Here is a 56247-nt window from a genome sequence, read left to right on the forward strand (position 1 = left end):
ATGAGCGATCTTTGGCGACGCTGCCTGTCCCGCCTCGAGGCGGAGTTCAGCGTCGAGGATGTCCAAATGTACCTCGCGCCGCTGCAAGTCAGCGAGAGCGAGAATGGTCTTACGCTGTGGGCGCCGAACGCCTATACGATGGAAACCGTACGCGAACGTTTCCTCGATCCGATCCTGCAGGTGCTCGAACGCATCAGCGGCGCAGCGGTCGCGGTCGATCTGCAGGTCGGCGTGCGGCCGTCCGCGCGCGACGCCGCGAGGCCGATCGTGCGCGGTGCGAAGTCAACGCAAGAGCGCGGCGTCGATTCGAATCTGGAACCGACCTATACCTTCGAGAGCTTCGTCGAAGGCAAGTCGAACCAGCTCGGCAAAGCCGCCGCGATGCAGGTGGCGCAAAATCCAGGACGGGCCTACAACCCCTTGTTGCTGTATGGCGGCACGGGCTTGGGCAAGACGCATCTGATGCACGCGGCCGGCAATCTGATGCGTGCCAACCGGCCCGACGTGAAGGTGGCGTACCTGCGCTCCGAGCAATTCGTCAGCGGCATGGTGCGCGCGCTGCAGCAGAAGAACATGGACGATTTCAAGCGTCGCTTCCGCAGCGTGGATGCGCTGTTGATCGACGACATCCAATTCTTCGCCGGCAAGAACACCACGCAAGAAGAATTCTTCCACACCTTCAACGCGCTGTTCGAAGGCAAGCAGCAGATCATCCTGACCTGCGACCGTTACCCCAAGGAAGTCGACAATCTCGAGCCGCGGCTGAAATCGCGCCTCGGTTGGGGCCTCAGTGTGGCGATCGAACCGCCCGACTTCGAAACGCGCGCGGCGATCGTATTGGCCAAGGCGCAGGCGAAGGGTGTCGAGTTGCCCGAAGAGGTGGCCACGTTGATGGCCAAGCGCATGCGCTCGAACGTGCGCGATCTCGAAGGTGCGCTCAATACGCTGGTGGCGCGTGCGAACTTCGAAGGGCGGCGCATCAGCGCCGAGTTCGCGCAGGAAACTTTGCGCGACCTGCTGACCGTGCACGCCCAGGCGATCACGATCCCCAACATCCAAAAGACCGTGGCAGACTACTATCAGTTGCGCCTTACGGATCTGTTGTCGGCTAAACGCAGCCGTTCGATCGCGCGGCCGCGGCAGATGGCGATGGCCTTGGCGAAGGAACTGACCGAACACAGCCTGCCGGAAATCGGCGATGCGTTCGGCGGACGGGACCACACCACCGTATTGCATGCGTGCCGGACGATTCGCGACATGCGCGAGACCGACGGCAAGCTGCGTCAGGATTGGGAAAAGCTGTTGCGAACGCTGACGGAGTGAGCTCGGTGGGAAAGCCGCGGCTCGAGCTGTGGATAAGCTGTGCTGGATTTGCGAGGCCAGTATTATCCACAGACGGTCCACAACGGAGCGGACCGGTTTTACAGCCGTAAGAATCTGTGCAAGTTTATGAAAACAAACAGATTTATTACTCCGCTGCAGTAATGCACAGCAACAACTAAAACCAAACGTTCCACAAATCTAAAGAACAACGACAGGGCTCGGAAGACCATGCGATTCAGCATCCAGCGAGAAGCGTTCCTGAAACGATTGCAGCATGTAGTCGGCGTGGTGGAACGTCGCCAGACCTTGCCGGTGCTGGCGAACTTGCTGGTCGTCGTGGATGGGAAGGGTGTCTCGCTGACCGGCACGGATCTCGAAGTCGAGATGATCGCGCGAACGGACGCCGAGGACCTTTCCCCAGGGGAGGTCACGATTCCTGCGCGCAAGCTGTTCGACATCTGTCGCGCGCTGCCGGACGGCTGTCGCATCAAGTTCGAGCAGAGCGGTGAACGCGTGACGGTCAGCGCCGGACGCAGCCGGTTCACCCTGGCGACCTTGCCGGCGACGGAGTTTCCGGTCATCGAAAGCATCGACCTGGTCGAGCGTGTCAGCCTGCCGGAAGCGACCTTGAAGGAATTGATGGACCGCACCGGTTTCGCGATGGCGCACCAGGACGTGCGCTACTACTTGAACGGCATGCTGCTGGATTTGCGCGAGCACACGCTGCGTTGCGTGGCGACCGATGGCCATCGTCTGGCCTTGGCGGAGACGCGTGTGGAGACGAAGGTTGCCGCCCCACGTCAGGTGATCGTGCCGCGCAAGGGCGTGATCGAGCTGCAGGGCTTGTTCGAGCCGGGCGATGGCGTGGTCGAACTCGAGTTCGCACGCAATCATCTGCGCGTACGTCGCGGCGAAGTCACCTTCACCTCGAAGCTGATCGATGGCCGTTTCCCCGACTACGAGGCGGTCATTCCGATCGGTGCCGATAAGGAAGTTCGTGTGCAACGCGATGACCTGCGCTCGGCCTTGCAGCGTGCGGCGATTCTTTCCAACGAAAAGTATCGCGGCGTGAAGCTTGAAGTCGGTCCGAACCGGCTGCGGATCGTGGCGCACAACCCCGAGCAGGAAGAGGCGGTCGAAGAAGTCGAGGCGAAGACCGGCGTGGCCGAACTCAGCGTCGGCTTCAACGTGAACTATCTGCTCGATGCGCTCGGCGCGCTCGGTGGTGAAGAGGTGTTGCTCTGTCTGCGCGACGGCCAGTCCAGCTGCCTGATGCGCAAACCGGAAGCCGAAGACACCCGCCACGTGATCATGCCGCTGCGGCTCTGACCGCGGCGATCAGGACCGCCGCGGCCTGCGGGTACGGCGTCGACCGGACCCGGCCGTGCAGCTGAGACAGCTCCGTATCGAGAACCTGCGTCTGATCGAGGCGCTCGAACTCGAGCTCGCCCCCGGTTGGAATCTCTTCCTCGGCGCCAATGGCGCCGGTAAGACGAGCCTGCTCGAGGCGGCCTTCGTACTTTCCCATGGCCGTTCGTTCCGCAATGCCGCGCGTGATGCGTTGGTGCGTCGGGGAACGGGCGGCTATGCGGTATTCGGCGAGCTTGGAAAAGCGAACGGGTTGATCGAGCGTGTCGGCGTTGCCCGCGTGGGCGGACGGCTCGAGGCGCGGCTGAATCGCGAGCCGGCATTGATCGGGGAACTGATGCGGCACACGGCCGTGCTGTGTTTCGAACCCGGTTCGCACGAGTTGATCGCGGGTCCTTCGGAATTGCGCCGACGCTTCCTCGACTGGGGTGTGTTCCACGTGGAACCTTCGTTTCTCGAGGATTGGCGTCGCTACCAGCGGGCACTGCGGCAGCGGAACGCGCTGCTGCGGGCGCAAAGTGCGGACGGATTGGACGCCTGGGATCGCGAACTGGCTTTGGCCGCCGAGCCTTTGACGCAAGGGCGACAACGGTACTTCGAGGCACTGCAGCCGCATCTCGAAGCGTTGTCGTCGGAACTCCTCATTGAACTGGGCGAGCCTCGCCTGCACTTCTATCCCGGCTTCGATGCCGAACTGGGCATGGAAGTACTGCTGGCGAGTCAACGCGATCGCGACCGTGCGCGCGGCCATACGGGAGCCGGACCGCATCGCGCGGATTGGTCGATTTCCTTCCAATCGGCGCCGCGCCGCGAACATCTTTCGCGCGGTCAAGAGAAGTTGTGCGCGTTCGCTTGTCTGATGGCGCAGGCAAAGTTGCACGCCGCCACGACGGGGGAATGGCCGGTCATCGGCATCGACGATCTCGCCGCCGAGCTCGACCTCGATCACCAGCGCAAGATGCTGGGCGTGCTTGGGGCGACCGACGCACAGGTTCTGGTGACGGGAACGGAAGAATCGTCCACCCTGGCCGATGCGGGACCCTCGCTGACAAGGTTCCACGTGGAACAAGGTCGCGTAACGAGACTGCTATAATTGCTTGATTCCCATACACCGACCGTGCGCGCGTCTTGCGTCGTATGGCGTGCCGGAGCCTTATGAACGACCAATACGATTCCAGCAAAATCAAAGTATTGAAAGGGCTGGAAGCCGTGCGCAAGCGGCCCGGCATGTACATCGGCGACACCGACGACGGCACCGGCCTGCATCACATGGTCTTCGAGGTCGTCGACAATTCGATCGACGAAGCCCTGGCCGGATACTGCGATCACGTCATTGTGACTCTGCACACCGACGGCTCCGCCAGCGTCATCGACAACGGCCGCGGCATTCCGGTCGGCATCCAGGAAGAAGAGGGACGCTCGGCAGCAGAGGTCGTGATGACCGTGCTGCACGCCGGCGGTAAGTTCGACGACAACAGCTACAAGGTTTCTGGCGGCCTGCACGGCGTCGGCGTCTCGGTGGTCAATGCGCTGTCGGATCACCTCTGGCTGACGATTTATCGCGACGGCTTCGAGCATCAGCAGGAGTACGCGCACGGCGAGCCGCTGTATCCGCTGAAGGTGGTCGGATCGTCGACCAAACGCGGCACCACCGTGCGTTTCCATCCGAGTCTGGGAACGTTCTCGAACATCGAGTTTCATTACGACATCCTCGCCAAGCGCTTGCGCGAGCTGTCGTTCCTCAATTCCGGGGTCAAGATCGAGCTGGTCGACGAGCGCGCCGATCGGCGCGACGTGTTCGAGTACGAAGGCGGCATCCGCTCCTTCGTCGAGCATCTGGCGCAGCTGAAGACGCCGCTGCATCCGAAAGTCATCACGTTCACGGCACAGAGCGAAGGCACCACGGTCGATGTCGCGATGCAGTGGACCGATGCGTATCAGGAAACGGTGTTCTGCTTCACCAACAACATCCCGCAGAAAGACGGCGGCACGCATCTGGCCGGTTTCCGCGGCGCGCTGACGCGCACGCTCTCGAACTACATCGAAGCCGCCGGGCTGCAGAAGACGGCCAAGGTCGCGCTGTCGGGCGACGACATGCGCGAGGGTCTGATTGCGGTGCTGTCGGTCAAGGTGCCCGACCCGAAGTTCTCCTCGCAAACCAAGGACAAGCTGGTTTCGAGCGAAGTCAAAGCCATCGTCGAAAGCGTGGTCAATCAGAAGCTCGAGGAATTCCTGCTCGAGAATCCGAACGAAGCGCGCGCAATCGCCGCCAAGGTCGTCGACGCGGCGCGTGCGCGCGAAGCGGCGCGCAAGGCGCGCGAGATGACGCGGCGCAAGGGCGCGCTCGATATCGCCGGATTGCCGGGCAAGCTGGCCGACTGTTCCGAGAAGGATCCGGCCTTGTCGGAGCTGTTCATCGTCGAGGGCGATTCGGCCGGCGGCTCGGCCAAGCAGGGGCGCAACCGCAAGAACCAGGCGATCCTGCCGTTGAAGGGCAAGATCCTCAACGTCGAACGTGCACGCTTCGATCGCATGCTGGGTTCGGCCGAAGTCGGCACTCTGATTACCGCGCTCGGCACCGGCATCGGCAAGGACGAGTTCAACGCCGACAAATTGCGCTATCACCGCATCATCATCATGACCGACGCGGACGTCGACGGTTCGCACATCCGCACCTTGCTGCTGACGTTCTTCTACCGCCAGATGCCGGCGCTGATCGAGCGCGGCCACGTCTACATCGGCCTGCCGCCGCTGTACAAGCTGAAGCAGGGCAAGCAGGAGCTGTATCTAAAAGACGATACGGCCTTGAACACCTATCTGATCTCCAACGCGGTCGACGGTGCGGAGCTTCTGTACAGCCCCGATGCGCCGGGTGTCAGCGGCGCGGGACTGGAAAAGCTGATGGCGGCGTATCGCACCGCGCTGGATCAGATCGAGCGGCTCAGCTTCCGTTTCGACGCAGCGCTATTGCATGCGCTGCTCGAGGCGCCGCTGACGACGGACGGATGGAACGATGCCGTCGCCCTCGAAGCCTGGATCGCCCGATTGCAGACCGCCTTGGCGTCGAGCGGCCTCGGCCGCCCGCGCTACGTATTGCGCGCGCAATCGGCGACCGCGGAGCATGGCGCCGCACTGGTGATTGAGCGCGACCAGCACGGCGTGCGGCATTCGCAATTGTTGCCGGTGGGTTTCCTCACCGCGCCGGAGTTCAAGCCGATCGTCGATGCGGCGGCGCAGATCGCAGGTCTGATTCAGCCCGGAGCGACGGTGCGTCGCGGTGCCAAGACGCAAGCGGTGGCCAACTTCGCGCAAACCTACGAATGGTTGATGGACGAAGCCAAGCGCGGCCGCACGATTCAGCGGTTCAAGGGCCTGGGTGAAATGAATCCGGAGCAGTTGTGGGAGACCACAGTCAATCCGGATACGCGCCGTTTGCTGCAGGTCAGCATCGAAGATGCGGTCGCCGCCGATCAGATTTTCTCGACGCTGATGGGCGATGTGGTCGAACCGCGCCGTGCATTCATCGAGCAAAACGCGCTGCGCGTAGCCAATCTGGACGTGTGACCGAGTCCGCCGCGGAGAATTGCGGCGGATTGCTTTGGCGACAAATAAACATATAAAAAAGTATAACCAAGCGATAATGCTGCGCAGCAGCACGATTGCGCAACCATCCGCGCTTGTGCCTGCCGTCATCGGAGCGTTACCCTCTGCGCCCTTTTTTCCGTCGACTCGGGCAAACTGCGACGGTCTTCGTAGGTCTATCGAGGTGCTCCCATGAAACTCTCGAAATGGATTCCCGCCGCCGTCTGCGCGCTCGGCTTGGTATTGGCTGGCGGTGCGTACGCCAAGGACAGCAAGAAGGCTACGAACGACTATCCGAATGCGACGCGGCAAGAGCCCAAGCCGGACATGTCGTCCAGCGAGCAGCGTGACCTGAGCAAGGCCGCCGATCTCGTCAGCGACAACAAGGGCGCCGAAGCGCAGCCGTTGGTCGAGAAGATCGTCAGCAACGATCGCGCCAGCAAATATGCGTCGTCCTTCGCGCATCAGCTGCTCGGCCAGATCTACTACGACCAGGACAAGAGCGCCGAAGCGCTGACCGAATATCGCAAGGCGCTCGAGATCAACGGGCTGCCCAACGCGCAACATTTCTCCATCCTCTACAACGTGGCGCAGCTGCAGCTGCAAGACGAGAAGTACAAGGACTCGCTGGCGTCGCTGGAGGAATGGGAGAAGCTGACCGGCAAGCAGACCGCCGAAGAACAGGCGGCCAAGGCGAACATCTACTACCGTCTCGAGCAGTATCAGCCGGCCATCGACACGATGAAGAAAGCGCTGTCGATGACGGACAAGCCCAGCGACAGCTGGACGCAGATCCTGATGGCCAGCTATTTCGAGCTCAACCAGTACGATCAGGCGGCGCAGATCGTGCAGCAGCAGATGGCCAAGGATCCGACCAACAAGAAGCTGCTGAACCAGCTCGCGACGATCTACATCCAGGCCGACAAGCCGCAGCAGGCGCTCGATCTGATGGCGAAGGCGAAGGGGCAGGGGCTGATCACCACCAACGACGACTACATGCAGCTGACCAAGCTGTATGCCTCGGCCGAGAAGCCCAAGGATGCCGCCGCTACTTTGAAGGAAGGTCTCGCCAAGAACATCGTGCAGCCCTCCTACGACGCCTACAAACTGCTCGGCGACGTTTGCCAGCAGGCGGAGGACGACGCCTGTGCGATGGAGGGATATACGAAGGCGGCGCCGATGGCGAAAGACGGCAACGTCGATTTCCAGCTCGGCTATCTCTTGTTCTACTCCGATAAGTCCAAAGACGCCGTCGATGCACTGACGCGCGCGATCTCGCGCGGCGGCTTGCGTCAGGAAGGCGAGGCTTATCTGCTGCGCGGCGATGCGAAAAACGATTTGAACCAGGGCGCAGCGGCATTGGCCGACTGGCAGAAGGCAGCCGGTTATCCGAGTACCAAGACCATGGCCGAACAACGCATCAAGGCGGCCAAGGGCGGCGTCAAGATTCAAAAGGCGACGAAGAAGAAATAGTCGCTCGATGCAATCGACCGACTCCGCGATATCATCGCTGCCAAGTGCGACGATTCGTGGGGTCGGGGTCCGCGCAAAACAGCGGATCGCGAGTCGAAGATTCGCGCGAGGATGGGGTAATTACCCGATGCGAACGGCAATTGCCGATGCACCAATGCGTGCGTCGGCGGTGTCTTCGCGTCACGAAACATAACGCAATGATCGTGCTGTATTCGACCATCGTCGCGCGCTTGTCGTAGGGGCATCGGGTGTTGTACCGTGCTCCGCTCACTCACTCGAACTTAATCGTTCGAAGGGTGGATACGAAAAGCCGAAACGTCGTCGAGCAGCCGCTAAAGACTCACTGGTCAAATACAGATGGCAGACAATTCTCAATCGCGCGGCGACTCTTCTTTCAGTTGGCGACGTGTCACGGCGTTCACCTGCGCATTCGCACTGCATCTGTTCGCTTTCGCGGTGATGCTGACGCCGGTCGCGCCGCCGCCGCCGAAGGAGAAATCCCTAGACAAGAAGGTGATGGTGGAGTTCATCGAACCGCCGCCGCCGCCACCGCCACCGCCGCCGCCGCCGCCGGAGCCGCCGAAAAAGCCGCCGCCGAAAGTGGTGGAAAAGGTGCAGCCGCCGCCGAAGGCGCCGCCGCCGCCACCGGCTCCGGTGGTGGTGGAGGAAGCGTCGCCGATGTCGACGCCGGCTCCGCCGCCGGCTCCGCCCGCGCCGCCGGCTCCGCCAGCGGATATCGCGCCGAGCGAGAACATCAGCTACCGTAAGATGCGTCCGCCGAAGTATCCGCCACAGGCGGTGCGTCAGCGGCAACAAGGTAAGGTCATGCTGAAGGTGCTGGTTGGCCTCGACGGCACGCCGGAAGAAGTCACGGTCGAAAAATCCAGCGGTTCGCGTTTGCTGGATCAGGCCGCGATCGACGCAGTGAAAACCTGGAAATTCAATCCGGGTTCTAAGGGTGGGCAACCCAGTCGCGGGTATGCCTTGGTTCCCATCGAATTCAATCTGAGCGAGTAAGGGTAGCGCCATGCAGCAAGATCCGTCCCAGACCCCAGCGGCCCAACCGGCTGCCATCCCCGGTGGCGGCGGCAATGCCGCTGCCATGAGCCAAATGGGCTTCAGCGATCTGATCCATAACTTCGATGCTCTGGGTTGGATCGTGTTCATCACGCTGTGCGTGATGTCCGTCGCTTCGATCTACTTCATCGTCGCGAATTTCCTGCGTAACGCGATGATCCGTGGCCGTATGGACCGCGTGATCAACACGTTCTGGGAAACTCCCTCGGCGCAGGACGCCGTGCGCTTCCTCGAAGAACAGCCCAAGGGCGAACCGTTCTCGAAGATCGCACTCGACAGCGCCTCGGCCGCCGCGCACCACCAGCGCAACGAGGGCAGCCGTCTGGTCGAGGCCTTGAATCGCTCGGAGTTCATCGACCGCGCACTCCGCCAGGCCGTCGCACGCGAAAGCCTGCGTCTGGAAGGCGGCATGACGGTGCTCGCCACGGTCGGATCGTCCGCTCCGTTCGTCGGCCTGCTCGGCACGGTGTGGGGTATCTACCACGCGCTGATCAAGATCGCGGCGTCCGGTAACGCGTCGATGGAAGCGGTGGCCGGCCCGGTCGGCGAGGCGCTGATCATGACTGCGTTCGGTCTGTTCGTGGCGATTCCGGCGGTGCTCGCGTACAACTTCTTCGTACGCCAGAACCGCGTGATCTACGCCAAGTTCGACGAGTTCGCGCACGACCTGCACGACTTCTTCGCGACCGGTTCGCGCGTCGAGGCGGGTGCTGCGCCAGTAGCCGCGAGGAAGTAAGCCATGGCGATGAGCACAGGCGGTGGCGGCGGCGGCCCGATGGCGGAAATCAACGTCACGCCGCTCGTCGACGTGATGTTGGTGCTCCTGATCATCTTCATGATCACGGCGCCGCTGATGTCGCACAAGATTCAGATCAACCTGCCGCAGGCGAATCCGAACACGATCGACACCAATCCACCGGAGCCGATCGACCTCGCGGTGAAAGAGAACGGCGATCTGTACATGAACGACGAGCCGGTCACTTCGGCGATCCTCGAAGCGCAATTGCGCGTCGCGGCGCAGAAGAGCCCGCAGCCGGAACTGCAGATTCGTGCCGAGAAGACCACGCAGTACCAGAAGGTCGCCGAAGTCATGGCCTCCGCCAAGCGTGCTGGCATGGTCAAGATCGGCTTCCTGACGACGGGCGGCGATCAGTAGCTCCAATTGCCTCCGCAATCGATAAGGAACGGCGCCGCGGCAACGCGGCGCCGTTTTCTTTTGCAGCAAGCGGAAGGTTCTCGGTTCGGTGTTCCCGATTGCGCAAAAGCCACGCACAGGCGTAGGCTGAGTTCGCCGCTTCCTGCTGGGAGATCGTGCGATGAGCGTCCGTTCGCTGCAGACCTACGCACCCACGCCGGTGCGTGCCGAAATCAACGTCACTTCCCTGATCGACGTCTTGCTTGCCCTGGTGCTGATCCTGATGGTGACGGCGCCGCTGGCGATGCATCGCGTTCCGCTGCCGCTCGCCTCGAATGAAGGCGGCGCCGAGCCGAAAGTCATCGGCCTGTCGATCAAGACGACCGGCGAGCTCTACCTCGAAGGCAGCGCGGTCAACCGCGCACAGCTTTCGACGATGCTCGCACTCGCGGCGGCCGGAGCTTCGCCGCCGGTGCTCGAGATTCGTCCGGAGGCGACCGCGCGCTACGACGACGTCGCGACTGTGCTCGTGCTGGCCAAGCGCAGCGGCTTGCCTGCGATCCGGGTCGAAGGCGCGCGTTCGGAGTCTGCGGACTGAGCACTGCTAGGAGGTCGTACCGGCTCGCGTCAGGATCTGGAGATAGCGGCGCACGGTGACGGCTAGGCCGTCGTAGATGGCTTCGCCGATCAGTGCATGGCCGATCGAAACCTCGGCCAAAAAAGGAATCGCGCGCACCAGCGGGCTGAGATTTCGCTGATCGAGGTCGTGCCCGGCGTTCACGCCGAGGCCGGCCGCGTGCGCACGTTCGGCCGTCCGAACACAATCTTCGAGCGCGCGTGCGAAATCGCCGCCGGCAAATGCCTGCGCATAGGGCTCGGTGTAGATCTCGATGCGGTCGGCGCCGATCTCCGCCGCGCGTTCGACATCGTCGATGCCGGCATCGACGAACAAGCTGACGCGACAACCGATCGACTTCAATTCGCGCACCAGCGGCCGCAACCGCTCGGCATCGCGGCCGAGTGCAAAGCCGTGATCGGAAGTCAGTTGATCATCGCCATCGGGCACCAGAGTTGCCTGCGTCGGACGTGTCGCGCGCACGAGGTCGAGATAGCCTGGATAACTGCCGCGCACCGGGGCGAATGGATTGCCTTCGATGTTGTATTCAACCGAATGCGCTTGCGCACCGGAACTCGACGCGGCGGGGTCTTTCGCTGCTGCCGCGTTCGACGAGGCAACCACTGCCGCAATGCGCGGAACGTCGTCGGCTCGGATGTGACGCTGGTCCGGCCGCGGATGCACGGTAATGCCGTGACAACCGGCCTCGATCGCGACACGCGCCGCAGCGACAGGGTCGGGCAAGGCGTGCCCGCGAGAATTGCGCAGTACCGCGATTTTGTTGATGTTGACGCTGAGTGCGGTCATCGCTCGCGCAGGCTGTCGACGGGAAGCGCCAGTATATCGGCGCCTTAGCTGCGTCCTAAGCGCGAACGCTTGCGACCCGCCGAAGCGCAGCCGTCAGTTGCAGCTCTCCGCCGCGGTTTTCCACACCAGCGGTTCCCAGTACGCACCGTCGCGCCACTCGTTGCGCTTGTCGTCATTGAGTCGCGCGGCGACGAACAAGGTGGTATTCGGTTCGACATCGACTTCGAGCGTCTTGTAACGCGAACCGACGCCGGTGTTGCGCAGGCGATCGTTGAAAGCGAGATAACGGGACTCGATCAGCTCGGCGACTTTGAGTACGTGACGGCCGGCCGCAACCTGATACGCCTTCGATCCGGTCGGACCGGGAAGAGAGTCGTCGATGCTGATGATCTTCGCCCCGTGCAAATCTTGCTGGCGCGGCGCGACGTCGAAATCGCTGATGCGTCCGCAGCCTTGTGCAGATGACGTGGACGTAACGACGCCGGCTGCGGTGTTCGACGTCGCGCCGATCGTGAGCCGCATGGCCGGCAGCTCGACGCTCGACAGCTTGCCCGACAGATTCAGCGCATGGCCGTCGCGCTTCACCTCGAACGCCAGCGCGCTGCCATTGGGCAGGGCGTCGACGGTTCGCCGCAACAGCGCCGCGGCGCCGTCGGTACCGGCGAGACGCGTGCCGTTCAACGCGACCACCACATCGCCGCCGCGCAGACCGATGCGTTCGGCGCCGCCGCCGGGCGTCACCCCCAGCACGTGCAGGCCGTCGCGATTGTCACGCGCGCTGTCGACCAAGAGGCCGAGATTGCTGACCCGTTGCGCCGGGCTGTCGATCGCGAGAGAAAGGTCCTTCGCGGAGCGGTCGCCGAACGCGCCGCTCTCGACCATCTCGGTCATCAGCGCGCGCAATTCTTCCTGCAGGCGCCGTTCGACATCGGGGTTCGCACGCGCAGCGGTCTGCGGTGGCGCGCCGGCCTGCGTCGCCTCGTCGGCCCGCGCACCGCCGGTCAATGCGAGCAACGCCGTCAGCGCCAGGCTCGGCACCTGCATTCGCTTTGCTGCCTTGTCGACTTTCATCGCCATCTCGTCACCTCATCTCGTCAAATGCGCGTGACTAAAGTCGCGTCGTGCGCATTCGCGTCCTGGAACCGCGCGATCAAACCGCGCAGCGCCTCGTTGCGGCGTTGCCACAGCGGTGCAATTTCTTCCGCCCCGGCACCGCGGTCGTAAGCGGACTGCAGCGAGGCATCGATCGAGCGCAGCCGCGTCAGCCCGACGGTCGTCGGCCGGCCGCCGTCGGCGAGGCGCCGCCATTCGGCCTCCAACGCCTGCGATTCGCGCTGCATGTCGGCCCATTGCGGCACCGGCGCGGACATCGGGCGCACCAGCAGCGCGGCGGCGACGCCGAGCAACACGGTGGCGGCGGCGGCATAACTCCACTGCCGTAATCGCCGACGTCGCAGGTGCGCTGCGGCGATGCGCGACCACAGCGCCGGATCGGGTTCGAACAGCGGCAACCGCCGCGCGTCGAAGGTCGTGAAAGGATTTTCACGCATCGTCCAATACCTCCTTCGATTCCGAATCGGTGGCCACGTCGTTCAACCGCTTCAACGCGCGTGCCAGGATGGACTTCGAATAACTCTCGCTTTGTCCGAACAAGTCCGCCATTTCCTTGTGCGTATAGCCTTCCACTTCGTGCAAGACCACGACGGCGCGTGCTCGCGCCGGCAGCCGCATCAGCAACGACCAAGCGTCCGCGCGATCCTCCGCATCAGCCGCCAGTGCCGGCATCGATTCGAACAGCGTATCCGGATCGTCGTCGCGGAAGCGTTGATGCGCTCGCAATGCGTCGATCGTGGCGTTCGCCGTCATGCGCTTGAGCCAGGCGCCGAACGGAGCGTCGCCACGGAACCCGCGCAAGCTGCCCATCAGCTTGAGAAAGGTCTCCTGCACGATGTCCTCCGCCGCCGCCGGCTCGCCGAGCACGCGCAAGGCGAGGTTGTAGCAAGCCCCGCCGAAGCGGTCGTAAATCGCCGCGAACGCGGCCATTTCGCCGCGCCGAGCGCGTTCCAGCGTCATCCGGTCCAGCTCGAGACCGAAGCCGGTGGGTGCGCGAATCTCGCTCACGGAGCTGAGGTATCCATCGGCCATTTCGCTCCGTAGGACGGACCGGAGCATCCCAGCGTTGCAGAATCCGTACTCATGCGGGCAACGTAAAAGTTTGCAAAGGCCGCTCCGGCCCGCGCCAGGCCAGCGCGCCGACCAAGCCGGAATCCGGCGCCAGTGCGCGCAGACGCCAGTCCGCGGCATCTCCGGCTTCGGCGGCGATGGAGCGCAGCGCACCGACCTCACCGTGCTCGTCCAGCGCGAAGGCGAGCCGGTCGAGACCGAAATTGAGGCCCTGCCCGAGCGCCTTCAACACCGCTTCTTTACGCGTCCAAAGCTGCAGAAATGGAGATAGCCGCCGTTCCGCCGGCAGGCGCTCGAGTGCGTCGGCCTCCTCCGCTGCGAAAAACCGGCGTGCGATTTCGAGCAGAGAAAGCCGGCGCTCCTCGCGCTCGAGGTCGACGCCGAGCGCCTGCCCGCGCGCGAATGCGAACAGTACGTGATGGCCGGCATGGCTGAGGTTGAACTCGAGTCCCTCGCACGCGGGAGCGTAGGGCTTGCCGTGCGCGCCGCGCAGGATCTCGATCGCACCGCTGCGACCGCTGTAGAGGCGCAGCAGACGCTCGAGCGCCTCGCGTGCCGCCGCCCCGACCGCGCGCGGCGTCGTACCGGCGGCGAGGGAAAGTGCACACAAATGGATTTCGTCCACCGCCAGCGGTGGCGGTCGGTCGCGCTGGACGAAGGCGTCGGAAGCCAGGATTTGCATGGCGTCATGCTTGGCGGTGGCGCCGCCGCCGTCAAGCCTCGGTGCCGCCGTAGAATGAACCACCGTCGTGGAGATGCGCATGATCGCCGCCTGGCTGCTGATGCTGGTATCCGTGCTGTACGTGGCCGCGCTGTTCGCGATCGCGTACTACGGCGACCGCCGGCCGCTCTATCCGGCGCGCGCCTGGCTGCGGCCGATCGTCTACAGCCTGGCGCTGGCGGTGTACTGCTCGTCGTGGACCTTCTACGGCGCCGTCGGCACCGCCGCGCGCAGTGGTCTCTCGTTTCTGCCGATCTATCTAGGGCCGATCCTTCTGTTCGTGCTCGGCTTCGGCCTGCTCGAACGCCTGGTACTGGTGGCGAAGGAGCGCAACGTCATCTCGATCGCGGACTTCATCGCTTCGCGCTTCGGCAAATCGCACGCGCTCGCTGCACTGGTGACTCTGATCGCGGTAACCGCCGCAATTCCGTATCTCGCATTGCAGTTGAAGGCGGTTGCGATGAGCTTCGACGTACTGTCGGGCGCATCCAGTCTGGCGACGCCGCCCTTGCTCGGCGACAGTGCTCTGTACGTCGCGGTGCTGCTGGCGATGTTCGCGATCCTGTACGGCACGCGCGGCATCGATGCGACCGAACACCACCACGGCATGATGCTGGCGATCGCGGCGGAGTCGGTGGTCAAGCTGCTCGCCTTCGTCGCGGTCGGCGTCTATGCGCTGTATGTCGGCGGCGGTCTGGAAGCCACCGCGGTGCCGATGGCGCGCCTCGCCGACAGCGGCCTGCCGCCGGGATTTCTCGCGCAGACCGCGCTCGCGTTCGCGGCGATCTTCTGCTTGCCGCGCCAGTTTCAGGTCGCGGTGGTCGAGTGCGAGCACGCCGGCGATCTGCGTCGCGCACGCTGGATGTTTCCGATCTATCTGGCGGTGATTTCGGTGCTGGTGCTGCCGATCGCCAACGCCGGCATGCAGGCGGCTCAGGGCAGTACGGTGGTGGCTGACGCCTACGTGCTGTGGCTGCCGCTCGCGCACGACAACCGCTGGCTCGCGATCTTCGCCTACATCGGCGGTTTCTCGGCCGCCACCGGCATGGTCATCGTCGCCTCGGTCGCGCTGTCGACGATGGTCAGCAACGACCTGGTGATGCCGGCGCTGCTGCGCGTGCGCGCGCTCAAGCTGGAACAGCGGACGGACCTGTCCTCGATCGTGCTCGGCGTGCGCCGCATCGCGATCGTCGCACTGGGACTGTTCGCGTTCCTCTACTACCGCCTCAGCACGCGCACGCAGAATCTCGATGCGATGGGCCTGCTCGCATTCGCTGCGGTGGCGCAGTTCGCACCGGCGATCGTCTGCGGACTCTATTGGCGCGGCGCCAGCCGTGTCGGCGTGATCGTCGGTCTGCTCGCCGGCTTCGCCGTATGGGGCTACACCCTGCTGCTGCCGTCGCTGGCCAACGCCGGCTGGCTGCCGAGCGCGTGGATCGCGCACGGTCCTTACGGCATCGCCTGGTTGAAGCCGCATGCGCTGTTTTTGCTCAGCGGCTGGGAGCCGGTCACGCACGGTGCCTTCTGGTCGCTGCTGGCGAACGTCGGCGCTTGCGTATTCGTCAGCCTGCGTTTCCGCCCCGGTGCGGAAGAGCGCCTGCGTGCCGCCGCCTTCCTCGATCCGTACACGACGCGCGCGGCCGGCATCGGCGAGTGGCGCGGCCGCGTACGCGTCGCCGATCTCGCCGCGATCGCCGAACGCATCGTCGGCGAGAAACTGGCCACCCGCGCGTTCGCCGAGTACGCCGAGTCCACCGGCAAGCCGCTGCAGCCGGAAGCCTCGGCCGAGCGCGCGCTGATGCAGCACACCGAGCGCGTGCTGGCGGGCGCGATCGGCGCGGCGTCGGCGCGACGCATGCTGACCAGCGCGCTGCGCGGCACCGGTCTGGATCTGTCCGAGGCGGCGACGCTGCTGGACGAAACCTCGCAGGAGCTGCGCTTCAATCGCGAGCTGCTCGCGGTCACCTTCGACAACATGCTGCAAGGCATCAGCGTGGTCGATCGCGAGCTGCGCATCGTCGCCTGGAACCGGCGCTATCTCGACCTGTTCGATTATCCGGACGGCTTCGTCTACGTCGGTCGACCGATAGCCGACCTGATCCGCCACAACGCCGCGCAAAGCCTGCTCGGCGAGGGTGAGGTCGAAGCGCAAATCGAGCGCCGCTTGCAGCACCTGCGTACCGGCACACCGCACGTATTCGTGCGCGAACGGCCGGACGGGCGCGTGATCGAGACGCGCGGCGAGCCCTTGCCCGGCGGCGGCTATCTGACCACGTTCAGCGACATCAGCTCCTACAAGCGCGCCGAGCAGGCGCTGCGCGAGGCGAACGAAACGCTGGAACAACGTGTGATGCAGCGCACCGGCGAACTCGAACAGGCGCTGGTCGCCGAACAGCGCGCGGTGCACCAGGCCGAGGCGGCGAACCAGTCGCGCACGCGTTTTCTCGCCGCCGCCAGTCACGATCTGCTGCAGCCGCTGAACGCGGCGCGCCTGTTCACCTCCGCGCTGCGGCATCAACCGCTCGACGAAGAAAGCGGCCGCCTCGCCGAACGCGTCGACACCGCGTTCAAGGCGGCCGAAGATCTGCTCGACGCATTGCTCGAATCCTCGCGGCTGGAAGCCGGCAAGTACCAGGTCGAGATTTCCGATTTCGCCCTCGGCGAACTGATCGATTCGCTGCAGCAGCAATTCGGCGTGCTGGCGGCGACGCGCGGCCTCAAGCTGCGTTTCGTCGCGACCGGCGTGTGGGTGCATAGCGATGCGCAACTGTTGCGGCGCATTCTGCAGAACTTCCTCGCCAACGCTTTGCGCTACACGCGCAGCGGCGGCGTGGTGTGCGGCGTGCGCCGCGTCGGCGCCCAGTTGCGCGTGGAGGTGTGGGACAGCGGCCCGGGCATCGGCGAAGACCAGCTCGGCCAGGTGTTCGACGAATTCCGCCGCGGCAGTCACGTCTCGCCCTGGGGCGAAAAGGGACTCGGTCTCGGTCTTGCGATCTGCGAGCGCATGGCGCGCTTGCTCGGCGCACACATCGAGGTGCGCTCACGGCCCGGCTTCGGCAGTGTCTTCGCAGTCGAGGTGCCGCGTGCCGAGGCGCGTCCCACACCGCCGCCAGATCGCGCCGCCGCAAGCGAGGTGGCCGCGCTCCCCGGCGGCCTGCACGCGCTCTGCCTGGACAACGACCCGGCCATCCTCGACGGCATGTCGGCCTTGCTGACGCGCTGGGGCGTGTCCTGCGATCTCGCCGGTACGCTGGCCGAGGCGCACGTCGCGGTGCAGCGCCGTCGTCCCGATTTGCTCCTGGTCGATTTTCATCTCGACGCCGCGCAGGACGGTCTCGACGCGCTGGCGGCCCTGCGCAGCGACTGTGCGCCGGCGCCGCCCGGCGCGCTCATCACCGCCGACACCAGCCCCGAATTGGCAGCGCGTGCGCGTGCGCTGGGCTACGCCCTCTTGCGCAAGCCGGTCAAACCGGCGGCGCTGCGCGCACTGATCATGCAGTTGGGACGCCGGGCCGAGCCGCGCATCGCTTGAACGGGTTCGCGGCGTCTGCCTCGCGCCGCGGCAGATTCGCTCAAGGCGACGTCGCGGCGACGTCGCCGCCGACCAGCGTATCGGCATCGACCGCGAGGTGGCTGGCGAGCAGGGCGACTTGCGTGCGGTTGGAAACACCGAGTTTGCGCATGATCGCGGTCATGTGTGCCTTCACCGTCGCCTCGGAAACACCCAGCTCGTAGGCGATCTGCTTGTTCAACAGCCCCTCGGCGATCATGTTCAGCACGCGAAACTGCTGCGGCGTCAGCTGCGCCACCTGCGCGGCGACGTCGGCCTCGGCCGGCTTCAAGCTCGTGCTGCTGCCGCGCACGCTGGCCGGCACCCATAAATCGCCGCCCTGCACTTGGCGCACGGCTTCTACGATCGCCTCGACCGAAGCGGATTTGGGAATGTAGCCGGAGGCGCCGTGTGCGATAGCGCGCCGGATCACCGTCGCTTCCTCGTGCGCGGAGACGACCACGATCGGCAATCCCGGATGTTGGGCGCGCGTATGCACCAGGGCCGAAAATCCGCTCGCACCGGGCATGTGCAGATCGAGCAGCAGCAGCTCGATGTCGGGGTGGGCTTCGATCGTTACGTGCAGCGCTGCGACGCTGTCGACTTCGTACAGCGTCGCGCCGGGCAGCGCTTGCAGCACCGCGCGCTTCAACGCGTCGCGGAACAGCGGATGATCGTCCGCGATCAGGATCTCGCGCATCGGCGCGGCGTCCCCCCGGCTGACGGAATGGACGCCAGCTTGCCGGCTGTGCCCGTCGGGCGCAATTCGACCTTCGATCATCGCCATCGCGCCGGCTTCACGGCGCTCAGCGCGACAGACGTTCGTCGACCAGGTTCTGCACCACGCCCGGATCGGCCAGGGTCGAGGTGTCGCCGAGCTGATCGGGCGCGTTCTCGGCGATCTTGCGCAGGATGCGCCGCATGATCTTGCCCGAACGGGTCTTGGGGAGGCCCGGTGCCCATTGCAGGAAATCGGGCGAGGCGATCGGACCGATCTCCTTGCGTACCCAAGCAATCAGCTCCTTACGCAGCGCCTCGCTCGGCGCCTCGCCGGCCTTCAGCGTGACGTAGGCGTAGATGCCCTGACCCTTGATGTCGTGCGGGCAGCCGACCACGGCCGCCTCGGCCACTTTCGGATGGGCGACCAGGGCGCTCTCGACCTCGGCCGTACCGAGGCGATGGCCGGACACGTTGATGACGTCGTCGACGCGGCCGGTGATCCAGTAGTAGCCGTCCTCGTCGCGGCGCGCGCCGTCGCCGGTGAAATAGCTGCCGGGATAGGTCTTGAAGTAGGTGTCGATGAAACGCGCGTGGTCGCCGTACACGGTGCGCATCTGGCCCGGCCAGGAATCGGTCAGGACCAGATTGCCTTCGGTCGCGCCGTCGAGGATCGTGCCGTTCGCATCGACGATCGCCGGCTTGATGCCGAAGAACGGCAGCGTCGCCGAACCGGGCTTCTGGTCGATCGCGCCGGGCAGCGGCGTGATCAGGATGCCGCCGGTTTCGGTTTGCCACCAGGTATCGACGATCGGACAGCGGCCGTCGCCGACCACGCGCCAGTACCACTCCCAAGCTTCCGGATTGATCGGCTCGCCGACCGAGCCGAGCAGGCGCAAGGAGGCGCGAGACGTTTTCGTCACCGGCGCCTCGCCCTCGCGCATCAGTGCGCGAATCGCGGTCGGCGCGGTGTAGAACAGCGTCACCTTGTGCTTGTCGACCACCTGCCAGAAGCGCGAGGAATCGGGATAGTTCGGCACTCCCTCGAACATCAACGTGGTGGCGCCGTTGGCGAGCGGGCCGTACAACAGATAACTATGGCCGGTGACCCAGCCGACGTCGGCGGTGCACCAGTAAACATCGTCCTCGCGCAGATCGAATACGCATTCGTGCGTGTAGCTGACGTAAACCAGATAGCCGCCGGTCGTATGCAGCACACCCTTCGGCTTACCGGTGGAACCGGAGGTGTAGAGGATGAAGAGCGGATCCTCGGCGCCGACCGCGACCGCTTCGTGTTCGGCCTTCTGGCCGTCCATCAAGGCCGACCACCAGCGATCGCGCGGCGCCTGCATCGAGATCGCGCCGCCGGTGCGCTTGACCACCAGCACGGTCTCGACGCTGTTGGTGCCGGGACGCTGCAGCGCTTCGTCCACATTGACCTTGAGCGCGACCTTCTTGCCGCCGCGTAGGCCTTCATCAGCGGTGATGACCAGCTTGCACTGCGAGTCGGCGATGCGTCCGGCGAGGGAATCGGGCGAGAAGCCGCCGAACACCACCGTGTGCACGGCGCCGATGCGCGCGCAGGCGAGCATCGCCACCGCCGCTTCCGGAATCATCGGCAGGTAGATCGCAATCCGATCGCCCTTCTTCACGCCGAGGTTCGTCAGCAGGTTCGCCGCCTTGCACACCTCCGCGTGCAGTTCGCGGTAGCTGATGCGACGCGACTCGTTCGGATCGTCGCCTTCCCAGACGATCGCGGTCTTGTCGCCGCGCTTTTCCAGATGGCGGTCGAGGCAGTTGGCGGCGAGGTTGAGCTCGCCGTCTTCGTACCAGCGGATGCGGAAATCGGCCGTGTCGAAGGAAACGTCCTTGATCTTCGAGTACGGCTTGATCCAATCCAGGCGCTGACCGATGCGACGCCAGAAGCCCTCCGGATCGCGCACCGATTCGGCGTACTCGCGCTCGTAGGTCTCGCGGTCGACGCGCGCACGCGCGGCGAATTGGGCGGAAACGGGATGCAGGGTCGACATCGGTGGTTCTCCTTGGCGCTCGTCCATGATCGCGAAATCGAGCACGGCCGTCCTGGCTGCGCGTCATCGTAGAGAGGTGTGCAATGCAGCACGGATCGGCAGTGTGCCACGCGCGTCGCGCCCTGCGCGCCGCGCGCAGGCTTCGACTTTGGTCGTGACTGCGACCAATGGCGAATAGGCGCGTTGCGCCTCGCCGCGCAAGCTGGCACTCGAGCTTGACTGATCGGGAGGGGTGGCGATGAGCGTCAAGAAGACTGCGCTGGTACTGGCCTGCATGTTGGCTTTTCCGAGCCTTGCACTGGCCGACTCGAAGCGTGAGGCGGCACTGGAGAAACGCGTCGGTGATCTGGAGCGCCAGCTGCAAGAACTGATGGCGGAGGTGAAGGCGCAACGCGCCGCGCCGCCGCAAGTCGTGCAGGCGCCTCCGCCACCGCCGCCGCCAGCGGCGCCCGCCGCGCCGGCCAAGGAAGCGGCGCCCGTTTTCACCACCGCGCCGGGCTTGTCGGTGGCCTTTCACGGCTTCGTCAGCGCGACCGCGTTCTCGCAAGATAAAAGCTTCCGCTTCGGCAACGGCCAGAACGCCGAAACGCCGACGCCCGGCTCGGACGGCCGCACCAGCGGCTTCGACATCCGCAACACGCGCTTCTGGCTCGACGTCACCGGCGCGAAGTTCGACGAAAACTGGGGCGGGTCGGGCCGCATCGAGATGGACTTCTTCGGCGGCTTCAACGGCACCGGCGCCTACAGCCGTCAGCAGCCGACGCCGCGTCTGCGCCAGGCGTACATCGATCTCGATAACCCCTCTACCGGCAGCAAGGTACGCATCGGTCAGCAGTGGGATCTGATGTTCCCGCTCGACAACGTGCCGACCTCGCTTTCGCATCTCGCCTTCCCGCTCGGTTACGGCGCGGGTTTCGTCGGCTGGCGCTTCCCCGGCGTGGTCTGGATGCAGAACCTCAACAACGGTTCGGACGGTACCAAGTGGCGCGTCGACGTCGGCGCGTTCGACGGTTCTTGGAACGGACCGGGCGACAACGTGAACTTCCTGTCCGCCGGCAACGCCGATTTCCAGCCGCAGATCGAAGCGCGTCTGCGCGCACAGGGCGACAACTGGCTCGCCTACGTCGCCGGCCATTACAGCAAGGTCGATCTGCGCGGCGTCGAAGGCACCGCACCGACACCGATCAAGTCGAGCCTGAAGAGCACCGGCGGCGAGATCGGCGGCATGTGGAAGCCGGGACCGTGGAACTTCAAAGCCCTGGTCTACGCCGGCAAGGGTCTGGGGCAGATCTTCGGCAACCTGTCGCAGTTCGGCGACATCGGCGAGGTCGGCGGCTTCGCGCAGGCCGGCTACAACTTCACCAAGCATTGGAGCGTCAACGCGTTCTACGCCTACCAGAAGTCCGACGACGACGACGTGATCCGCTGGCTCGGCAACGGCTCGACCGGACTTTTGAAGAACCGCCAAGGTGCACTCAGCGTGCAGTACGCGAGCGGGCCGTACCAGCTCGGGGTCGAATGGCTGCACAGCAAGCTCAACTCGACCAAGGACGGCGTCGCGCGCACCACCACCAGCGGCAATCAGCTCAGCTTGAACGCGCTCTACACGTTCTGATCCAGCGGCAATCGATCGCCGCTCACTCTGGGGAAAATCACGTCATGGCCAGCGTTGCATCTTCGATTCCGTCCGGCGGCGGACTCGGCACCAATCACCGGCGCGTCATCGTCGCGTCCAGCCTCGGCACGGTGTTCGAGTGGTACGACTTCTATCTGTACGGATCGCTCGCCGCGATCATCGGCAAGCAGTTCTTCGGCGGACTCAACGACACCAGCCAGTTCATCTTCGCCCTGCTCGCATTCGCCGCCGGCTTCGCCGTGCGGCCGTTCGGCGCGTTGGTGTTCGGGCGCCTGGGCGACATGATCGGGCGCAAGTACACCTTCCTCATCACGATCGTGATCATGGGCGTGTCGACGTTTCTGGTCGGCGTGTTGCCGAGCTACGCGACGATCGGCATCGCAGCGCCGGTGATCCTGATCACCTTGCGTCTGCTGCAAGGTCTCGCCCTCGGCGGTGAGTACGGCGGTGCGGCGACGTATGTCGCCGAGCATGCGCCGAACGGCAAGCGCGGGCTCTACACGAGCTTCATCCAGACCACCGCGACGCTCGGTCTGTTCCTGTCCTTGCTGGTGATCTGGGGTTGTCGCAATTATCTCGGTAAGGAAGCGTTCGAAGATTGGGGCTGGCGCATTCCGTTCTGGGTCTCGGTGGCCTTGCTCGGCGTGTCGGTGTGGATTCGCATGCAGCTCAACGAGTCGCCGCTGTTCCAGCAGATGAAGGCCGAGGGCAAGCAGTCGAAGGCGCCGATCACCGAGAGCTTCTTCTCCAAGAACGGCAAGATCGCCCTGCTGGCTCTGCTCGGCGCGACCGCCGGCCAGGCGGTCGTGTGGTACGGCGGCCAGTTCTATTCGCTGTTCTTCCTGACCAAGACGCTCGGCATGGATCCGAACCGCGCCGACATCTTCATCGCGATCGCCCTGGCGCTGGCGACCGCGGGCTTCATCTTCTTCGGCTGGCTGTCGGACAAGATCGGCCGCAAGGTCATCGTGCTCGGCGGCTGCCTGCTCGCGGTGATCACCTATTTCCCGTTGTTCAAAGCACTCACCCACAACGTCAATCCGGCGCTCGAAGCCGCAGTCGCGGCCGCGCCGGTCACGGTCACCGCCGATCCCGCTCGCTGCGCGTTCCAGTTCGATCCGGTCGGCAAGGCGACGTTCAAGCAGTCCTGCGACATCATCAAATCGGCGCTGGCGAAGAAGGGCATTCCGTACAAGAACACGCCCGGCGCCGCCGGTAGCGTCGCCACGGTCGGCATCGGTGGCGCGACCCTGACCAGCTTCGAAGGCGAGGCGTTGTCGAAGGAGGATTTCAAGGCGCAGTCCGATGCGTTCGGCAAGCAGCTCTCCGATGCGCTGAAGACCGCCGGCTATCCGGGTTCGGCGGATCCGGCGAAGATCAACGCGCCGATGACGGTCGCGCTTCTGACCTTCCTCGTACTGCTGGTGACGATGGTGTACGGACCGATCGCGGCGTGGCTGGTGGAACTCTTCCCCACGCGCATCCGCTACACCTCGATGAGCTTGCCGTATCACATCGGCAACGGCTGGTTCGGCGGCTTCCTGCCGTTCACCGCCTTCGCAATCGTCGCCGCCACCGGCAATATCTACAGCGGCCTGTGGTATCCGGTCATCGTCGCCGGGATCACCTTCGTCATCGGCATGTTGTTCCTGCCCGAGACCAAAGACGTCGACATCACCAAATAGCCGTCCATAAATCGCGCCCAGAAAAAAGGCCGGGATCGAATCCCGGCCTTCTTCTTTTTGCAGCGGTCGGAACGTCAGGCTCGTTTGAACAAGCCGATCAGGAACAGCAGGATCACCGCGCCGATCAGCGCGTTGATGATCGCGGCAATGAAGCCGCCGCCGATGGCGAGACCGACCTGCGGCAACAACCAGCCGGCGATGAACGCACCGATGATGCCGACGACGATGTTGCCGACCAACCCGAAACCATGCCCCTTGACGATCTGCCCCGCGAGCCAGCCCGCTATCGCACCTACGATCAGGAAGATAAGAATCGATTCGATGCCCACGCCAACCTCCCGTGATGACGTCGCCTCATGGGCGACGGCCGATTGTGCCGCAGTCCAATGACGGGCGCATGGTGCAACGCGGCGCGTTCTTCGCCGGCACGCTGAGCGCGATCGCGGCTCGACGGATTCGGATGCGCGTCAGCGCGACGCGTCTTCGCTGCGCTGTTCCGGAACCTTCTTTACGTCCGGCGGTATAAAACCGGGCGACACGGCGTGCGATTTTTTCTTCAAAGCGACCAGTTCTTCCACCGAGGCCATCGCCGCATCCGGCCTCGCGTTGGCGGCAATGCGATCGTTCGCCAGCGCAAGTACGAAGCCTACGGTACCGACCAAGCCGAACAGCAAGCCGAGGCCGAGCAGGCCCGGTGATTTGGTGGTGAACGCGAGCACGAAGCCGAGCAAGGTCAGTGCGAGCATGATCCAGCGGAACATGGGTGTCTTCGCTGTCGGTGGCGAGGACGCCACGCTAGCAGAAACTCCCGTTGCAGCGGATGCCCGCTGATCGGCCCGACCGTGCCGATCGCCCGCTCGTGCCTGCAACGGATCGGTAAGCTCATTCGTCATAGCATCTGCCCATACGGAGGAAGCCATCCATGGACTCGCTGTCGCAACTCGCCCTCGCCGGTGGTCTTGCCTGGGCCAGCGGAATTCGCCTGTACGTGACGATCTTCATCGTCGGACTGCTCGGTCGGTACGGTTATCTGAGCCTGCCCGAGCCGCTGCTGGTGCTGCAGACGGCGTGGGTGCTGGTTGCGGCTGGGATCATGGCAGTCGGTGAATTCCTCGCCGACAAGCTGCCCGGCTTCGATTCGGTGTGGGATGCGCTGCACACCTTCATCCGTATTCCGGCCGGCGCGTTCCTGGCCTGGGGCGCGATGGGCGATTCGACCCCGGCGGCTCAGCTCGCCGCGGCGCTGATGGGCGGGCTGATCACCAGCGGCACGCACCTGGCCAAAAGCGGCGGCCGCGCGGCGATCAATACCTCGCCCGAGCCGTTCACCAACTGGACCGCCAGCGCCAGCGAAGACGGCTTCGTCCTCGGCGTGCTGTTCTTAGCGATCCAGCATCCGCTGACGCTTTTGGTCGCGCTCGGTGTGTTTCTGCTGGTACTGGTCTGGTGGCTGCCGAAGCTGATTCGCTTTCTCTCGCGCGTGCTGCGCCGCTTGCACGGGCGCGATACGGCGGCCTTGCCGAGCCCAAGCCGCTAGGTGTGCAGGGCGCGTTCGGCGACGACGATGCCGTCGCCGTCGGCATATAGCCACGCGCCGGGCGCGAAGCGCACGCCGGCGAATTCGACCACGCGCTCGGCGTGACCGTTGTGCAATCCTTTCGTGCTCTTGCGCGGGTGCGCCGCCAGCGCCTTGATCCCGACCGCCTGCGTGGCGAGTTCCGCGCGATCGCGCACGCAGCCGTAGACGACCACGCCGGCCCAGCCGTTCTCAACCGCAAGCGCGCCGAGCTGGCCGCCGACCAGGGCGCAGCGCAACGAGCCGCCGCCGTCGACGACCAGTACGCGGCCATCGCCGGCTTGCTCCAGCGTCGAGCGCACCAGCGCGTTGTCCTCGAACACCTTCAGCGTCGCAATCGCTCCGTGAAACGCGCGCGCGCCGCCGAAATCGGCGAACACGGGCGCGCACACTTGCAAGTCCGCATGGGCGTCGCAGAGGTCGGCGGTGGCGATCATGGCAAGGTCCCGGGGCGAGTGGAGAATGCAGAGGGTCAGGCCGAACGCTGGTAGCGGCCGCGCATGAAGCGGGAAAAGTCGGTCTGTCCGGCGAAGCGGTTCTCGATCTCGAACTCGAGCGCATCGCCCGACAACTCGAAGCGATAGCGGCCTTCGCCGCGCGGCGTGTGCTTCTCCAGCCGCAAGATGTCGCCGTCCCAGCGGCCGCGTGCGATCTCGGCCGGAAAACCGATGCTGTCGAACCACCACCACAGCACGTCGCCGCTGCCGGGTTGGATCAGGAATACGCCGTGGCCGCGGAACGCGACCGCGCCGTCCTTTTCTTCCTCGTAATCCTGCAGCAAGGCCATGCCGTCGAGTCCGGTGCGAAAGCTGAAGCGTCCGCGCGCCGCACCGCCAGGTCCCCATGGCGAAGGCGACAACTCTTCCTCGCCGCTCCATTCGCCGGCCAGGCGAAACAGCAGCGCATGCTCGGGTCCCGGTTTGGGCATTTCCACGCGACGTCTCCTCGGCAATGAGGGTGACGATTCAAACACGAATGCCGGCGCGCGCGCAGCGTCGGGCCGGGCAAGCCGCGCATGAGACATTTGCGAATCGGTTTTCGCCTGTTGCGGACGAGGCGCTCGATGCGCCGATTGCATCGTCCTAACTGCAGGGGAATTCGCATGAAACCGCATGCTTCATCGCTTCGCTCGTTTGCGCTGTTGCGCTGTCTCGTCGTGGCGGCCGGATGGATCGGCAGCCTCGGCGCGAACGCCGCCGAATCCAAGGGCATCGCGCGCCTCGCGCCGGCCGAGGTGGCGGCGACGCCGACCCAAGTGATCTCCACGCCCGATGGCCCCCTGTGGCAGATCCATCTGGGCAACGAGCTGAGTGCGCAGATCGCGCACATCGGCGACATTTCCTACCAGGTCTATCCGCCGGGCAGCGCGCCGGGCGATTTCGGCACCCTGCTCTTGGTCGGCGATCGGCTCTACGCGCCGGATTTCGCCAACCACGGCACCACGGCGACGGCGGGCATCGGACCGTACACGCCGTTCACGCCGCGCAGTCAATCGAACGTCGCCGGCAGCGGCTCCGAACTCGATCCCTACACCGTCACCACGGTGGTCGCGGCCGGCGACAGCGGCTTGGAGTTGACCCAAGTCGACAGCTACGTGCACGGTTTCGAGTCCTATCGCACCGACGTCACCCTCCGCAACACCGGCGCGCACGCGGTATCGGCGATTCTGTATCGCGCGATGGATTGTTTTCTCGGGGGTTCGGACAGCGGCTACGGCCAGGTCGACGGCACCAAGATCGCATGCAAGGTGAATCCGAGCAGCGGTGCGCCCGATCGCATCCAGCAATTCGTACCGCTGACCGGCGCGAGCAGCTACTTCGAAGCGCGCTATTCCGAGGTGTGGAATACGATCGGCGCGCACCAGCCGTTCAACAACACCTGCCCCGGTTGTGCACAGAGCGTCGACAACGGCATGGGCCTCAGCTGGAGGATCAGCGTCGGGCCCGGCGCCAGCGTGACGCATTCGCATCTGACCTTGTTGACGCTCGGCGATACATCGACCTGCGGCCCGACCGTGGTTTCCACCGGCATCGCGCCGCTGACCGCCGGACTCAATCAAGAGATCTTCTTCTCGGCGCGCGCCAGCATCCACTGGCCCTTCACCGGCACGATGAGTTTCACCGCGGAGAACGCGGCCGGATCGTCGATCGCGTGCAGCACCGCCATGAACGATGTCGGCGCGTCGTGTCAGCACACGCTGGCGCCCGGCATCTACCAAGTCGTCGCGCGCTACTCGGGCGACGGCTTCAATCCGCCGGGGTGCTCGCCGCCGCAAACGGTCGCCGTGGTCAACGGCGATCCGACCGATCCGATCGTGATCTCGGTCCTGATGAATTCACCGCAAGCGGCGCAAGGCCGACCGGTTTCGCTCGCAGCGAGTGTGACGCCGCTGGCCGGCAGCGCGCGACCGGCCGCGGCGGCCTCGATCGACGATGGTTACGTCGCTTTCTCGCTCGGCGATCGGTTGCTCGCGAATGTCGCCATCGAACAGGGCACGGCCACCTACACGACGATCTTTCCCGGCGGACAATTCCCGATCACCGCGCGCTATTCGGGCAATGCGCAATACGTTCCGAACCAGAACACGCTGACGATCGAGGTGACCACGCCCGACGACAGCCTCTTCTACGGCGGCTTCGATTTCGGCCTCATCCAGCACTGACGGCTACGTGCGCCGAGCGCAGCGCTGCGCTCGGCGCGCGAATGTGGGCTACGGGCCGGCGCGGTCGGCTGCCTTCGCCAGGCTCGTCGCGGCGTCGAGTGTGGCTTGCGCCTTCTCGCGTCGGCCCGGTTCGAGCGATTCGGCCTGATCGTAGATCGCGAGCGCAGCCTTCGCCTGCGCGATCGCCTCGACCGCGTCGCCGCCGGCGAGCGCGATCTTGGCGGCGATCGCGTGCAGGTTGCCTTTCTTCCAGTCGTTCGGGCTGATCGTGCTCGCGGCCAACTGCATCGCTTCGGCGATCGTCGCGCGCGCGTCCTGGTGGCGGCCGAGCCGCGAATAGCGCTGTGCCAGATTGCCGAGCTTGATGGTCAAGCCTTGGTCGACGCCGAGCACTTTGCGATTGAGCGCCACGGCGCGTTCCTGCAAGCTCACCGCTTCGTCGAGCCGACCCATTTCGTCCAGCACGTAGGCGAGATTGCTGAGCGCGATGCCGAGGTCCAGCTCCGGCGCAGGCACGATCGCCTCGAGTTCGTTCAACACGCGCCGGTAAGTTGCGACCGAGGCGTCCAAGCGGCCGAGGCCATCGAGCGCGCCGGCGATGTTGGCGAGATTGACGGCACGGTCGCGCGGCAGCACCTCCGGCAGGCTCTCCTTCAAGCGCAGCGCTTCCTCGGCGCGCGGCAGCGCCTCGGCGTAGCGGCCGACGTCGTTGAGCAGGGCGGCGTAGTCGTTGAGCAGTTCGGAACGTTGCCGCCGTCCTTTCGCATCCTCCGTGCAGTGCGTGAGCGCTTGGAGATAGGTCGCCGCCGCCTCGTCGTAGCGACCCTGCGCCCATTCGACATAGGCACGCGACTGCAGAATCTGCGCGTATTCGCTGCCGCCTTCGTGCCGGCGCAGCGAGGCGGCGAGGTCGAGCTGCGTAGTCGCGTCCGCATTGCGGTTGAGCACCGCATAGGCCTGTCCGATCGCGCGGCGGATGTCGGCTTCGAGCAGCGGCTGCCCAGCCAGACGCTGCGGGATTTCCGCCACGGCTCGATCGATCGCATCGACCAGCAAGGGCTCCTTGCCGCCGTAGAACGGATCGGCATTGCCGATCATGTGGATCAGGAATTCGTTGCCGCGCTCGGCGCGATCCGCTGCGGCTTGCGCGCGCTGCGCCTGATACAACGCCGCGGCGCCGCCGAGCACGAGCGCGGCGAACGCCAGACTCGCCGCGGCGACGGCCCAGCGATTGCGCCGTACGAATTTGGCCGCGTGGTAGGTGAAGCCGCCGCCGCGCGCGCGCACCGGCCGGTGCGCGAGCCAGCGTTCGAGATCTTCGGCGAACGCGCGCGCCGATTCGTAGCGGCGAGCCGGCTCGGCCTCCAGCGCTTTCGTCACGACGCGATCGAGATCGCCGCCGAGTTGTTTCTTCCACTCCGCCAGCGCGCGCGCATTCAGACCGAGCGCATCCGCGTCGATGCGTGCGCTCGGCCGCGTCGGCGCCGTGGTCTCGATGCGGCGCACGAGTTCGGTCGGCGCGAGACCGGCGTGCAAGGCGCGGCCGGTCAGGAGCTCGTCGAGCACGAGGCCGAGCGCGTAGACGTCGCAGGCCGTAGTCAAGGGTTGGCCGAGCAGCTGCTCGGGGCTGGCGTACTCGGGTGTCAGCGGCATCAAGCCGGTGCGCGTGGCGCCGTCGAGACGGCCGTCGAGCGACTTGGCGATGCCGAAGTCGAGCAGTTTGGCCTGACCCTGCGCATCGACCAGCACGTTCGCCGGCTTGATGTCGCGGTGGATGATCAAGGCGCGATGCGCGGCATCGACCGCGGCCAGCACCTGCAGGAACAGTTCGATGCGCGTACGCACCTCGGGTGCGTGGCGGCGGCACCAGCGATCGATGCGCTCGCCGGCGACGTATTCCATCACCACATACGGCTGCCCCTGCGGGGTGGTGCCGCCGTCGAGCACGCGCGCGATGTGCGGATGCTCGAGCCAGGCCAGGAATTGGCGCTCGCTTTCGGCGCGGCGAATCGAATCCGCATCGCCCAGTACGCTGGCCAGCACCTTGATCGCCACGCGCTGCTCGAAGGCGCCATCGCGGCGTTCGGCCAGCCAGACCTGACCCATGCCGCCGTGGCCGAGCGTTTCGAGCAGACGGTACGGCCCGAGTTCGCGCAAGGGCGGCAAGGGTTCGAGGAAGCCCGCGCTGGCTGCATGCGCGGCGAGCAGAGCGAGCGCTGCCTCGCGTACGTCCGCGTCCGCCGCTTGCTCGATCCACGCGCGCCGTCGTTCCGGCGGCTGTTCCAGCGCGGCCTCGAACAGAACAAGCGCGGCCGTCGAGCTAGTGGACGTCGCGGACGTCATCAAGAATCCCCCTCGCCGACGATTCTAGTGCCTGCGTGAGACACGATGGCGCGCTTCGCCGCCAGTAGGTTCGACGCCGCGCCATCGCGCGGCGACCGACCCGGAGATTTTTCGCCATGAACCGCATCCTCCCTCTGTGCGCCTTCGCCCTGCTGTTCACCGACGCGGCCCTCGCGCAGGTCTACTACGGCGGCTACAACCTTGGCCCCGACTACGGCGCGATGATCCAGCAGGCGCAACAGCAACAAGCGGCGCTGAACCAGCAGATGCGCCAGCAGGAGCAGGCGATCGTCGCGCAGGCGATGCAGAGTCCGGACTGTCAGGCGAAATATCGCGCGCATTTGGCGCAAGGCGGCACGCTGCCCTATCCGCAGTTCGCGTATCAGTACGCCGCCACGGGCGGCTTCACGCCCGACGGTATCGCGCGCTTCCGCCAAGGCGAGGCCGCCAACCAGCGCGGCGAAGCGGCCGCCTACGCCGGCTTGCGTCAGGCCGAGGCCGCCAGCGCCGCGGCGCTGGCGAACGACGCCGAGCACGCCGCCGCCAGGCAGCGCGATTTCGGCGAAAACCTGAGCGGCAATGCCGGCTGGATCGATCCGCACGACGGCGCGCGCAAATCGCTCGGCTACCTCGGCGACAACGCAAGCTACGTCGACCCCAACAGCGGCCGCGCCTATCAACGCGACGCCAGCGGGCAGTACTACGCGCAGGGTGCGGATGGCCTGTGGTATGCGATGACGCCGGCGCGTTGAATGCCAGCTACACCGCGCGAAAACGGTTGACCCGCAATGCGCGGCGCGGCGCGCGCTCAGGCCAGCGCTTGGAATAGAAAACTGCGCGCGACTTCCCAGTCGCGCTGTGCGGTCGCGCGCGAGATGCCGAGCAGCTCGGCGATGTCGGCCATTTCGAGGCCGCCGAAATAGCGCAACTCGACCACCTGCACCTTGCGTGGGTCGAGCGCCTGCAATTGCTGCAGCGCTTGTTCGAGCGCGAGCAGATCGACGCCGTCGTCACCCTCTGCGGCCAGCGAAGACAGCGTGACCGCCTCGCGCGCAGCGCCGCCGCGTTTGGCCGCATCGCGCTGGCGCGCGTGGTCGATCAGCACCTGGCGCATGCGGCGCGCGGCGATGGCGAAGAACTGGCGACGATCGGCCGGCGCGAAACTGCCGTCCAGGCGCATCCACGCCTCGTGGACCAAGGCGGTCGGCGACAGTGTATGGCCGGGACGTTCGCCGCTCAGATGGCGCGCGGCGATCGCGCGCAACTCGGCGTAGACCAGCGGCAACAGCTGCGCTTCGGCGCGTGCTTCGCCGGCAGACAGCCGCTGCAGCAGCTGGGTGATCGCCTCGGATTCGTTCAACGCCCCGCCCCTGCGCCCGACGCGCGATTGTAGCGGCAGCCCGATCAACGTTCCGAATGTCCCGCTTCCCAGTAATCCTGTCGCGTGAACAGGCCGGGGCGGATCAGGTCGATGAACGCACGCGCCTCGGCGCTCAAGTACTTGCCCTTGCGCACGACCACGCCGTAACTGCGCTGCGGGAAGTAGGCGCCGAGGTTGCGCACACCCAGCCGCGCGCGATCGTCTTCGCCGATGCAGATGCCGGTGACGATCGAGATACCCAGCCCCATCGCGACGTACTGCTTGATGACTTCCCAACCGCCGACCTCGATCGCGACGTGATAAGGCACTTTGCGTTTCTGGAAGATCAGATCGACCAGGCGATAAGTGGTCAGGCGTTTGGGCGGCAGGATCAGACCGTAGGGCGAGATGTCTTCGAGCAGGATCTCGGACTTGCGCGCCAGCGGATGCTGCAGCGGCGTGATCAGCATCGGGTCGAAGTGATACAGCGGCTCGTAGACCAGGTCGTTGGGCACGTCGAGCATCGAGCCGACCGCGAAGTCCACCTGGTCCGAGCGCAACAGGGCGAGGCCGTCGGTGCCGGTCACGTTGTGCAGGTTGAGCGGAATGTCCGGATGGCGCGTGCGGAAGCTCGCGACCATGTCCGGCAACAGGTACTGGATGGTCGAGTTGCCGCAGGCGATGTCGAGGCTGTCGTGACTGAGGCCGCGCGTGCGTGCATGGAAGGCTTCGTCGAGTCCGTCGAGTCCTTCGACGACCGGCTGCGCGAGCTCGTACAGCGCTTCGCCCGCGCGCGTCAGCACGACGCGGCGGCGGCGGCGCTCGATCAATCGCGCACCCAACTCCTCTTCCAACGCGCGCAGCTGCAAGCTGACCGACGGCTGCGACAGAAACAGCGCCTCCGCCGCGCGCGAAAGCGTGCCGAGCTTGGCGATGGTGCAGAAGGCGCGCAGCTGCTTGACCCGGCTGCCCTTGTAATAGAAACGCGGGCTGGTCGTGGCTTTTTCGGCGGCGCCGGCGCTCTCGCGGCTTCCGGTTTGGCTGCGTTTAGCTCGGCCGCGTCCCGATTGTTCGGTTTTTGCCATGTTCAAGCAACGACTTGCGTGACAATTAACAATGATAATGGAATTCATTGAAACATATGTTTTGTCAAAATGTCATCGCGCGGCCTAGGCTTGTTGCATAGCATCAATCGCAGGGCGGGTCCGATGGCGGTTCCACAACAAGCGATGCGCGGCGGATTGCCGGAAGTCACTTCCTCCTCCAGCGCGGCACAGAGCGAAATGCTCAGTGCCGAGGCGCTGAGCTTCCTCGCCGATCTGCATCGGCGTTTCGATGCGCGGCGGCGTGACTTGCTCGCCGCGCGCAAGGAACGCCAAGCGCGTTTCGACGCCGGTGAGCTGCCCGACTTCCTGCCCGCGACGCAGGCCGTCCGCGACGGCGACTGGAAGGTCGCGCCGATCCCGTCGGCGTTGCAGGATCGCCGCGTCGAGATCACCGGTCCCGTCGACCGCAAGATGATCATCAATGCGCTCAATTCCGGCGCGAAGGTGTTCATGGCGGATTTCGAGGATTCCACCTCGCCGCGCTTCGACAACCTGCTCGACGGCCAGCGCAATCTGCGCGATGCGGTCGCCGGCCGCATCGAATTCACCTCGCCCGAAGGCAAGCACTACGCGGTCAAGCCGGACCCGGCCGTGCTGATGGTGCGTCCGCGCGGCTGGCATCTGCCGGAAGACCATGTGCGCGTCGACGGTGAGCCGATGTCCGGTTCCTTGTTCGATTTCGGCGTGTTCGTTTTCCACAACGCGGCCGCGCTGCGTGCACGCGATCGCGGGCCGTATTTCTATTTGCCGAAAATGGAAAGCCACCGCGAAGCGGCGTTGTGGAACGAGGTGATGAACCACGCCGAGGACGTGCTCGGTCTGCCGCGCGGCGCCATCAAGGTCACCGTGCTGATCGAAACGCTGCCGGCCGTGTTCGAGATGGACGAGATCCTGCACGCGCTGCGCACGCGCATCACCGGGCTCAACTGCGGACGCTGGGACTACATCTTTTCCTACATCAAGACGCTGCGCGCGCACCGCGATCGCGTGTTGCCCGAGCGCGGCCAGGTCGCGATGACGGTGCCGTTCCTGAAGGCGTATTCGGAGTTGTTGATCAAGACCTGCCATCGCCGCGGCGCGTTCGCGATGGGCGGCATGGCCGCGCAGATCCCGATCAGTCACGACGCTGCGGCCAACGACGCGGCGCTGGCGAAGGTGCGCGCGGACAAGCTGCGTGAAGTCCAAGCCGGCCACGACGGCACTTGGGTCGCACATCCCGCCCTGGTGACGGTCGCGCGCGAAGTGTTCGATCAGCACATGCCGACGCCCAATCAAATCGCGCTCGCACGCACCGACGTTCGCGCCGATCGCGACACCTTGCTCGCGCCCAGCGCCGGCACGATCACACGCGTCGGCTTCGCCGCCAACATCGAGATTTGCCTGCGCTACCTCGCCGCTTGGATCGACGGTCAGGGTTGCGTGCCGATCCATCATCTGATGGAAGACGCCGCCACCGCCGAGATCTCACGCGCCCAGCTGTGGCAATGGCTGCATCAGCCGGAAGTGAAGTTCGACGACGGTAACGTGATCGGTTTCGACGCGTTCGCCGCCGACCTCGCCCAAGCGCGCACGCGCCTGGCCGCAACCTCGATGCCGGGCCAGGCCCGCGTCGACGAAGCGGCCGATCTGCTCGACCAACTCACGCGTGCCGACGGGCTGGCCGATTTCCTCACCCTCGCCGGATTGGCGCTTTTGTCCGGCGATCGTCCTTGATCGCAACAACGAGAGCGGCCATGCGTGGCCGCGCTTTTCAACCCAGAAGCTCTCTCCCACCAACGCCGTACTTCTAGCCACCGACACCGAGGTTTGCCATGAAAGCGACTATGCCGACCGCCGAACAGATCAAGCTCGACTGGGCCAACAATCCGCGTTGGGCCGGCATCAAGCGCAACTACACGGCCGAGGACGTAGTGCGCCTGCGCGGCACGGTGCACGTGGAGCATTCGCTGGCGCGGCTCGGCGCCGAGAAGCTTTGGAAATCGCTGCACAGCGAAGACTTCGTCAACGCGCTCGGCGCGTTGACCGGCAACCAGGCGATGCAGCAGGTCAAGGCCGGGCTCAAGGCGATCTATCTGTCCGGCTGGCAGGTCGCGGCCGATGCGAATCTCGCCGGTCAGATGTATCCGGACCAATCCCTCTACCCGGCCGATTCAGTGCCGGCGGTGGTCAAGCGCATCAACAACGCGCTGCTGCGCGCCGACCAGCTGTACCACGCCGAGGGCGATGACAGCATCGACTTCCTGCAGCCGATCGTGGCCGACGCCGAAGCCGGCTTCGGCGGCGTGTTGAACGCGTTCGAGCTGATGAAGGCGATGATCGAAGCCGGTGCCGCCGGCGTTCACTTCGAGGACCAGCTCGCCTCGGTGAAGAAGTGCGGTCACATGGGCGGCAAGGTGCTGGTGCCCACGCGCGAGGCGGTCGAGAAGCTCAACGCCGCGCGCTTGGCCGCCGACGTCTACGGCGTGCCGACGCTGCTGGTCGCGCGCACCGACGCCGAGGCGGCGGATCTCTTGACCAGCGACGTCGATGCGAACGACCAGCCGTTCACGACCGGCGAGCGCACGGTCGAAGGCTTCTACAAGACCAAGAACGGCCTCGATCAAGCGATCAGCCGCGGCCTCGCCTACGCACCGTATGCGGATCTCGTCTGGTGCGAAACCGGCAAGCCCGATCTCAAGTTCGCCAAGGCCTTCGCCGACGCCATCCACAAAGAATTCCCGGGCAAGCTGCTCGCCTACAACTGCTCGCCGAGCTTCAACTGGAAGAAGAACCTCGACGACGCCACCATCGCCAAGTTCCAGAAGGAAATCGCGAGCTACGGCTACAAGTTCCAGTTCATCACTCTGGCCGGCTTCCACGCCTTGAACTACTCGATGTTCAACCTCGCGCACGGTTACGCGCGCCGCCAGATGAGCGCCTTCGTCGAGCTGCAGGAAGCGGAGTTCGCCGCCGCCGATCGCGGCTTCACCGCCGTCAAGCATCAGCGCGAGGTCGGCACGGGCTATTTCGATCAGGTGACACAGACGATCCAGCAGGGACAGTCTTCGACCACCGCACTGAAGGGCTCGACCGAAGAAGAGCAGTTCCACGGCGGCAAGTCGCAGGCCGCCTGAGAAACATCGATCCGCTGTGTTGGGCCGCCGACACCTCGGCGGCCCCGACGCCCGCCTGCTTGCGCAGGCCGCCGGCATCGGAACGAGCGGGGGAGGGAGAGGATGGACCCGAAGGCCGGGGTTCGCCGTCGGGTTCAACTGTTCCGATGCCGGGGCTGCGTAAATTCAGACGGACGGGTGGCTTGGAGCGTCGCAGCCGTCTCAAGAACGCCGCAAATCGACGCCCGTGAGGTGCCGCCCTCAGCCTGCGCGTGAGCAAGGCGTGAACATGGGTTAACATGGTCAACTCAGCGAGCCGCGTGTGGAGGTTCGGTGGCCAGGGTCAAGGAAGAGCTTTCCGAGGAACTTGCAGGGTCCGTCCCGGCGTCAGCGCCGGCGGCGCGTGCCGGCGTGCCCTTGCGCCAGCTCTCCGACGAAGAACACGCCCTGTTCGCGGGTGCGGGCCAGCGGCGCGACATCGCACCCGGCGAGATCATCTTCCGCCGCGGCGAACTCGGCCGCAGCATGTTCATCGTCGAATCGGGGCAGATCCAGCTCGAGTTCGGCGACGGCCTGCCCGACAAGCTGATCGGCCCGCGCGAGTTCTTCGGCGAGCTGGTGCTGTTCATTGGCAGCCATACCCGTGTCGCCAATGCCGTCGCGCTCGTTCCGACCGGCTTGCGCATCGTCGAGCACGACGCGTTCGAGCGCCTGCTCGATTCCGCTCCGCGCCTGGTCGCGCAATTCATGCGTCGCTCGTTCTCCTACCTCGTCGCCAGCGAGCAGCAGCTGATCCAAGGCTTGAAGCGCCGCAACGAGGACCTGATGGTCACGCTCGACTCGCTGCGCCAGACGCGCACGCAACTGACCACCGCCGAGCGCCTGGTGCAGACCGACGAACTGACCGGCCTGTGCAACCGGCGCGGCTTGTACATGTATCTGGAACGTTTGCACCAGCAGCGCCTGCCGGAAACGGTCCTCGGCCTGCTCCTGGTCGACCTCGACCGCTTCAAACAGATCAACGACCGCTGCGGCCATCTGATCGGCGACCAGGTGCTGCGCGCGATCGCCGAGGAAGTGCAGAGCGCGGCGAGTTCCACCGACGTGCCCTGCCGCCTCGGTGGCGACGAATTCGCGCTCTTGATGCAGATCACCGGCGAAGAGGAATTGCGCGCGCGCGCCACGCAGATCATCGCGGCGGTGAACTCGCTGCGCTTTCCCGGCGTCGGCGAAGGCTTGGTGGTTTCGGTCAGCATCGGCGCCAGCCTGTGCATCGACGGAATCGATTGGGCGGTCTGGTACAGCGATGCCGATGCCGCGTTGTACGAGGCGAAGGGGCGCGGCGGCGACGGATACGAAGTGAATCGTTCGGACGGACAGGTTTCCGTCATGAGGACGTCCTTGGTCTGACCGGCGCCATACAGATGATTCGATCGGCGGATGATGCGTCGATGGATGGGATCGGCGGGTCGAGTTTCGACGGGCTTGCGGGAGTGCCCGCAGCAGGCGCACGGAAGGCGTGGTGTTGTCGGCCGCCGCTACGATTCGACGTTACGGAAAGGATGGCCAAACAAAATCGATCCTGGCGGCCGTGCTTGCCGGCGGCCGGATCGCGATGCGTCGCAAAGGACGCGAGGGAAACAACAGCCACACCATGAACGCTCTCGCACAATCCGCTCCGCCCGTCACGCAGACCGCCACGGTGCCGCTGCTGCGCACGCTCGTGCTCTGCGACCTGGTCGACTCGACCGCCCTGGTCGGACGCCTCGGCGATCAACGCGCCGCCGAACTGTTCCGCAAACACGACCGCATCGTGCGCACGCTGCTGCAGACTTACGGCGGCCGCGAGATCGACAAGACCGACGGCTTCCTGGCGATGTTCGACCGTCCGATCCAGGCGGTCGCCTTCGCGCTCGAGTACCAGCGCCAGTTGAAGCGTCTGGGCGAGGACGAACGTTGCCCGTTGAGTGCGCGCGTCGGTGTCCATGTCGGCGACGTGCTGACCTGGGACAACACGCCCGACGACATCGCCAAAGGCGCCAAGACCACCGAAGTCGAAGGCCTGGTCAAGCCAATCGCTTCGCGTCTGATGCAGCTGGCATTACCCGGACAGATTCTCCTGTCCGGCGTCGCCTATTCGCTCGCGCATCGCGCGCAAGGCGAACTCGGCGAGCGTCTGGCCACGGTGCGCTGGCGCACGCACGGCCGCTATCAATTCAAAGGCATTCCCGATCCGATCCCGGTATTTGAGGTCGGCGAGGAAGGGTATGCCCCGCTCAAGGCGCCGCCGTGGTCGGGCAAGGCGCACCGCGAAGTGCCGTTCTGGCGTCGACCCGGAAGCCTCGCCATCGAGCTCGGGTTGCTGTTCGCGGTGGTCGCGATACCGGCGTGGTACCTGCTCAAACCGGCGCCGGCGATCGCGTTCGCCAATCGCGACTGGGTCGTGGTCGGTGATTTCAAGAACCTAACCGGCGAATCGAAGTTCGACGAATCCCTGCAGACCGCGTTCCGCATCGGTCTGGAGCAGTCGCGCTACGTCAACGTGCTGTCCGATCTGAAGACGCGCGAGACGGTCAAACTGATGCAGCGCGATCCGGAGAAGACGACGGTCGATCGCGCGATCGGCGCGGAGGTCGCGATCCGCGACGGCGCGCGCGCCTTGATCCTGCCGACCATCGCCGAGATCGGCGGTCGCGTGCGCGTGACGGCCGAAGTGGTCGATCCGAACACGCAGACCACGGTGTACTCCGAATCCGCCGACGGCGTCGGCGAGCAGTCGGTGCTGCCTTCGTTGGACAAGGTCAACCAGCAATTGCGCGTGCGCCTCGGCGAGGCGCTGGCGACGGTGTCGAACGAGTCTCGGCCGCTGGAGAAGGCGGCGACCAAGAACCTGGACGCCTTGCGTGCGTACTCGCTGGCGCAACGGGCTTACAACTCGAACAAGCAGAAAGAGGCGCTTGTACTGGTCCAGCAGGCGACGAAGCTCGATCCGAATTTCGCGTTGGCTCGAACGCTCACTGCTGCGATCCACATCAATGCAGGGGACAACAGTTCCGCCAAGCGAGAAGTCGATCAGGCGGCCGCTTTGCGCGACCACCTATCGGCACGAGACGGTTTGTACGTCGAGGCATGGAAAATATCGTTCGACAATCCGGGGGCCGCGCTGGAAAAGTGGAAGGCTCTTTCCCAGTTGTATCCCGACTTCCAGGTGGCTCGTGGGTTGTACGGATACAACTCTTATGTTTTCGCCAATCGCTACGACGAAGCGATTCGCGCGTATCAGGCCATGGATTCCCAGCAAAGCCCATTCTCAGGCAGCCGAGAGGCTACGATGGCGATCCTGTATCTGGGACAGGAAAATTTCGAAGAAGCAAGACGGAGGATTCAGAAGGCAAAAAAATTAGGATTCACCTTCGACCAGCTCGATGCGGAAATCGAGGCAGCACAACGTAACTTCGATAAGGCGGAATCTTTGCTGGCGGGAAATCAGTCGCCCACGATCGCAAAGACGGACATTGGCGCACTGAATTTTTCGCTTGCATTGAATGTAGATCGTGGTCACTGGGACGAAGTCTGGAGACTTCTGCAGAGGGATCTTTCCGCTCTTGGCGCGGATGAGAAAGGGCCTCGGCAGAAACTGACGGTCGTCGAAATGAGCCTGCGGTCGATCGCCTCGGTGAAGGGAAGCGAGCACGACCGCATCAAGGATCTACTGCCACAAGAGCTGGCCGGTCCGAAGAGCCAGAACCCCGCGGACCGATACGAGTCGACATTTCATCTGCTGTTCGCCAGCTATCTTCTCGCCTCGAGCGGAGAGGTAAGCTCAGCGGAGACGGTTCTTGGCAGAATAGGCACTGAGGCAGCCGATAAGAACTATCCCGTACTCAACAGCATCCACGCGGCAGCCCAGGCGGAAATAGCCCGGGCGAAGGGAGATCCGCGTCAATCGATTCGCCTACTGCAACAGCAAGGTTTGGACGGAAGTGAGTTGTACATTACGCATGTGGCTTTGATGGACGCGTATGCGGACCAGAAGGACTACGAGAAAGCTTTAATCCATGCGCAATGGTTGGTTCAGCATCGCGGTCGCGCTTATACGGAGGCCAATTCAGATTGGATAGCCCGTCCGTTCAATGTCGCGCATTCGAATCTCGCACTCCTACGCGTTGCCGAATACTCACTTGCCCAAGGAAAAAAACCGAACGCGCTCACCGCATTGAAAGAATTCAAGAAGAACTGGGCCACAGCTCTCGACAAGGATTTTCTTTCCGGCAAAGTCAAGCAGATCGAGGCGAACCTCTGAGTATCTGCTGACGGTTAGTCGCTTTTGATCGACACGGAAGGCACAAAAAATCCCGCGCACCGCTGAGCAATTTCGTCATCCATGCTCCGATTGGCGTCTTCGAATATTTTCTTGGGACCCAGTCTCCGAGGAGCAAGGCAGCTTGCTTTCAAATTGACGACAACATGAAATGGAATGCCCAGTTCGACCAGCGCCGCCGCAGGCTTCTCTTCGAATCTCGCTCGGAATGCATCATTCGTGGCAAGCTCGTGGATCAATCGACGACTTTCTTCGATGGTAAGCGCGGCGTCACTCATATTGCTTCTCCACAGCTCTATATTTTTTGAAATCCTGGAAATTCACCCAGCCTATGTGGCACGAAGCCTCCTTCGTTAGGAAGCGTAGGCTGAAGCCCTGCCCTGAGGACGCGCAACTATAACTCATGAAGAGCGACGAAATTACCGCGGCAAGAGTACGCCGCTGCCACATTGTTGCAATTGAACCAAGAGAACGTATCGCGTTCGACCTTGAGCGCTTGGGGGAGAGCGAGAGTGGCCTCCACGTCGTCCAAGAATGGGTCGCGCTCGCACCGCACCTCGGTGTCGAGGTCATTGTCGACTACGACGAAGTGAGCGTTCTGGGTGGGGTCTCATCGTCGCGTTGGACAACGTTGGACGAACTCACCTTAGACCACGAGCGAGCGACACTCGAACAGCTGATTGAAAAGCAACTGCTAGTCGTTGCGGGGAGTTCTGCCGACAGCAGCGACCAAGACTCCCGCGACAGTCATTGGCACCGCACGTCCGCGGTCGCCCACTACGCGTCGCGATGGAACGGAATAGACATCGAGCAACGCGATCGCGAATTCAGGGAACACGCGGCGCGAGCTGTGCTCGACTATCTTGGCCCTGCCCCACCGCCTGTCGGAGAACGTGCGTCGACAGAGCAGAGAATTCCTCTGCCATCCGCCGAGCCGACCCCATTCGACGCGCTGCTGCTCAAGCGCGTGACCTGTCGCAACTACGATCGCTCGCGCCTGCTGAGTCTGGCCGAGTTCTCATCGGTGCTGTTTCGCACCTTCGGCGCGCGCGCGGTCGTCGATACGGCGCCCGGTGTGACTTTGCTGAAAAAAGGCGTGCCGTCCGCGGGCGGCTTGCATCCTACCGAGGCCTATCTGCTGGTTCAGCGCGTCGAGGGCGTCGCGCCGGGTTTGTATCACTATCATCCGATCGACCATGCGTTGGAACCGATTCGCTTGCTGGCGGCGGAAGAGGCGACGGAGCTGGCCAAGCGCTTCGTCGCCGCGCAAGCCTATTTCGTCGATGCGCACGTGATGGTGATTCCGACCAGCCGCTTCCGGCGCAACTTCTGGAAGTATCGCAACCACGCGAAGGCCTATCGCGCGCTCACGCTCGACGTCGGCTACCTGTCCCACACGATCTATTTGTCCGCGACCGAACTCGGCCTGGCCGCTTTCATCACCGCCGCGATCAACGAAGTCGACATCGAGCAAGCCTTCGGCCTCGATCCGCTCGAAGAAGGCCCGCTTGCGGTGTGCGGCTTCGGCATCCGTGCCGCCGAGCGCAAGGAGGTCGAGTTCGATCCGCTGCATGCGGTGTGGCCGGAGTGAGGTTGGCCGTCTAAACGTCCGATCCCATTGGCTTCGGAACCTCGCCGGCGGAGACGACCGGCGCACTTCGAAAGCGCCTAGGGTATTACCTAGTGCCCGCGCTCACTCGAGCGTAGGAAGATCGGGTTCATTTGTTTCGGAGCTCACCCATGGCCGGCATCGCCTCGCTGGGGACACCGTCTTCTCCTTCGCTCGACCTCGCTCCGTCGAGCGGGATGTCCGGGCAGGAAGCCTACGGCACGCTGCTCGACTTTCACGAGAACGTGCAGGCGCGGACTGCAACGCTCGAATCCGCGTCCGCTCCGGTCAAGGGTTTGGAGAGTGATCTGCAGCGGCAGCTCGCCGAGAATGCACCGGCCGCCGCAGGCATCGGCGCTGCGGAATACGCCGCCGAGTTCCGCAAGCTGCACGAGCCGACCTACCAAAAGGCGAAGGACGCGTCGGACGATCTGTCGAAGTATCTCGACGACAATTTGCCGAAAGCGTTGGCGGCGGGCGCAAATCCCGAGGTAGCGCAATCTCCGGCGATGATGAGTGCGGCGGAGTTGGCACTCAGTTCCATCGATGGCGCTCACGTGGCGCTCGAGGCCTATGCCAAAGGCGCGCCCGGCGATCATTCGCAACTCGCCTCGACGCTGCAGAACGCAGCCGGCTTGGCCGAGATCGGCGTCGATCAATGGGCGGACGCAGTCGATGCCGGCCCGGGCAGTGCTTTGTCGAAGGCGGCTGGCGGTCTCGGCGTTCTTGGCGCCACCATCCAATTGAGTGTGTCCAACGAGAGGCTGCAGAACGGTCAGGCAAACGTCGGAACGGCTATGCAGGCGGGCGCTGCCGGTGGGGAGTTTGCGCTCGGTGCGCTGACGATAGCTGGAGTTACCGTTCGCGGTGCCAACCCGATCGGACTCGGTTTGACCGCCGTTGGCTTGGTCGGCACCGGAGTGGAGGCGGTTGAGGATCAGAACCGCATCGCCGGCCACGAAGCCGCCGTATTCGGCGCGCTGAAGATCGACGAGGCCGCGGCGAAGGCGATTGGTGCGGCGAATCCGGCCACGCGCGACATTTTGTTGAACGCGGATTTGACGCCGAAACAACTGCAAGCCATCGGCAAGGCGGCACCGGATGCACTGCGGACGTCACCGGAATGGACCCGCGCCTTTCTCGAAGGAACCGGCTTGCGCGGCCAACCGCTGGTTGATCTGCTGACGAACGTCGGCCCGGGCGCGTCCACCTTCATCGGCAAGGCCGCGCAGGAATACGGGCTGCTCGGTTCGCCGCGCAATCTCACGGAGCTTGCGGACAACTTGGACCGCTTCCAGAAAGTGGGCACCGGCTTCCCGCTGTCGCCGGCGGAACAGAGAGGCGTCGATTCGCTGCGCGCCTGGGACGCCGTTCTCGACACCGCGCCGTAACGGCGCCGCCCCGCGTCGCTCGGTCTTGCCGGCAGACCGCGGAGTTCGGTCGCTCCTCGTACGATCAGCGATGCCGTGTCAGGTCTTCCGGCGTGTCCAGATCGATGGCGAGCGCTGGCGCATCGAGTGCGACGACTTCGTTCGCGCGCGCGCGCAGCAGCTCACGCGCGCCGACGTCGCCTTCGATCCCGCTCAAGTCGGCGAACCACGCGCGCGGCAGCACCGCCGGCACGCCATGCACGCCGGCGTACGCGCTGGCGATCGCGCGTTGCGGCTGCGCGCGCCAGGTCTCGCACAGGGCATGCAAATGAGTCGCGGCGAGCGCGGGTTGGTCGGTCAGCGCGATCAAAGCGCCCTCGCAGCGCGCATCCAGTGCGGCCAGACCGGCACGCAGCGAAGCGGACAATCCGTGCGCGTAGTCGGGTGCGATCACGCTGCGCAGCGATAGCCCGTGCAAAACCTCTCGCAGGCGTTCGGCATCGTGGCCGAGCACGATCACGCAATCGAGCGGTGCGGTCGCGAGCAGCGCGCGCGCGGCGCGGCGCAGCAGCGGCTCGCCGTCGACCTCGATCAATTGTTTCGCTTGCCCGAGCCGAGCCGATGCGCCGGCAGCGAGCAAGATCGCGCCATGCGACAGCGGCGGGCGATTCATCGGCGGCGCGCGCGTGCCAGTTCGGTCTGCAGCTGCGCCACGATCGCCAGCGCGATCGCTTCGGCGCCTTCGCCGCCGAGCGGCAGCCCGACCGGTGCGCGCAGGCGCGGCTGCAGGCTCGCAGCGATCTCGGCGCCGACTTCGGCGAGCAGATCGTCGCGCCGCGCCGGCGGACCGAGCAGGCCGACATAGCGGATCGAACTAGCGGCGAGATGCGTCAGGCAGCGCGCATCGAGCAGGTAGTTGTGATTCATCACCAGGGCGGCGTCGAAGCGTGTGAGCGTCAGTAGAGCCGGTAAGTTATCCGGCCCGCCGCCGTGCAGGCGATCGATGCCGCACTCGTCGGCAAAGCGCGACCAACGCTGGCGATGCTCGGCCAATTCCGCGTGCCAGCCGAGCTGCCGCGTCAGCTGCAACAAGGGGCGCGTTTCCGGACCTGCGCCGAGCAGGAGCAGCCGCGGCGCCGCTGCGATGACGAGCTCGATCGGCACGTTCAACGCCTCCGCTCCGTCGGACGACTTCCGGCCGTCGCGTTCGAAGTGGTAACGCTGCACTTCGGTGTCGCCGGCAACGACGTGCGCTTCACCGCGACCGATCGATCCCGCCGCACCGTCCAGCGTCAACTGCACCGCTGCGCCCTGCGCATCGGCACCGAGCAGCGCCTCGCGCAGCGGTGACGCCGCCGCCGGCACGGGCAAGAGCAGCACGCGGGTCGAGCCGCCGCAGCCGGTGCCCGAGCCGAACACGCGATCTTCATCGCCGCTGGTATCGAAGCGCACGTCGCTGGCGACACCGCGCGCGAACACTTCGCGTGCTGCCGCTTCGAGCTCGCCTTCAAGACAGCCACCAGACAATGCGCCGACGCGAACGCCGCCGGCATCGAGCAGGATCAAGGCGCCGGGCTTGCGATAGGTCGAGCCGGCGGTTTCCACGACGACCGCGAGTACGCCGGCTTCGCCGCGCGCGGCCAGCGCGCGCAAGCCGTCCACGACCGCGCGCTGGCCGCCCAGAGGTGGCTCGAGGCTCATGCGGTATGCGGCTCCCTTTGCAGATCTTCTTCGCTGATCCACTCCTCCACATCCCGCAGGACTACCGAGCGGATCCAGTGCATGAAGTTCTCGGGATTTTCTTCAAGAACGGAGTAGGTGAGCGGAGCCGTCACTTCCTTAGTGCCCGAGAAAGACAGATGGCAGCTGATCACGTTGTCTTGCACGACGCTGTTGTGGACGACGAAGAAAGCAAAGCAATCCCTATCCTGCCGCCGCGCGAACGGATAGACCTCGCATTGCGTGCCGAACTCGGCCTTGAAGGCGCGTTGCGCGAAGCCGTTCTTGGAGAAGTCGGGGGCGCGCCCGATGGACTCGGCCGAATCGAGGAAATACCAGGGCATCCAGTCCGTGAGGCCCTTGGCCAGGAACCAGCGATACGCCAGCGGAAGCAAAGCTGCGGTCATCGGAATTTCCCAGTGCGTGGGACCAGGCGAGTTCCGCTACCGGCACGACGCGGACGACTCTTCCATAGCGGAAACGGGATGAAGTCGCGAAAGCCTCGTTTCAATGCTTGCCCAGGCGCCGCGCGACGCCGTCGAACAGTCGCACCGGTTTGACCAGCGCCTTGCCGAGCCGCTCCAACTTGAGGCCGACCTTGGCGACGCCGTCTTCGGCCAGCTCGCGCGCGATCAAGGTGACCGGCCCGAGGCGTACGCGATCGCCGACTTCGATCGTGTGTTCGAAGCGCCGCGCGAAATGCTCGGCTAGGGTCAGCGGCGCGTCCTTGGCGCGGATCGGCAGGCTGTAGAACTCGGCCACGTCGGCCAGGCGCACGTCGGCGTCGAGGCTGAATTCGCCGAACAGTTCGAGCTCGGCCTCGCGCGCTTCGTCGGGCGGCGCGAACAGCCAGTCGAGCCGATGCACGCGCCCGGGCGGCGCGAGCAGATAGGCGTAATCGCCGGCGGCGAGCGGGCCGGCAGTTTCCGGCATCAAGATCTCGCCACCGCGCACGATCAGGGCGAGCTGCGCCCAGGCCGGCGGCGCTTTCGTCAGCACTGCCGCACCCGCCGCGACTTCGTAGCCGACGATCTCGCGCGCAAGCGAACCGGGTAGGTCCAACTCGACCCGGCGCACTTCGCGATCGCGATGCGGCAGCGCCACGTCGAGCAGGCGCGCGGCGAGACCGAGTGTCCAGCCCTGCACCAGCAGCGAGACCAGCACGACGATGAAGGCGACGTTGAAGATCAAGGCCGCATGCGGCAGGCGCATCAGCATCGGGATCGAAGCGAGGAAGATGCCGACTGCGCCGCGCAGCCCGACCCAGGCGACGAAGGTGATCTCGCGCTTGCCGTAACGGAACGGCGCGAGACAGGCGGTCACCGCGAGCGGGCGGCCGATCAGCATCAGGAACGCGGCGAGGCCGAGCGCCGGCCAAAGTACGGCGGCGAGCGTGTGCGGAGTCACCAGCAAGCCGAGCACGAGGAACATCGCGATCTGGCACAGCCAGGTGCCGGCATCGAGCACCGAGAGCAGATTGACGAACCCTGGCACGTTACGGTTGCCGACCACCACACCAGCAACGTAGACGGCGAGGAAGGCGCTGCCGTGCAGCGCGCCGGTCAGCCCGAACACGAGCACCGCGCCGGCAAGCAAGAACAATGCGGCGAGACCGCCCGACAGCGGCAACTTACGCAAGGCCGCCGCGATGCCGAGCCCGCCGATAGCGCCGGCGAGCGCGCCGACGCCGAACTGCTGCGCGAGTTCGAGCGCGAATTGCGCCGGCGCGAGACCGTGCGGTGCGGCGAGGTACTCGGCCAGGAGCGTGGTCAGCAGGACCGCGACCGGATCGTTCGCGCTGGATTCGATCTCCAAGGTCGAACCGACACGCGAGCGCAGCTGCAAGCCGCCCGCACGCAACAGGAAGAACACCGCCGCGGCATCGGTCGAGGCGACTACCGCACCGAGCAGGAAGGCTTCCACCGCATCGAGTTTGAACAGGTAATGCGCCGCCACCCCGGTCAGTGCGGCGGTGATGACGACGCCGGCGGTGGCGAGCAGCAGGGTCGGTGCGAAGACGCCGCGAAAGCTCTCGCGGCGCGTACGCAGTCCGCCGTCGAACAGAATGATCGCGAGCGCGAACGAACCGATCTGATAGGTCGCCTGATAGTCGTCGAACTGGATGCCACCCGGCCCGTCGACACCGGCGAGCATGCCCAGCACCAGGAACACCAGCAGCAAGGGCGCGCCGAAGCGCCGCGCGATCAGGCTCGAACCGATGCCGGCCAGCACCAGCGCGGCGGCGGCGGCGAACAACCAATAGGTGTGGTGGATCGCGCTCATCGGATCGGCGGAATCGCTCGTACAGGGGTTGCGAGGCGTCGGAGTCCGGCCCAGGACGCTCCCACTTTACACGCCGCGATGGGCGCGGCGAGCGACTTTTCGCTCGCCGAGCACTGACTAATCGAGCACTGCTCTCACTCGGCGAACCGACGGTACTGGATCGCCTCGGACAAATGCGCCGTCTCGATGCGCACTGCATCGGCCAGATCGGCGATCGTGCGCGCGACGCGCAGAACGCGATGATAGGCGCGCGCCGACAGGGCGAGATGTTCGACCGCGCGATCGAGCAGGCCGTGCTCGTTGCTGCTCAAATCGCAATCGCGTTCGACTTCGCGGTTGGTGAGCCAGGCGTTCGGTTTGCCGGCGCGCTCGAGCTGACGCATGCGCGCTTCAGCGACGCGCGTGCGCACGCGCGCGCTGGATTCGCCGCTGCCGGCTTCGCGCAAGTCGGCCGGTGCCACGCGCGGCAGCTCCAGTTTGAGATCGATGCGGTCGAGCAAGGGACCGGAAATGCGCGCGCGGTAACGCGCGATCGCGTCCGCGGTGCAGCGGCAGCGGCCGCTCGGATCGCCGGCGTAGCCGCAGGGGCAGGGATTCATTGCCGCGACGAGTTGGAAGCGTGCCGGAAATTCGACTTGCCGCGCCGCGCGGGAGATCGAGATGCGGCCCGATTCGAGCGGCTCGCGCAGCACTTCGAACACGTGGCGGTCGAATTCGGGCAGCTCGTCGAGAAACAGCACGCCGTAGTGCGCCAGTGAGATCTCGCCCGGGCGCGGCAGCGAACCGCCGCCGACCAGAGCGGCGGCAGAAGCGGTGTGGTGCGGATGACGGAACGCGCGCTTTTTCCAGCACGAGACGTCGTTGTCGTGGCCGGCGACGGAACGGATCGCCGCGAGTTCGAGCGCTTCGTATTCTTCCAGCGGCGGCAGGATGCCGGGCAAGCGGCTGGCCAGCATGGTCTTGCCGGTTCCCGGCGGACCGACAAGCAGGAGATTGTGGCCGCCGGCGGCGGCGATCTCGAGCGCGCGGCGCGCCTGCGGCTGCCCGCGCACGTCGGCGAGGTCGAGCGGATCGGCGGCGGCCGACAGTGGAACGAGCGCCGGCGCTGCGAGTTCGGCGCGACCGGCCAGGTGCGCGCAGACGTCGAGCAGCGAATCGGCGACGCGCACGTCCGCGCCAGCGACCAGGGCCGCTTCGGCGCCGTTGCCGCGTGGCAGGATCACGCGCCGGCCGATGCGCGTCGCATGCAGCACGGCCGGGAGCACGCCCTGCACCGACCGCAGCTCGCCCGACAGCGCCAATTCGCCGACGAACTCGTGTCCACTCAAGGCGTCGCGCGGCAGGCCGCCGTTGGCGGCGAGGATGCCGAGCGCGATCGGCAGATCGAAGCGGCCGCCGTCCTTGGGCAGGTCGGCCGGTGCCAGATTCACCGTCACGCGGCGCTGCGGATACTCCATTTGTGCATTGAGGATCGCGGCGCGCACGCGGTCGCGCGCTTCCTTCACCGCCGTTTCGGGCAGGCCGACGATCGAGGTGCCGGGCAGACCGCCCGACAGATGCACCTCGCACGCGACCAGGGGCGCTGCGACTCCGGCCTGCGCGCGCGTGTAGACGACGGCGAGGCTCATGGATGCTCCGGAAAAGAGCCCGCCACTCCCGCCAGGGGGTGAGCTGCGCAGAGCAGCGGGCTTCCCGGGAAACCGTACAACCGATCTGAAGACGGCATCATGACGTCGATCGCGGACACGCGTGGCTCCAGCGGCGCCGCAGAGGTGCGGCGCTCGTATAGGCGAAAAAACGCGCTGTGGCGGATCGCTGGGTTAGTGCTTGGGCTGCGTCGTCGCCGCGCCGACCAGGCGCTCGAGGGCGAGGATCTGCTGCTCCAGCTGTTCGATTTTCTCGCGCGTGCGCAAGAGCACGCAGCGCTGCACGTCGAACTCCTCGCGCGTCACCAGATCGAGCTGGCGCAAGCCGGCCTGCAGGGCGCTGCGGAAATTGCCGGTAAGGTCCTCGCGCGCCTGATCGAGGCCGGGCGGGACCAGCGCGGCCAGTCGTCGCGCGAGGTCATCGATGGAACGAAGCTCGATCATGGCTCACCCTTTGGGCATGATTCGGATGGTCGGACGACACGCCGCGCGGCCTGTACCGGCCGCTTCGACGCAAGATTCAAAGTCCCTGGGGGTCGACCGACGGCGGGTGTACCCGCCGTCGGCCGGAAGCTTCCTTGCGGCGCCGTTCCTTCGGCGCTGCGTCCCCAACGAGAGACAGTCTAGCCGGCGCGAATCGCAGCGCCAGCCGGCGGTTTCGGAACTTCGTGTAAGAAATTTCCTACACGGATCGATCCGGCTATAGTCGCCGCGACATTCGCAATGGGAATCGACCGATGCACATGGTCATGGCGATCATCAAGCCGTTCAAGCTCGACGAAGTGCGCGAAGCACTCGCCGAAGTCGGCGTGCAGGGCATCACGGTCACCGAAATCAAAGGCTTCGGCCGCCAGAAAGGCCATACCGAGCTGTATCGCGGCGCCGAGTACGTGGTCGACTTCCTGCCCAAGATCAAGATCGAGGTCGCGGTCAGCGACGACCAGATCGAGCGCGTGGTCGAAACGATCGCGCACACCGCCAACACCGGCAAGATCGGCGACGGCAAGATTTTCGTCTGGAAGCTCGATCGCGTGATCCGCATCCGCACCGGGGAACTCGATGCGGATGCGCTTTAGGGCCGGGATTGGGGATTGGGGATTCGATAAGAGCGCGAACGCGCCTCGCCATCGTCGCTAGCGCAGCACGATCCAAAGTCCCAATGCCGCGAACAACAGCGCAGCGCCCATGCGCGCTGCCTTCAGCGGCAACCGCTGCGCGAAGCGCGCGCCGAGCCAGACCACCGGCACGTTCGCCAGCAGCATGCCGACCGTAGTACCGACCACGACCTGCCACAGCGGGTGATACTGCGCGGCCAGCACGACCGTCGCGACCTGCGTCTTGTCGCCCATCTCGGCGAGGAAGAACGCGATCAGGGTCGCCAGCAGCACGCCGCGGCCGGCACCGCGCGCGGCGCCTTCTTCGTCGGCCTTGTCCGGGATCAGGGTCCAGGCGGCGACCGCGAAGAAGCTCACCGCGACGATCCACTTCAAGGTTTCCGGCGAGAGCCAGGCAGACACCAGCGCACCGACCGAGCCGGCGATGGCGTGGTTGACCAGGGTCGCCAGCAGAATGCCGATGCAGATCGGCCAGGGCCGGCGGTACTTCGCCGCTAGAATCAGGGAAAGCAGCTGCGTCTTGTCGCCGATCTCGGCGATCGCGACCGCGGCGGTCGAAACGAGCAGGGTTTGCATGAAAGCTCCGGCGGGCTGGGGCGAGTGGACACAATGATTCCGCACGTACCGCCCCGGCCCGGGTTGGTCAGTGAGAACCAAAGGTCTTGCCGGAAGATTGCAAGCAATCCTGCGCGCGCCATGGCGTGTTCGCCAAGTGTGTTGACGCGAGCGCCGTAGCGTTTCGCTGCGGCCGGCTACTCCCCAATGGAGCGCGCGCAGTGTAAGCGCGCGCCTGGCGGCGGGCAAGCGCCGGCGCCCATGGCATAGGATGCGAGCCGATGAATGACGCGCCCCTGCCGACCTACCTGCTCGACGATCTCCGCATCGATCTGGCGCGCCAGCGCGTAACGCGCGGAGACGGCGCGCCGCTCGAGGTGGCCGGTCTCAGTTTCCAGCTGCTACGTTACTTGGTCGAACAAGGCGATCGGGTGGTCGGCTTCGACGAGCTGATCGCGCAAGTGTGGGCACCGGCCGTGGTCAACGAGGAAACCGTGACCCAGCGCGTCAAGCTGCTGCGCCAGGCACTCGGCGACGATGGGCGCAATCCGCGCTACCTCCGCTCTGTGCGCGCTCGCGGCTACCAACTCTGCGTCGCGCCACGGCTGGAGCCTTCGGTCGCGCGCGCGCCGCGCGCACGCCATCGCGCGTATGCATGGGGCGTCGGCCTCGTTCTGGTCGCGCTGCTGACGGTTCTGAGCGTCTTCATTTGGCCTCGGCCGCACGCGCCGGTCGCCGCGGCCGACGCCCGCGAAGAACTGTTGCAGCGTGCGCGCTACTACGCCGGTATCGGCCAGAACGAGAACAACGAACGCGCGATTGCGTTGTACGAGCAGGCGCTCGCCGCCGATCCGGCTGATGTGATGGCCGGCATCGGCCTCAGCCGCGCGCTCAGCGCGCGCATGTGCCTGTACAACGGCGGCCCGGACGCGACCGCGCGCGCGCAAGCGCTGGCGGAAGCGGCGATCGCGCACGACCCGGGCGACGGCGCGGCACACAACGCGCTGGCCTATGTTTACGACTGCCGCGGCAACATCGACGCCGCCATCGCCGAGTACGAGCGCGCGTTCGCGCTCGATCCCGCCGAACGGGTGGACAGCCGCGCCTCCGCTGCGAATCTGTACGCGGCGCAAGGGCGGCTCGCCGCCGCGCTCGAAAACAACCTCACGGTCGAACGTTCCGGCGCGAATCTGCGTTTCCTCGACCTGCAGATCGCGCGCAATCTGGAATTGCTCGGCTTCGCTGCGGCGGCCGAGCAGCGTTACGCGAGAATCTTCCGCCTGTATCCGGACAACGTATTCGGCAACCTCGCCTGGCCGCGCTTTCTGTTCGTGCAGGGGCGCTACGCCGATGCCGACGCCGCCTTGGCCGAGGCCCTGCAGCGTCCGCCGCATCCGCAGCTGTTCCTGCTCGCCGGCGAACTCGCCCTGCTACGCGGCGAGCAGGCGCGCGCGGCGGACATGTTCGGCCGCGCCGCCGCGCTGCGTCCGCATCAAAGTCTGCCGACCAGTCTGAGCCGCCTGTACGGCACGCCGGCTCCCGACCGCGCTTGGCTTGGCGACCGCGCCGCCAAGATCGCCGCCGACGCGGCGGACCGGCCGGACGAATGGATCGAGATCGCCCTGCTGCGCGCCGCCGCCGCCGATCGTGACGGCGCCATCGCCGCGCTCGGCCGCGCGGTGGACGGCGGGTTTCGCGATCAGGCCTGGCTACAAATCTCGCCGTTGTGGCGCCCGATCGCCGGCGAACCGCGCTTTGCCGAGGTGATCGACCGCATCAGTCGTGCGCTGGCGGCCGAGCGCGCGCAGGCGCTGGCGGCCGCCTGGTTTCCGCAGGACCTGCTCAACGCGAACGCGGCAGTGCCGGCAAAATGAAGTCGCGGAACAGTTCCTGCGACTGCGCATGCGCGTTGCGCTGGTTGTAGGCGCGGCTGGTGATCACGGCGACGATTTTGCGCTCGGGCAGCACGAACACGTAGTTGCCGCCGTTGCCGCTCATCGCCCACACCGCGTGATCGGTGCCGTCCAGCGCGAAATGGAAGCGCCAGATCAGATAGCCGTACTCGGCGTCCTCGCGCGCCTGCGCATGCGGCGTCAGCATCGCGTCGATCCAACGCGAAGAGACGACCTGCCGCCCGTTCCAGCGACCGCCGTCGGCGAGCATCGCGCCGATCTTGGCGATGTCGCGGCTGCGATAGCGTGCGCCCCCGCCGCCCATCACGACACCATCGGGCGAACGGTTCCATTGCGAGCTGGTGATGCCGAGCGGCTTCTCTAATGCCTCGGCCGCGAACGCCGCCAGCGACTTGTGCGTGGCGCGCTCGACCACGGCGCCGGCGACGAAGCTGCCGGCGGTGCAATAGGCGAACGCGCGGCCGTAAGGACTGTCGGCCGGCTTGCTCATCCACGGCGCGAAACCCTTGATCGGCAGTTCGAGCGCGAAGCGCAGCCAGTTCTCGGTCACGTACATGCGTTCTTCGTTGCCGCTGGAAAATGCGTTGTCGTCGTCGCATTCCCACAGCGAACTCATGGTCAGCAGGTCTTCCAGGGTGAAGGCGTCCTTGCGCGGATCGGCGTTGCGCAGCGGCGCCAGATCGCGGAAGTAGGGATAGACCTTGGCCGACACGCCGGCGATCAGGTCGCGGTCGATCGCGGCGCTCGCCAGCACCGCGGTCAAGGTCTTGGTCGCCGAGCGCATGTCGTTGGGCGTCTCGCGCGTACCGCCGTTGAAGTAACGCTCGTACACCAGCCGGTTGGCATCGGCGACCACGATGCTGGTGATGCCCTTGAGATCCTGCGCGGCGATGCGGGCCGGGATCGCGCCGAGCTTGGCCGTGTCCCAGCCGAGCGAGCCGGCATCGGTACCGGTCCAACCGTCGGCGAGGGTGTCGGGAACTTGATAGGCGCTCGGTTCGGCCGCGGCCAGAGCGCCCGAGAACAACGGGCCGAAGAACAGCAGGCCGAACAACGCAGTCAGACCTCGGTATCGCATGACGCACTCCATCGGAAGGAGCGCCGAGTCGAGCGCAAACCGCAATGAAGTGCCGGAAATGCGAATGAAGAACTCTGAAGGCGCTCAATCGACCGCGTGTTTGGCGATACCGGCGACGAATTCGTCCAGATCGACCGCTGCGGTGTTGGCCAGCAGGATGATGGTGAGGTCCGGTTCGAACACGTGGAACAGCTGCGCCTGCGCGCCCATGATGCGGCCGGGGCGCTTGACCACGCGGCGCGGCACGCCACCGAGCTTGGTGTCGTAGGACCAGAGACCGTAGCCGTAGTCGTCGAGGCCGGGCTTGAACATCCGCTCGAGCGAATCGGCGCGCAAGAGTCGGTGACCGAACAGCGCGCGCGAAAACGTGGCCAGGTCGGCCGTGGTCGAGTAGAGCGCACCGGCGGCGTACCAGTTCTCCGGATAGACCGGCAGATCCGGCGACAGCGCCTTCAGGTCGTCGCGATAGAAATAAGTGTCGGCCAGCCCCGCGACGATGTCGCTTTGATGCAAGAAGCCGCTGTCGCGCATGCGCAGGGGATCGAGGATGCGCTCCTTCAGCACACGCTCGAACGGCGCGCCGTACAGGCGTTCGACGATCTTGCCGAGTACGACGTAGTCGCCGTTGTTGTAGTCGAACCGGGTTCCGGGCGGATAACGCGGCTCGCCGATGCAGAACATCGTCAGCAGCTGCTCGCTCGTGTAGGGCTTCTGATAGACGGGTAAGCCGTTGCGGATCGCATCGCCGGCATCGCCGACTTGGTCGAAATTCGGCAGGCCGGAGGTGTGATTGAGCAGCTGATGCACGGTGATCGTGTCGCCGCCGCGGCCCGGGTAGTCCGTCAGATACGTGCGGATCGGGCGTTCGAGATCGAGCTTGCCTTGCTCGTGCAGCTGCAGGATCAGGGTCGCGGTGAACAGCTTGGTGATCGAGGCGATCTTGTAGCGGGTCTGCGCGCGGTTGGGCTGCTCGAAGGGGATATTGGCCAGGCCGAAGCTGCGCGTGTAGTCCGGCTTACCGGGACGCACGATCCGAATCGAGCCGCTGAAGCCGTGCTGCTTCGCGTAGGTTTCGATGAAGGCGGCCGGCTCGGCGGCGTGTGCCGCGGCGGTGCCGGCGAACAGCAGGATCAGGAGCAACACAAGGCGTTGCATGGCGGACTCCGGGCGGGCGATGGCCGCTTAGGAGACGCCGTCCGGATTGTCGGTTGCATGGGCGAGGAGACTTCATCGCGCCCAAACGAAAACGACCACGCTGGGCGTGGTCGTTCGCTTCGAAACCGCTTCGAATGTGCCGATCAGCTGGCCGGCGCGTTGCGCACCGCCGACAAACCGTCAACCGCCTTGCGCGCCGCTTCGCCTTCGCGCCGGCCAATCTCGCGGGCGGTCACGGCCAGCCATTCGTTCGCGTTGGCCTCGCCGTCTTCGCGCACGCGGCGCTGGTACTCGGGCAGGAACTCGAGGAAGGCTGCTTCGAGAGACGCTTTCTGGTCCTCGTAGTGCCGGATCAGGGCGTTCTCGTCGTCGGCATTGATCAGGTCATTGGCACGCATTTCGGCCACGCTGGCCATGTAGACCTGCCGATCATCCTCGGGTCCTGCATTGCTCATCGCGGCGATCTCAGTTCTGGCCGATGGCTTGGCCGAAGCCGCCGCTGAAGCCCTGCGTGAAGTTGTCGAGGAACGACTTCTGCGCGTCCTGGCCCATGCCGGACTGGCCGAGCAGGTTGTTCAGCAGGCCGCCAGCGGCGCCGCCGAGCAAGCCGCCCAGCATGTTGGTGAGCTGGCCCAGCAGCGGTTTGACGATATCCATCAAGGGCTTGACGATTTGCGCAAGTTGAGTCATGGCCGTTCTCCTTAGCGAGGTCTGATTGAGAGCGGCTGCGTTCGCCGCGATACCGCCCGTACATGGACGTGTGTGCTAGTTTCCTCCGTGCCGGTCCAGCGTCAATCTAGGGCCGGCCCGACCTCGGGATTGCCCTAGGTTCGAGTGGGGCTTTTTATCGCTTATCAAACACAAATGGCGGCCGACGACTCCACTACCCGCGAGCTTTCGAGCCAGCCGACCGTGGCGCTCGGATCGTCAGCCGCATCGATTCTGCAGACACGACGTCTCCAGTTGTTCGACCTCGCCTATGCGCAGGCACTCGATCTGCTGCGCCTGGGGTTAGAGAGCCGCGTCGCACGGCACGTCCTCGATGCGCCGCTGAACACCCTGCGCGAAGTCGTGGGAATGATCGAGCAGACGCAACAGATCTATCGAGATCGGCCCGGACTGGGTATCTGGTACGCGACGGGCGCGCGCAACGAATTCATCGGCATCTTCTCGCTGGTGCCGAACACTGAGGTCGGCGAAGTCGAGATCGGCACGCGCCTGCTACCGCGAGCGTGGGGCCGTGGCTACGGGCTCGAAGGGGGTGTCGCGTTGTGCGAGTACGCTTTCAACCGCCTCGGCTTACCGAAACTGATCGGATCGTGCTCACCGGAAAACCGCTCCGTACCACCTCTGCTGCTGCGGCTAGGCTTCGAAGCAGAAGGCAGCACCACGCAGTTCGGCAAGCCGGCTCTGCGCTTCGGTCTGCCGCGGGAACGCTGG

At 65.3% G+C, this 56247-nt stretch carries 50 protein-coding genes, 1 pseudogene and 1 riboswitch (1 of these 52 only partly in view); of the genes and pseudogenes, 25 read left to right on the forward strand and 26 right to left on the reverse strand.

Going from position 1 to position 56247, the window contains the following annotated elements:
• The 10 genes and pseudogenes from dnaA to AC3QL3_RS00050 all read left to right on the forward strand — a co-directional run bounded on the left by dnaA (position 1) and on the right by AC3QL3_RS00050 (position 10556).
• Complete coding sequence (gene dnaA, locus AC3QL3_RS00005; protein WP_492896159.1) at positions 1-1323, forward strand: chromosomal replication initiator protein DnaA; 1323 nt, start codon at positions 1-3, stop codon at positions 1321-1323.
• A 228-nt stretch (positions 1324-1551) separates the two neighbouring features.
• Positions 1552-2652: a DNA polymerase III subunit beta gene (gene dnaN / locus AC3QL3_RS00010; RefSeq protein ID WP_492896160.1), complete on the forward strand. Its 1101-nt coding sequence runs from the start codon at positions 1552-1554 to the stop codon at positions 2650-2652.
• Between the two features lie 55 nt (positions 2653-2707).
• Positions 2708-3784, forward strand: a complete 1077-nt coding sequence (gene recF / locus AC3QL3_RS00015) for a DNA replication/repair protein RecF (RefSeq protein WP_492896161.1) — start codon at positions 2708-2710, stop codon at positions 3782-3784.
• A gap of 62 nt (positions 3785-3846) precedes the next feature.
• Positions 3847-6255 carry a DNA topoisomerase (ATP-hydrolyzing) subunit B gene (gyrB, locus tag AC3QL3_RS00020; RefSeq protein ID WP_492896162.1) on the forward strand — a complete coding sequence of 803 codons (2409 nt, stop codon included), beginning with the start codon at positions 3847-3849 and terminating at the stop codon, positions 6253-6255.
• Between the two features lie 210 nt (positions 6256-6465).
• Positions 6466-7746: a tetratricopeptide repeat protein gene (locus AC3QL3_RS00025; RefSeq protein WP_492896163.1), complete on the forward strand. Its 1281-nt coding sequence runs from the start codon at positions 6466-6468 to the stop codon at positions 7744-7746.
• A gap of 357 nt (positions 7747-8103) precedes the next feature.
• Positions 8104-8190: pseudogene (locus tag AC3QL3_RS00030) on the forward strand (hypothetical protein); the annotation flags it as partial.
• A gap of 381 nt (positions 8191-8571) precedes the next feature.
• On the forward strand, positions 8572-8763 hold the full coding sequence (locus AC3QL3_RS00035; protein WP_492899011.1) for an energy transducer TonB: 192 nt from the start codon (positions 8572-8574) through the stop codon (positions 8761-8763).
• Between the two features lie 85 nt (positions 8764-8848).
• Positions 8849-9559, forward strand: coding sequence for a MotA/TolQ/ExbB proton channel family protein (locus AC3QL3_RS00040; RefSeq protein ID WP_492896164.1), 711 nt, complete (start codon positions 8849-8851; stop codon positions 9557-9559).
• A 3-nt stretch (positions 9560-9562) separates the two neighbouring features.
• Positions 9563-9979: an ExbD/TolR family protein gene (locus AC3QL3_RS00045; RefSeq protein WP_492896165.1), complete on the forward strand. Its 417-nt coding sequence runs from the start codon at positions 9563-9565 to the stop codon at positions 9977-9979.
• Between the two features lie 160 nt (positions 9980-10139).
• On the forward strand, positions 10140-10556 hold the full coding sequence (locus tag AC3QL3_RS00050; RefSeq protein ID WP_492896166.1) for an ExbD/TolR family protein: 417 nt from the start codon (positions 10140-10142) through the stop codon (positions 10554-10556).
• Positions 10557-10562: 6 nt separating this feature from the next.
• On the opposite strand, the gene AC3QL3_RS00055 is transcribed toward AC3QL3_RS00050, so the two are convergent.
• From AC3QL3_RS00055 to AC3QL3_RS00075, 5 genes are all read right to left on the reverse strand, one after another.
• A complete protein-coding gene (locus tag AC3QL3_RS00055) occupies positions 10563-11381 on the reverse strand; it encodes a pyridoxine 5'-phosphate synthase (protein WP_492896167.1) in 819 nt (272 codons plus the stop codon).
• 93 nt (positions 11382-11474) lie between these two features.
• Positions 11475-12452, reverse strand: coding sequence for a PDZ domain-containing protein (locus AC3QL3_RS00060; protein WP_492896168.1), 978 nt, complete (start codon positions 12450-12452; stop codon positions 11475-11477).
• A 23-nt stretch (positions 12453-12475) separates the two neighbouring features.
• Positions 12476-12931 (reverse strand): hypothetical protein, encoded by a 456-nt coding sequence (locus tag AC3QL3_RS00065; protein WP_492896169.1) that lies wholly within the window; start codon positions 12929-12931, stop codon positions 12476-12478.
• Positions 12924-13502 (reverse strand): RNA polymerase sigma factor, encoded by a 579-nt coding sequence (locus AC3QL3_RS00070; RefSeq protein WP_492896170.1) that lies wholly within the window; start codon positions 13500-13502, stop codon positions 12924-12926. Before AC3QL3_RS00070 ends, AC3QL3_RS00065 begins: the two co-directional genes overlap by 8 nt.
• 73 nt (positions 13503-13575) lie before the next feature.
• Complete coding sequence (locus AC3QL3_RS00075) at positions 13576-14247, reverse strand: 4'-phosphopantetheinyl transferase family protein (RefSeq protein ID WP_492896171.1); 672 nt, start codon at positions 14245-14247, stop codon at positions 13576-13578.
• Positions 14248-14326: 79 nt separating this feature from the next.
• Between AC3QL3_RS00075 and AC3QL3_RS00080 the strand changes: the two genes are divergently transcribed.
• Positions 14327-17818 carry a hybrid sensor histidine kinase/response regulator gene (locus tag AC3QL3_RS00080; protein ID WP_492896172.1) on the forward strand — a complete coding sequence of 1164 codons (3492 nt, stop codon included), beginning with the start codon at positions 14327-14329 and terminating at the stop codon, positions 17816-17818.
• 40 nt (positions 17819-17858) lie between these two features.
• On the opposite strand, the gene AC3QL3_RS00085 is transcribed toward AC3QL3_RS00080, so the two are convergent.
• Both AC3QL3_RS00085 and acs read right to left on the reverse strand, forming a co-directional pair.
• Positions 17859-18536, reverse strand: a complete 678-nt coding sequence (locus AC3QL3_RS00085) for a LuxR C-terminal-related transcriptional regulator (protein ID WP_492896173.1) — start codon at positions 18534-18536, stop codon at positions 17859-17861.
• Positions 18537-18642: 106 nt separating this feature from the next.
• Positions 18643-20610 carry an acetate--CoA ligase gene (gene acs, locus AC3QL3_RS00090; RefSeq protein ID WP_492896174.1) on the reverse strand — a complete coding sequence of 656 codons (1968 nt, stop codon included), beginning with the start codon at positions 20608-20610 and terminating at the stop codon, positions 18643-18645.
• A gap of 211 nt (positions 20611-20821) precedes the next feature.
• On the opposite strand from acs, the gene AC3QL3_RS00095 reads away from it, so the two are divergent.
• Positions 20822-22198, forward strand: a complete 1377-nt coding sequence (locus tag AC3QL3_RS00095; RefSeq protein ID WP_492896175.1) for a porin family protein — start codon at positions 20822-20824, stop codon at positions 22196-22198.
• A gap of 44 nt (positions 22199-22242) precedes the next feature.
• Positions 22243-23904, forward strand: a complete 1662-nt coding sequence (locus AC3QL3_RS00100) for an MFS transporter (RefSeq protein ID WP_492896176.1) — start codon at positions 22243-22245, stop codon at positions 23902-23904.
• 74 nt (positions 23905-23978) lie between these two features.
• Here AC3QL3_RS00100 and AC3QL3_RS00105 read toward each other — a convergent pair whose 3' ends face one another.
• Positions 23979-24233: a GlsB/YeaQ/YmgE family stress response membrane protein gene (locus tag AC3QL3_RS00105; RefSeq protein ID WP_492896177.1), complete on the reverse strand. Its 255-nt coding sequence runs from the start codon at positions 24231-24233 to the stop codon at positions 23979-23981.
• 138 nt (positions 24234-24371) lie between these two features.
• The gene (locus tag AC3QL3_RS00110) at positions 24372-24665 is read right to left on the reverse strand and encodes a hypothetical protein (protein ID WP_492896178.1); all 294 of its coding nucleotides are present in this window, start codon (positions 24663-24665) and stop codon (positions 24372-24374) included.
• Between the two features lie 161 nt (positions 24666-24826).
• Between AC3QL3_RS00110 and AC3QL3_RS00115 the strand changes: the two genes are divergently transcribed.
• On the forward strand, positions 24827-25441 hold the full coding sequence (locus AC3QL3_RS00115) for a DUF4126 domain-containing protein (protein WP_492896179.1): 615 nt from the start codon (positions 24827-24829) through the stop codon (positions 25439-25441).
• Here the strand turns inward: AC3QL3_RS00115 and rraA are convergent.
• Both rraA and AC3QL3_RS00125 read right to left on the reverse strand, forming a co-directional pair.
• Complete coding sequence (gene rraA / locus AC3QL3_RS00120; protein WP_492896180.1) at positions 25438-25917, reverse strand: ribonuclease E activity regulator RraA; 480 nt, start codon at positions 25915-25917, stop codon at positions 25438-25440. The genes AC3QL3_RS00115 and rraA overlap by 4 nt on opposite strands.
• A 35-nt stretch (positions 25918-25952) precedes the next feature.
• Positions 25953-26408, reverse strand: a complete 456-nt coding sequence (locus AC3QL3_RS00125) for a DUF1579 family protein (RefSeq protein ID WP_492899013.1) — start codon at positions 26406-26408, stop codon at positions 25953-25955.
• A gap of 174 nt (positions 26409-26582) precedes the next feature.
• Here AC3QL3_RS00125 and AC3QL3_RS00130 point away from each other — a divergent pair, with 174 nt between their 5' ends.
• Positions 26583-28142, forward strand: a complete 1560-nt coding sequence (locus tag AC3QL3_RS00130; RefSeq protein WP_492896181.1) for an Ig-like domain-containing protein — start codon at positions 26583-26585, stop codon at positions 28140-28142.
• Between the two features lie 48 nt (positions 28143-28190).
• Here the strand turns inward: AC3QL3_RS00130 and AC3QL3_RS00135 are convergent, their stop codons facing one another.
• Complete coding sequence (locus tag AC3QL3_RS00135; protein WP_492896182.1) at positions 28191-30485, reverse strand: protein kinase domain-containing protein; 2295 nt, start codon at positions 30483-30485, stop codon at positions 28191-28193.
• A gap of 116 nt (positions 30486-30601) precedes the next feature.
• On the opposite strand from AC3QL3_RS00135, the gene AC3QL3_RS00140 reads away from it, so the two are divergent.
• A complete protein-coding gene (locus tag AC3QL3_RS00140) occupies positions 30602-31237 on the forward strand; it encodes a hypothetical protein (RefSeq protein WP_492896183.1) in 636 nt (211 codons plus the stop codon).
• A 56-nt stretch (positions 31238-31293) separates the two neighbouring features.
• On the opposite strand, the gene AC3QL3_RS00145 is transcribed toward AC3QL3_RS00140, so the two are convergent.
• Entirely contained in the window at positions 31294-31845 is a 552-nt protein-coding gene (locus AC3QL3_RS00145) for an ECF-type sigma factor (protein ID WP_492896184.1), read from the reverse strand.
• A 44-nt stretch (positions 31846-31889) separates the two neighbouring features.
• A complete protein-coding gene (locus AC3QL3_RS00150) occupies positions 31890-32930 on the reverse strand; it encodes a LysR family transcriptional regulator (protein ID WP_492896185.1) in 1041 nt (346 codons plus the stop codon).
• Between the two features lie 123 nt (positions 32931-33053).
• Here AC3QL3_RS00150 and aceB point away from each other — a divergent pair, with 123 nt between their 5' ends.
• The 4 genes from aceB to AC3QL3_RS00170 all read left to right on the forward strand — a co-directional run bounded on the left by aceB (position 33054) and on the right by AC3QL3_RS00170 (position 40346).
• Positions 33054-34664: a malate synthase A gene (aceB, locus tag AC3QL3_RS00155; RefSeq protein WP_492896186.1), complete on the forward strand. Its 1611-nt coding sequence runs from the start codon at positions 33054-33056 to the stop codon at positions 34662-34664.
• A gap of 98 nt (positions 34665-34762) precedes the next feature.
• Positions 34763-36064 carry an isocitrate lyase gene (aceA, locus tag AC3QL3_RS00160; RefSeq protein WP_492896187.1) on the forward strand — a complete coding sequence of 434 codons (1302 nt, stop codon included), beginning with the start codon at positions 34763-34765 and terminating at the stop codon, positions 36062-36064.
• Positions 36065-36376: 312 nt separating this feature from the next.
• Positions 36377-37453, forward strand: coding sequence for a GGDEF domain-containing protein (locus AC3QL3_RS00165; RefSeq protein ID WP_492896189.1), 1077 nt, complete (start codon positions 36377-36379; stop codon positions 37451-37453).
• A 112-nt stretch (positions 37454-37565) separates the two neighbouring features.
• Entirely contained in the window at positions 37566-40346 is a 2781-nt protein-coding gene (locus tag AC3QL3_RS00170) for a putative peptide modification system cyclase (protein WP_492896190.1), read from the forward strand.
• A gap of 14 nt (positions 40347-40360) precedes the next feature.
• Here AC3QL3_RS00170 and AC3QL3_RS00175 read toward each other — a convergent pair whose 3' ends face one another.
• Positions 40361-40642, reverse strand: a complete 282-nt coding sequence (locus AC3QL3_RS00175) for an NHLP-related RiPP peptide (protein ID WP_492896191.1) — start codon at positions 40640-40642, stop codon at positions 40361-40363.
• Between the two features lie 125 nt (positions 40643-40767).
• Between AC3QL3_RS00175 and AC3QL3_RS00180 the strand changes: the two genes are divergently transcribed.
• Positions 40768-41955, forward strand: a complete 1188-nt coding sequence (locus tag AC3QL3_RS00180) for a putative peptide maturation dehydrogenase (RefSeq protein ID WP_492896192.1) — start codon at positions 40768-40770, stop codon at positions 41953-41955.
• Positions 41956-42104: 149 nt separating this feature from the next.
• Entirely contained in the window at positions 42105-43364 is a 1260-nt protein-coding gene (locus AC3QL3_RS00185; protein ID WP_492896193.1) for a hypothetical protein, read from the forward strand.
• 64 nt (positions 43365-43428) lie between these two features.
• Here the strand turns inward: AC3QL3_RS00185 and AC3QL3_RS00190 are convergent, their stop codons facing one another.
• The 6 genes from AC3QL3_RS00190 to ubiK form a co-directional block, all read right to left on the reverse strand.
• Positions 43429-44016, reverse strand: coding sequence for a nucleotidyltransferase family protein (locus AC3QL3_RS00190; protein WP_492896194.1), 588 nt, complete (start codon positions 44014-44016; stop codon positions 43429-43431).
• The gene (locus AC3QL3_RS00195) at positions 44013-45044 is read right to left on the reverse strand and encodes an XdhC family protein (RefSeq protein ID WP_492896195.1); all 1032 of its coding nucleotides are present in this window, start codon (positions 45042-45044) and stop codon (positions 44013-44015) included. The genes AC3QL3_RS00190 and AC3QL3_RS00195 overlap by 4 nt, the downstream gene beginning before the upstream one ends.
• Positions 45041-45469: a hypothetical protein gene (locus AC3QL3_RS00200; protein ID WP_492896196.1), complete on the reverse strand. Its 429-nt coding sequence runs from the start codon at positions 45467-45469 to the stop codon at positions 45041-45043. Before AC3QL3_RS00200 ends, AC3QL3_RS00195 begins: the two co-directional genes overlap by 4 nt.
• 100 nt (positions 45470-45569) lie before the next feature.
• A complete protein-coding gene (locus AC3QL3_RS00205) occupies positions 45570-47345 on the reverse strand; it encodes a potassium/proton antiporter (RefSeq protein WP_492896197.1) in 1776 nt (591 codons plus the stop codon).
• Between the two features lie 134 nt (positions 47346-47479).
• Positions 47480-48973 carry a YifB family Mg chelatase-like AAA ATPase gene (locus AC3QL3_RS00210; RefSeq protein WP_492896198.1) on the reverse strand — a complete coding sequence of 498 codons (1494 nt, stop codon included), beginning with the start codon at positions 48971-48973 and terminating at the stop codon, positions 47480-47482.
• Between the two features lie 192 nt (positions 48974-49165).
• Positions 49166-49435, reverse strand: a complete 270-nt coding sequence (ubiK, locus tag AC3QL3_RS00215) for a ubiquinone biosynthesis accessory factor UbiK (protein WP_492896199.1) — start codon at positions 49433-49435, stop codon at positions 49166-49168.
• 293 nt (positions 49436-49728) lie between these two features.
• Between ubiK and AC3QL3_RS00220 the strand changes: the two genes are divergently transcribed.
• Positions 49729-50067: a P-II family nitrogen regulator gene (locus tag AC3QL3_RS00220; RefSeq protein WP_492896200.1), complete on the forward strand. Its 339-nt coding sequence runs from the start codon at positions 49729-49731 to the stop codon at positions 50065-50067.
• A gap of 57 nt (positions 50068-50124) precedes the next feature.
• Here AC3QL3_RS00220 and AC3QL3_RS00225 read toward each other — a convergent pair whose 3' ends face one another.
• On the reverse strand, positions 50125-50682 hold the full coding sequence (locus tag AC3QL3_RS00225) for a TMEM165/GDT1 family protein (protein ID WP_492896201.1): 558 nt from the start codon (positions 50680-50682) through the stop codon (positions 50125-50127).
• A gap of 93 nt (positions 50683-50775) precedes the next feature.
• Positions 50776-50871, reverse strand: a riboswitch (yybP-ykoY riboswitch).
• Between the two features lie 71 nt (positions 50872-50942).
• Here AC3QL3_RS00225 and AC3QL3_RS00230 point away from each other — a divergent pair.
• Positions 50943-52535 carry a winged helix-turn-helix domain-containing protein gene (locus tag AC3QL3_RS00230; RefSeq protein ID WP_492896202.1) on the forward strand — a complete coding sequence of 531 codons (1593 nt, stop codon included), beginning with the start codon at positions 50943-50945 and terminating at the stop codon, positions 52533-52535.
• Here AC3QL3_RS00230 and AC3QL3_RS00235 read toward each other — a convergent pair.
• The 4 genes from AC3QL3_RS00235 to AC3QL3_RS00250 all read right to left on the reverse strand — a co-directional run bounded on the left by AC3QL3_RS00235 (position 52504) and on the right by AC3QL3_RS00250 (position 55497).
• Positions 52504-53652: a serine hydrolase domain-containing protein gene (locus AC3QL3_RS00235; protein ID WP_492896203.1), complete on the reverse strand. Its 1149-nt coding sequence runs from the start codon at positions 53650-53652 to the stop codon at positions 52504-52506. The genes AC3QL3_RS00230 and AC3QL3_RS00235 overlap by 32 nt on opposite strands.
• Before the next feature lie 84 nt (positions 53653-53736).
• Positions 53737-54807 (reverse strand): serine hydrolase domain-containing protein, encoded by a 1071-nt coding sequence (locus tag AC3QL3_RS00240; RefSeq protein ID WP_492896204.1) that lies wholly within the window; start codon positions 54805-54807, stop codon positions 53737-53739.
• A 143-nt stretch (positions 54808-54950) separates the two neighbouring features.
• Positions 54951-55223 carry a hypothetical protein gene (locus AC3QL3_RS00245; RefSeq protein ID WP_492896205.1) on the reverse strand — a complete coding sequence of 91 codons (273 nt, stop codon included), beginning with the start codon at positions 55221-55223 and terminating at the stop codon, positions 54951-54953.
• Between the two features lie 49 nt (positions 55224-55272).
• Positions 55273-55497: a hypothetical protein gene (locus tag AC3QL3_RS00250; protein ID WP_492896206.1), complete on the reverse strand. Its 225-nt coding sequence runs from the start codon at positions 55495-55497 to the stop codon at positions 55273-55275.
• Between the two features lie 174 nt (positions 55498-55671).
• On the opposite strand from AC3QL3_RS00250, the gene AC3QL3_RS00255 reads away from it, so the two are divergent.
• Positions 55672-56247: the 5' portion of a GNAT family N-acetyltransferase gene (locus AC3QL3_RS00255; protein WP_492896207.1), read on the forward strand. Its footprint extends 33 nt past the window's final position; the window shows 576 of its 609 coding nt (coding positions 1-576); the start codon lies at positions 55672-55674; its stop codon lies off the right edge, out of view.

It is taken from the genome of Dokdonella sp. GW821-FHT11D02, from assembly GCF_058808595.1.

What these genes read in the sequence shown, in the direction of transcription:
- dnaA (WP_492896159.1), top strand. Translation starts at nt 1, where the DNA reads ATGAGCGATCTTTGGCGACGCTGCCTGTCCCGCCTCGAGGCGGAGTTC.
- dnaN (WP_492896160.1), top strand. Translation starts at nt 1,552, where the DNA reads ATGCGATTCAGCATCCAGCGAGAAGCGTTCCTGAAACGATTGCAGCAT.
- gyrB (WP_492896162.1), top strand. Translation starts at nt 3,847, where the DNA reads ATGAACGACCAATACGATTCCAGCAAAATCAAAGTATTGAAAGGGCTG.
- AC3QL3_RS00025 (WP_492896163.1), top strand. Translation starts at nt 6,466, where the DNA reads ATGAAACTCTCGAAATGGATTCCCGCCGCCGTCTGCGCGCTCGGCTTG.
- AC3QL3_RS00035 (WP_492899011.1), top strand. Translation starts at nt 8,572, where the DNA reads ATGCTGAAGGTGCTGGTTGGCCTCGACGGCACGCCGGAAGAAGTCACG.
- AC3QL3_RS00040 (WP_492896164.1), top strand. Translation starts at nt 8,849, where the DNA reads ATGAGCCAAATGGGCTTCAGCGATCTGATCCATAACTTCGATGCTCTG.
- AC3QL3_RS00045 (WP_492896165.1), top strand. Translation starts at nt 9,563, where the DNA reads ATGGCGATGAGCACAGGCGGTGGCGGCGGCGGCCCGATGGCGGAAATC.
- AC3QL3_RS00050 (WP_492896166.1), top strand. Translation starts at nt 10,140, where the DNA reads ATGAGCGTCCGTTCGCTGCAGACCTACGCACCCACGCCGGTGCGTGCC.
- AC3QL3_RS00055 (WP_492896167.1), bottom strand. Translation starts at nt 11,381, where the DNA reads ATGACCGCACTCAGCGTCAACATCAACAAAATCGCGGTACTGCGCAAT.
- AC3QL3_RS00060 (WP_492896168.1), bottom strand. Translation starts at nt 12,452, where the DNA reads ATGAAAGTCGACAAGGCAGCAAAGCGAATGCAGGTGCCGAGCCTGGCG.
- AC3QL3_RS00065 (WP_492896169.1), bottom strand. Translation starts at nt 12,931, where the DNA reads ATGCGTGAAAATCCTTTCACGACCTTCGACGCGCGGCGGTTGCCGCTG.
- AC3QL3_RS00075 (WP_492896171.1), bottom strand. Translation starts at nt 14,247, where the DNA reads ATGCAAATCCTGGCTTCCGACGCCTTCGTCCAGCGCGACCGACCGCCA.
- AC3QL3_RS00080 (WP_492896172.1), top strand. Translation starts at nt 14,327, where the DNA reads ATGATCGCCGCCTGGCTGCTGATGCTGGTATCCGTGCTGTACGTGGCC.
- AC3QL3_RS00085 (WP_492896173.1), bottom strand. Translation starts at nt 18,536, where the DNA reads ATGCGCGAGATCCTGATCGCGGACGATCATCCGCTGTTCCGCGACGCG.
- acs (WP_492896174.1), bottom strand. Translation starts at nt 20,610, where the DNA reads ATGGACGAGCGCCAAGGAGAACCACCGATGTCGACCCTGCATCCCGTT.
- AC3QL3_RS00095 (WP_492896175.1), top strand. Translation starts at nt 20,822, where the DNA reads ATGAGCGTCAAGAAGACTGCGCTGGTACTGGCCTGCATGTTGGCTTTT.
- AC3QL3_RS00100 (WP_492896176.1), top strand. Translation starts at nt 22,243, where the DNA reads ATGGCCAGCGTTGCATCTTCGATTCCGTCCGGCGGCGGACTCGGCACC.
- AC3QL3_RS00110 (WP_492896178.1), bottom strand. Translation starts at nt 24,665, where the DNA reads ATGTTCCGCTGGATCATGCTCGCACTGACCTTGCTCGGCTTCGTGCTC.
- AC3QL3_RS00115 (WP_492896179.1), top strand. Translation starts at nt 24,827, where the DNA reads ATGGACTCGCTGTCGCAACTCGCCCTCGCCGGTGGTCTTGCCTGGGCC.
- rraA (WP_492896180.1), bottom strand. Translation starts at nt 25,917, where the DNA reads ATGATCGCCACCGCCGACCTCTGCGACGCCCATGCGGACTTGCAAGTG.
- AC3QL3_RS00125 (WP_492899013.1), bottom strand. Translation starts at nt 26,408, where the DNA reads ATGCCCAAACCGGGACCCGAGCATGCGCTGCTGTTTCGCCTGGCCGGC.
- AC3QL3_RS00130 (WP_492896181.1), top strand. Translation starts at nt 26,583, where the DNA reads ATGAAACCGCATGCTTCATCGCTTCGCTCGTTTGCGCTGTTGCGCTGT.
- AC3QL3_RS00135 (WP_492896182.1), bottom strand. Translation starts at nt 30,485, where the DNA reads ATGACGTCCGCGACGTCCACTAGCTCGACGGCCGCGCTTGTTCTGTTC.
- AC3QL3_RS00140 (WP_492896183.1), top strand. Translation starts at nt 30,602, where the DNA reads ATGAACCGCATCCTCCCTCTGTGCGCCTTCGCCCTGCTGTTCACCGAC.
- AC3QL3_RS00150 (WP_492896185.1), bottom strand. Translation starts at nt 32,930, where the DNA reads ATGGCAAAAACCGAACAATCGGGACGCGGCCGAGCTAAACGCAGCCAA.
- aceB (WP_492896186.1), top strand. Translation starts at nt 33,054, where the DNA reads ATGGCGGTTCCACAACAAGCGATGCGCGGCGGATTGCCGGAAGTCACT.
- aceA (WP_492896187.1), top strand. Translation starts at nt 34,763, where the DNA reads ATGAAAGCGACTATGCCGACCGCCGAACAGATCAAGCTCGACTGGGCC.
- AC3QL3_RS00175 (WP_492896191.1), bottom strand. Translation starts at nt 40,642, where the DNA reads ATGAGTGACGCCGCGCTTACCATCGAAGAAAGTCGTCGATTGATCCAC.
- AC3QL3_RS00180 (WP_492896192.1), top strand. Translation starts at nt 40,768, where the DNA reads ATGAAGAGCGACGAAATTACCGCGGCAAGAGTACGCCGCTGCCACATT.
- AC3QL3_RS00185 (WP_492896193.1), top strand. Translation starts at nt 42,105, where the DNA reads ATGGCCGGCATCGCCTCGCTGGGGACACCGTCTTCTCCTTCGCTCGAC.
- AC3QL3_RS00190 (WP_492896194.1), bottom strand. Translation starts at nt 44,016, where the DNA reads ATGAATCGCCCGCCGCTGTCGCATGGCGCGATCTTGCTCGCTGCCGGC.
- AC3QL3_RS00195 (WP_492896195.1), bottom strand. Translation starts at nt 45,044, where the DNA reads ATGAGCCTCGAGCCACCTCTGGGCGGCCAGCGCGCGGTCGTGGACGGC.
- AC3QL3_RS00200 (WP_492896196.1), bottom strand. Translation starts at nt 45,469, where the DNA reads ATGACCGCAGCTTTGCTTCCGCTGGCGTATCGCTGGTTCCTGGCCAAG.
- AC3QL3_RS00205 (WP_492896197.1), bottom strand. Translation starts at nt 47,345, where the DNA reads ATGAGCGCGATCCACCACACCTATTGGTTGTTCGCCGCCGCCGCCGCG.
- AC3QL3_RS00210 (WP_492896198.1), bottom strand. Translation starts at nt 48,973, where the DNA reads ATGAGCCTCGCCGTCGTCTACACGCGCGCGCAGGCCGGAGTCGCAGCG.
- ubiK (WP_492896199.1), bottom strand. Translation starts at nt 49,435, where the DNA reads ATGATCGAGCTTCGTTCCATCGATGACCTCGCGCGACGACTGGCCGCG.
- AC3QL3_RS00220 (WP_492896200.1), top strand. Translation starts at nt 49,729, where the DNA reads ATGCACATGGTCATGGCGATCATCAAGCCGTTCAAGCTCGACGAAGTG.
- AC3QL3_RS00225 (WP_492896201.1), bottom strand. Translation starts at nt 50,682, where the DNA reads ATGCAAACCCTGCTCGTTTCGACCGCCGCGGTCGCGATCGCCGAGATC.
- AC3QL3_RS00230 (WP_492896202.1), top strand. Translation starts at nt 50,943, where the DNA reads ATGAATGACGCGCCCCTGCCGACCTACCTGCTCGACGATCTCCGCATC.
- AC3QL3_RS00235 (WP_492896203.1), bottom strand. Translation starts at nt 53,652, where the DNA reads ATGCGATACCGAGGTCTGACTGCGTTGTTCGGCCTGCTGTTCTTCGGC.
- AC3QL3_RS00240 (WP_492896204.1), bottom strand. Translation starts at nt 54,807, where the DNA reads ATGCAACGCCTTGTGTTGCTCCTGATCCTGCTGTTCGCCGGCACCGCC.
- AC3QL3_RS00245 (WP_492896205.1), bottom strand. Translation starts at nt 55,223, where the DNA reads ATGGCCAGCGTGGCCGAAATGCGTGCCAATGACCTGATCAATGCCGAC.
- AC3QL3_RS00250 (WP_492896206.1), bottom strand. Translation starts at nt 55,497, where the DNA reads ATGACTCAACTTGCGCAAATCGTCAAGCCCTTGATGGATATCGTCAAA.